General features: G+C 73.8%; 50 protein-coding genes (2 of these 50 cut by a window edge). 22 read left to right on the top strand and 28 right to left on the bottom strand.

Annotation, left to right across the window (positions count from 1 at the left end):
* Positions 1–70: the end of a hypothetical protein gene (locus ACNJ93_RS09685; protein WP_418956961.1), read on the top strand. The gene continues 146 nt to the left of window position 1, outside the view; only the last 70 of its 216 coding nucleotides appear in the window; its start codon lies beyond the left edge, outside the window; the stop codon is at positions 68–70.
* A 140-nt stretch (positions 71–210) separates the two neighbouring features.
* On the top strand, positions 211–561 hold the full coding sequence (locus tag ACNJ93_RS09680) for a protease inhibitor I9 family protein (RefSeq protein ID WP_418956960.1): 351 nt from the start codon (positions 211–213) through the stop codon (positions 559–561).
* 183 nt (positions 562–744) lie between these two features.
* On the opposite strand, the gene ACNJ93_RS09675 is transcribed toward ACNJ93_RS09680, so the two are convergent.
* Entirely contained in the window at positions 745–1005 is a 261-nt protein-coding gene (locus ACNJ93_RS09675; protein WP_418956959.1) for a hypothetical protein, read from the bottom strand.
* Positions 1002–1349: a hypothetical protein gene (locus tag ACNJ93_RS09670; protein ID WP_418956958.1), complete on the bottom strand. Its 348-nt coding sequence runs from the start codon at positions 1347–1349 to the stop codon at positions 1002–1004. Before ACNJ93_RS09670 ends, ACNJ93_RS09675 begins: the two co-directional genes overlap by 4 nt.
* Before the next feature lie 144 nt (positions 1350–1493).
* Between ACNJ93_RS09670 and recO the strand changes: the two genes are divergently transcribed.
* Genes recO through ACNJ93_RS09655 form a run of 3 tightly spaced genes read left to right on the top strand, consistent with a single transcriptional unit; the run spans position 1494 to position 3647 of the window.
* Positions 1494–2243 (top strand): DNA repair protein RecO, encoded by a 750-nt coding sequence (recO, locus tag ACNJ93_RS09665; protein ID WP_418956957.1) that lies wholly within the window; start codon positions 1494–1496, stop codon positions 2241–2243.
* Positions 2244–2262: 19 nt separating this feature from the next.
* Positions 2263–3096 carry an isoprenyl transferase gene (locus tag ACNJ93_RS09660; protein WP_418961356.1) on the top strand — a complete coding sequence of 278 codons (834 nt, stop codon included), beginning with the start codon at positions 2263–2265 and terminating at the stop codon, positions 3094–3096.
* A complete protein-coding gene (locus ACNJ93_RS09655) occupies positions 3093–3647 on the top strand; it encodes a YcxB family protein (protein WP_418956956.1) in 555 nt (184 codons plus the stop codon). Before ACNJ93_RS09660 ends, ACNJ93_RS09655 begins: the two co-directional genes overlap by 4 nt.
* Positions 3648–3710: 63 nt before the next feature.
* Here ACNJ93_RS09655 and ACNJ93_RS09650 read toward each other — a convergent pair whose 3' ends face one another.
* From ACNJ93_RS09650 to ACNJ93_RS09635, 4 genes are read right to left on the bottom strand one after another with little or no spacing between them, the layout of a single operon-like run.
* The gene (locus tag ACNJ93_RS09650; protein WP_418956955.1) at positions 3711–4121 is read right to left on the bottom strand and encodes a Fur family transcriptional regulator; all 411 of its coding nucleotides are present in this window, start codon (positions 4119–4121) and stop codon (positions 3711–3713) included.
* Positions 4122–4168: 47 nt separating this feature from the next.
* Positions 4169–5059 (bottom strand): metal ABC transporter permease, encoded by an 891-nt coding sequence (locus tag ACNJ93_RS09645; RefSeq protein ID WP_418956954.1) that lies wholly within the window; start codon positions 5057–5059, stop codon positions 4169–4171.
* 2 nt (positions 5060–5061) lie between these two features.
* Positions 5062–5823, bottom strand: a complete 762-nt coding sequence (locus ACNJ93_RS09640) for a metal ABC transporter ATP-binding protein (protein WP_418956953.1) — start codon at positions 5821–5823, stop codon at positions 5062–5064.
* Between the two features lie 38 nt (positions 5824–5861).
* Positions 5862–6899, bottom strand: a complete 1038-nt coding sequence (locus tag ACNJ93_RS09635; RefSeq protein WP_418956952.1) for a metal ABC transporter substrate-binding protein — start codon at positions 6897–6899, stop codon at positions 5862–5864.
* 152 nt (positions 6900–7051) lie between these two features.
* On the opposite strand from ACNJ93_RS09635, the gene ACNJ93_RS09630 reads away from it, so the two are divergent.
* On the top strand, positions 7052–8431 hold the full coding sequence (locus ACNJ93_RS09630; RefSeq protein ID WP_418956951.1) for a glycine--tRNA ligase: 1380 nt from the start codon (positions 7052–7054) through the stop codon (positions 8429–8431).
* Between the two features lie 74 nt (positions 8432–8505).
* Here ACNJ93_RS09630 and ACNJ93_RS09625 read toward each other — a convergent pair whose 3' ends face one another.
* Both ACNJ93_RS09625 and ACNJ93_RS09620 read right to left on the bottom strand, forming a co-directional pair.
* The gene (locus tag ACNJ93_RS09625; protein ID WP_418956950.1) at positions 8506–9096 is read right to left on the bottom strand and encodes a TetR family transcriptional regulator; all 591 of its coding nucleotides are present in this window, start codon (positions 9094–9096) and stop codon (positions 8506–8508) included.
* Positions 9097–9125: 29 nt separating this feature from the next.
* Positions 9126–10157: an aldo/keto reductase gene (locus ACNJ93_RS09620; protein WP_418956949.1), complete on the bottom strand. Its 1032-nt coding sequence runs from the start codon at positions 10155–10157 to the stop codon at positions 9126–9128.
* 199 nt (positions 10158–10356) lie between these two features.
* Between ACNJ93_RS09620 and ACNJ93_RS09615 the strand changes: the two genes are divergently transcribed.
* The 4 genes from ACNJ93_RS09615 (at position 10357) to ACNJ93_RS09600 (ending at position 16421) form a co-directional block, all read left to right on the top strand.
* On the top strand, positions 10357–10530 hold the full coding sequence (locus tag ACNJ93_RS09615) for a DUF6243 family protein (RefSeq protein WP_418961355.1): 174 nt from the start codon (positions 10357–10359) through the stop codon (positions 10528–10530).
* A gap of 100 nt (positions 10531–10630) precedes the next feature.
* Entirely contained in the window at positions 10631–11770 is a 1140-nt protein-coding gene (gene dusB / locus ACNJ93_RS09610; RefSeq protein WP_418956948.1) for a tRNA dihydrouridine synthase DusB, read from the top strand.
* Between the two features lie 376 nt (positions 11771–12146).
* Positions 12147–14858 (top strand): pyruvate, phosphate dikinase, encoded by a 2712-nt coding sequence (gene ppdK, locus ACNJ93_RS09605; RefSeq protein ID WP_418956947.1) that lies wholly within the window; start codon positions 12147–12149, stop codon positions 14856–14858.
* Between the two features lie 540 nt (positions 14859–15398).
* Positions 15399–16421 carry a helix-turn-helix domain-containing protein gene (locus tag ACNJ93_RS09600; RefSeq protein ID WP_418956946.1) on the top strand — a complete coding sequence of 341 codons (1023 nt, stop codon included), beginning with the start codon at positions 15399–15401 and terminating at the stop codon, positions 16419–16421.
* On the opposite strand, the gene ACNJ93_RS09595 is transcribed toward ACNJ93_RS09600, so the two are convergent.
* Positions 16391–17551, bottom strand: a complete 1161-nt coding sequence (locus ACNJ93_RS09595; RefSeq protein ID WP_418956945.1) for an alkaline phosphatase PhoX — start codon at positions 17549–17551, stop codon at positions 16391–16393. The genes ACNJ93_RS09600 and ACNJ93_RS09595 overlap by 31 nt on opposite strands.
* 193 nt (positions 17552–17744) lie before the next feature.
* Between ACNJ93_RS09595 and ACNJ93_RS09590 the strand changes: the two genes are divergently transcribed.
* Positions 17745–18830 (top strand): hypothetical protein, encoded by a 1086-nt coding sequence (locus ACNJ93_RS09590; protein WP_418956944.1) that lies wholly within the window; start codon positions 17745–17747, stop codon positions 18828–18830.
* Here the strand turns inward: ACNJ93_RS09590 and ACNJ93_RS09585 are convergent.
* Positions 18787–19371, bottom strand: a complete 585-nt coding sequence (locus ACNJ93_RS09585; RefSeq protein ID WP_418956943.1) for a hypothetical protein — start codon at positions 19369–19371, stop codon at positions 18787–18789. The two genes, ACNJ93_RS09590 and ACNJ93_RS09585, sit on opposite strands and share 44 nt — an antisense overlap.
* A gap of 122 nt (positions 19372–19493) precedes the next feature.
* Here ACNJ93_RS09585 and ACNJ93_RS09580 point away from each other — a divergent pair, with 122 nt between their 5' ends.
* Positions 19494–19904, top strand: a complete 411-nt coding sequence (locus ACNJ93_RS09580) for a VOC family protein (RefSeq protein WP_418956942.1) — start codon at positions 19494–19496, stop codon at positions 19902–19904.
* Between the two features lie 49 nt (positions 19905–19953).
* Here the strand turns inward: ACNJ93_RS09580 and ACNJ93_RS09575 are convergent, their stop codons facing one another.
* The 5 genes from ACNJ93_RS09575 to ACNJ93_RS09555 all read right to left on the bottom strand — a co-directional run bounded on the left by ACNJ93_RS09575 (position 19954) and on the right by ACNJ93_RS09555 (position 25586).
* Positions 19954–20715, bottom strand: a complete 762-nt coding sequence (locus ACNJ93_RS09575) for an SDR family NAD(P)-dependent oxidoreductase (RefSeq protein ID WP_418956941.1) — start codon at positions 20713–20715, stop codon at positions 19954–19956.
* Positions 20716–20793: 78 nt separating this feature from the next.
* Positions 20794–21378, bottom strand: coding sequence for a TetR/AcrR family transcriptional regulator (locus tag ACNJ93_RS09570; protein WP_418956940.1), 585 nt, complete (start codon positions 21376–21378; stop codon positions 20794–20796).
* A 61-nt stretch (positions 21379–21439) separates the two neighbouring features.
* Positions 21440–21772, bottom strand: a complete 333-nt coding sequence (gene nirD / locus ACNJ93_RS09565; RefSeq protein ID WP_418956939.1) for a nitrite reductase small subunit NirD — start codon at positions 21770–21772, stop codon at positions 21440–21442.
* Positions 21772–24294 (bottom strand): nitrite reductase large subunit NirB, encoded by a 2523-nt coding sequence (gene nirB, locus ACNJ93_RS09560; protein WP_418956938.1) that lies wholly within the window; start codon positions 24292–24294, stop codon positions 21772–21774. Before nirB ends, nirD begins: the two co-directional genes overlap by 1 nt.
* Positions 24294–25586 (bottom strand): NAD(P)/FAD-dependent oxidoreductase, encoded by a 1293-nt coding sequence (locus ACNJ93_RS09555; RefSeq protein ID WP_418956937.1) that lies wholly within the window; start codon positions 25584–25586, stop codon positions 24294–24296. Before ACNJ93_RS09555 ends, nirB begins: the two co-directional genes overlap by 1 nt.
* Before the next feature lie 131 nt (positions 25587–25717).
* Between ACNJ93_RS09555 and ACNJ93_RS09550 the strand changes: the two genes are divergently transcribed.
* The gene (locus tag ACNJ93_RS09550) at positions 25718–26500 is read left to right on the top strand and encodes a TSUP family transporter (protein WP_418956936.1); all 783 of its coding nucleotides are present in this window, start codon (positions 25718–25720) and stop codon (positions 26498–26500) included.
* 44 nt (positions 26501–26544) lie between these two features.
* Here ACNJ93_RS09550 and ACNJ93_RS09545 read toward each other — a convergent pair whose 3' ends face one another.
* From ACNJ93_RS09545 to ACNJ93_RS09535, 3 genes are all read right to left on the bottom strand, one after another.
* Positions 26545–27168 (bottom strand): class F sortase, encoded by a 624-nt coding sequence (locus tag ACNJ93_RS09545; protein WP_418956935.1) that lies wholly within the window; start codon positions 27166–27168, stop codon positions 26545–26547.
* Between the two features lie 108 nt (positions 27169–27276).
* Complete coding sequence (locus tag ACNJ93_RS09540) at positions 27277–27789, bottom strand: hypothetical protein (RefSeq protein WP_418956934.1); 513 nt, start codon at positions 27787–27789, stop codon at positions 27277–27279.
* 379 nt (positions 27790–28168) lie between these two features.
* Complete coding sequence (locus ACNJ93_RS09535; RefSeq protein ID WP_418956933.1) at positions 28169–28927, bottom strand: aminotransferase class IV; 759 nt, start codon at positions 28925–28927, stop codon at positions 28169–28171.
* A gap of 78 nt (positions 28928–29005) precedes the next feature.
* Between ACNJ93_RS09535 and ACNJ93_RS09530 the strand changes: the two genes are divergently transcribed.
* The 3 genes from ACNJ93_RS09530 (at position 29006) to ACNJ93_RS09520 (ending at position 30496) form a co-directional block, all read left to right on the top strand.
* A complete protein-coding gene (locus ACNJ93_RS09530) occupies positions 29006–29635 on the top strand; it encodes an NADPH-dependent FMN reductase (protein WP_418956932.1) in 630 nt (209 codons plus the stop codon).
* 64 nt (positions 29636–29699) lie between these two features.
* The gene (gene cutA, locus ACNJ93_RS09525; RefSeq protein WP_418956931.1) at positions 29700–30026 is read left to right on the top strand and encodes a divalent-cation tolerance protein CutA; all 327 of its coding nucleotides are present in this window, start codon (positions 29700–29702) and stop codon (positions 30024–30026) included.
* Positions 30023–30496 carry a gamma-glutamylcyclotransferase family protein gene (locus ACNJ93_RS09520; RefSeq protein WP_418956930.1) on the top strand — a complete coding sequence of 158 codons (474 nt, stop codon included), beginning with the start codon at positions 30023–30025 and terminating at the stop codon, positions 30494–30496. Before cutA ends, ACNJ93_RS09520 begins: the two co-directional genes overlap by 4 nt.
* Here ACNJ93_RS09520 and ACNJ93_RS09515 read toward each other — a convergent pair.
* The 3 genes from ACNJ93_RS09515 to ACNJ93_RS09505 form a co-directional block, all read right to left on the bottom strand.
* The gene (locus ACNJ93_RS09515; RefSeq protein WP_418956929.1) at positions 30417–32561 is read right to left on the bottom strand and encodes a molybdopterin oxidoreductase family protein; all 2145 of its coding nucleotides are present in this window, start codon (positions 32559–32561) and stop codon (positions 30417–30419) included. The two genes, ACNJ93_RS09520 and ACNJ93_RS09515, sit on opposite strands and share 80 nt — an antisense overlap.
* A 232-nt stretch (positions 32562–32793) precedes the next feature.
* Positions 32794–33564, bottom strand: a complete 771-nt coding sequence (locus ACNJ93_RS09510; protein WP_418956928.1) for a SanA/YdcF family protein — start codon at positions 33562–33564, stop codon at positions 32794–32796.
* Positions 33565–33629: 65 nt separating this feature from the next.
* Positions 33630–34358 carry an aquaporin gene (locus tag ACNJ93_RS09505; RefSeq protein ID WP_418956927.1) on the bottom strand — a complete coding sequence of 243 codons (729 nt, stop codon included), beginning with the start codon at positions 34356–34358 and terminating at the stop codon, positions 33630–33632.
* Between the two features lie 153 nt (positions 34359–34511).
* On the opposite strand from ACNJ93_RS09505, the gene ACNJ93_RS09500 reads away from it, so the two are divergent.
* Complete coding sequence (locus ACNJ93_RS09500; protein WP_418956926.1) at positions 34512–35249, top strand: hypothetical protein; 738 nt, start codon at positions 34512–34514, stop codon at positions 35247–35249.
* 296 nt (positions 35250–35545) lie between these two features.
* On the opposite strand, the gene ACNJ93_RS09495 is transcribed toward ACNJ93_RS09500, so the two are convergent.
* Genes ACNJ93_RS09495 through ACNJ93_RS09475 form a run of 5 tightly spaced genes read right to left on the bottom strand, consistent with a single transcriptional unit; the run spans position 35546 to position 47822 of the window.
* Positions 35546–37303 carry a hypothetical protein gene (locus ACNJ93_RS09495; RefSeq protein ID WP_418956925.1) on the bottom strand — a complete coding sequence of 586 codons (1758 nt, stop codon included), beginning with the start codon at positions 37301–37303 and terminating at the stop codon, positions 35546–35548.
* Positions 37300–40821 carry a DUF5682 family protein gene (locus tag ACNJ93_RS09490; RefSeq protein WP_418956924.1) on the bottom strand — a complete coding sequence of 1174 codons (3522 nt, stop codon included), beginning with the start codon at positions 40819–40821 and terminating at the stop codon, positions 37300–37302. The genes ACNJ93_RS09495 and ACNJ93_RS09490 overlap by 4 nt, the downstream gene beginning before the upstream one ends.
* The gene (locus ACNJ93_RS09485) at positions 40808–41968 is read right to left on the bottom strand and encodes an ATP-binding protein (RefSeq protein WP_418956923.1); all 1161 of its coding nucleotides are present in this window, start codon (positions 41966–41968) and stop codon (positions 40808–40810) included. The genes ACNJ93_RS09490 and ACNJ93_RS09485 overlap by 14 nt, the downstream gene beginning before the upstream one ends.
* Entirely contained in the window at positions 41965–46905 is a 4941-nt protein-coding gene (locus tag ACNJ93_RS09480; protein WP_418956922.1) for a hypothetical protein, read from the bottom strand. The genes ACNJ93_RS09485 and ACNJ93_RS09480 overlap by 4 nt, the downstream gene beginning before the upstream one ends.
* Positions 46902–47822: a DUF4132 domain-containing protein gene (locus tag ACNJ93_RS09475; RefSeq protein ID WP_418956921.1), complete on the bottom strand. Its 921-nt coding sequence runs from the start codon at positions 47820–47822 to the stop codon at positions 46902–46904. The genes ACNJ93_RS09480 and ACNJ93_RS09475 overlap by 4 nt, the downstream gene beginning before the upstream one ends.
* Before the next feature lie 150 nt (positions 47823–47972).
* Here ACNJ93_RS09475 and ACNJ93_RS09470 point away from each other — a divergent pair, with 150 nt between their 5' ends.
* From ACNJ93_RS09470 to ACNJ93_RS09450, 5 genes are all read left to right on the top strand, one after another.
* A complete protein-coding gene (locus ACNJ93_RS09470; RefSeq protein WP_418956920.1) occupies positions 47973–48839 on the top strand; it encodes a sirohydrochlorin chelatase in 867 nt (288 codons plus the stop codon).
* Between the two features lie 35 nt (positions 48840–48874).
* Positions 48875–50170: a deoxyguanosinetriphosphate triphosphohydrolase gene (locus ACNJ93_RS09465; protein ID WP_418956919.1), complete on the top strand. Its 1296-nt coding sequence runs from the start codon at positions 48875–48877 to the stop codon at positions 50168–50170.
* A gap of 133 nt (positions 50171–50303) precedes the next feature.
* The gene (locus ACNJ93_RS09460; protein WP_418956918.1) at positions 50304–51563 is read left to right on the top strand and encodes an NAD(P)/FAD-dependent oxidoreductase; all 1260 of its coding nucleotides are present in this window, start codon (positions 50304–50306) and stop codon (positions 51561–51563) included.
* A 53-nt stretch (positions 51564–51616) separates the two neighbouring features.
* Positions 51617–53506: a DNA primase gene (gene dnaG, locus ACNJ93_RS09455; RefSeq protein ID WP_418956917.1), complete on the top strand. Its 1890-nt coding sequence runs from the start codon at positions 51617–51619 to the stop codon at positions 53504–53506.
* 117 nt (positions 53507–53623) lie between these two features.
* Complete coding sequence (locus tag ACNJ93_RS09450) at positions 53624–54739, top strand: RNA polymerase sigma factor (RefSeq protein WP_418956916.1); 1116 nt, start codon at positions 53624–53626, stop codon at positions 54737–54739.
* Positions 54740–54763: 24 nt separating this feature from the next.
* Here the strand turns inward: ACNJ93_RS09450 and ACNJ93_RS09445 are convergent, their stop codons facing one another.
* Both ACNJ93_RS09445 and ACNJ93_RS09440 read right to left on the bottom strand, forming a co-directional pair.
* Complete coding sequence (locus ACNJ93_RS09445; protein ID WP_418956915.1) at positions 54764–55015, bottom strand: hypothetical protein; 252 nt, start codon at positions 55013–55015, stop codon at positions 54764–54766.
* A 22-nt stretch (positions 55016–55037) separates the two neighbouring features.
* Positions 55038–55165, bottom strand: partial view of an ABC transporter ATP-binding protein gene (locus tag ACNJ93_RS09440; RefSeq protein ID WP_418956914.1) — the end only. Its footprint extends 1798 nt past the window's final position; 128 of the gene's 1926 nt are visible here — the last part of the coding sequence; the start codon falls outside the window, past its right edge — the gene reads right to left on this strand; it ends in the stop codon at positions 55038–55040.

Here is a 55165-nt window from a genome sequence, read left to right as displayed (position 1 = left end):
GACGGCCGCCGAGCGGCTGCGCGCCGCCACCGCGCATGTGAACGCCCGGAGCCGGGGCGAGGTGCCATGAGTCCGGTCGGGTGAGCCGCCGTCCGGGCGCCCGTTGGTCCATCCGCCACGCCCGCGCTGCGCGCCTCCCGCCGCCCCGGTTTCGTGGTCGCCGCGACGCAGTTCGCAGTCGTCGACCACGAAGGGAACGAGGTGTCAGGGATGGCGGGACGAGGGCGGGTCGCGAGACCCGTGTACCGGCTGGCGGCGGTGTCCGCCGCGGCGGGGGCGTTGCTGGCGGGGGGAATGACGGGCGTGCCGGCGGCGGCCGAGCCGATGGGCCGGTACGTGGTCGTGCTGGAGGAGTCGGCCCGCGGCCGGCTCGACACGGTCGTGGCGCAGCACGGCCGGGACCACGGGGCGCGGGCCGGGCACCGGTACCGGCACGCGCTGGTCGGGTACGCGGCCGAGATCCCGGAGTCCGAGGTGGCCGCCCTGCGCGCGACCGAGGGTGTTCGGGCGGTCGCTCCCGACGAGCTGGTGCGGGCCACGCAGCAGGAGCTGCCGGCATAGCCACACGGGCGGGGAGGGTAGTGGCTCCGCGACGTCCCGTGGGGATCCTCGGCACCGGGACGACGACCGGTGCCCGATCAGCGTCGTGGGCGGCTACGGCAGGGGCCCCGTGTGTCCGACCGTGGTCGCACGGGGGCAGGGATGACGGTTGTCAGGGGCCGGGCCGAGTCCGGCGGGCGGCGGTCAGCCGTACCAGGTGACGTTGCAGACGTATACGCACGTGTGCCGCGGCACGGCCAGAAAGCAGATGAACCCGCGACCGCCGAGGATGTCGAACTCGCGCAGGCCGCCCTCGCGGTCGATCGGCCGGCCCACTCGGGTGGCCTCGTCGCCCAGGGCTGGCAGCTCGGTGGCCAGGCGCTCCACTTCCGCCACAACACCGACGGGCAGGCCGTCGATGACGTACTCCTGGCTGGGGTTGTAGTCCCAGGCCCAGTCAGTCACAGTCCGGCCTCTGCTTCCGCGGCCTCATGGATCCGGCGGATCTCGTCGATCGCTTCCGTGGGATCCACCTCGCCGGCCGCTACAAGCTGTTCGAGCTCCCGCAGCCGCGCCGCCCGCTGCGGCAGCCGCTCGATCGCCACGAAAACGGCCCACGAGTGCACGAAGGCGCGCAGCGGGGCGAGGCTCTGCGTCTGTTGCGCGTTCGTCGTCGCCTCGAAAAGGTGCTGCGTGAGAGCGGGGATGCGACTCGGTGCGATGCGGGCCACCGCAGCCCGCAGGGCGTCGGGGGTGAGTTCCGGGATGGGGATCAACGGACCGTAAGGGCCGTCGGGCTGCGCACTCACAGGGCCTCCGGTGCGGATGAGTCGGTGTTCGCACCCTATCGCTCGGCCCGCGTCATGGCGGGCGAGCCGGGCGACTCGGGCCACCCCTCGGCCGTACCGGCCCTTCCGGCCCGGGGCCCCGTCGGCGTACGGGACAATGGGGCCATGAGTCTGTTCCGCGACGACGGCATCGTGCTGCGCACCCAGAAGCTGGGTGAGGCGGACCGGATCATCACCCTCCTCACGCGCGGTCACGGCCGCGTACGCGCCGTGGCGCGGGGGGTGCGGCGCACCAAGTCGAAGTTCGGGGCCCGGCTGGAGCCGTTCTCGCACGTGGACGTGCAGTTCTTCGCGCGCGGCAGCGACCTCGTCGGCCGGGGGCTGCCGCTGTGCACGCAGAGCGAGACGATCGCGGCGTACGGCAGCGGGATCGTCACCGACTACGCCCGCTACACCGCCGGCACGGCCATGCTGGAGACCGCCGAGCGGTTCACCGAGAACGAGGGCGAGCCGGCGGTCCAGCAGTACCTTCTGCTCGTCGGGGGGCTGCGGACGCTCGCCAACGGCGAGCACGCGCCGCATCTCATCCTCGACGCCTTCCTGCTGCGCTCGCTCGCCGTCAACGGCTACGCGCCCAGCTTCGCCGACTGCGCGAAGTGCGGCATCCACGGACCGAACCGCTTCTTCTCGGTCGCGGCCGGCGGAGTCGTCTGCGGCGACTGCAGGGTGCCCGGCAGCGTCGTACCCTCTGCGGAGGCCATCGGCCTGCTGAGCGCGCTGCTCACCGGCGACTGGGCGACGGCGGACGCGTGCGAGCCGCGTCACGTCAGGGAGGGCAGCGGGCTCGTGTCCGCCTATCTGCACTGGCACCTGGAGCGCGGACTGCGTTCCCTGCGGTACGTAGAGAAAAGCTAGGAGATCCAACGTCATGGCCATCGCACGACGCGGCATCCTCGGACGGCAGCGCCGGGAGTACAAGGTCCCCGAGCCGCACCCGTCCGGCGCGCGCCCGCCGAAGCTCCCCGGGGAGCTGGTACCGAACCACGTGGCCTGTGTGATGGACGGCAACGGGCGCTGGGCGAAGGAGCGCGGGCTGCCGCGCACCGAGGGCCACAAGGTCGGCGAGGGCGTCGTGCTGGACGTGCTCAAGGGCTGCCTGGAGCTCGGCGTGAAGAACCTCTCCCTCTACGCCTTCTCCACGGAGAACTGGAAGCGCTCCCCGGAGGAGGTCCGCTTCCTGATGAACTTCAACCGGGACGTCATCCGCCGCCGCCGCGACGAGATGGACGAGCTGGGCATCCGGATCCGCTGGGTCGGCCGGATGCCGAAGATGTGGAAGTCGGTCGTCCAGGAGCTCCAGGTCGCGCAGGAGCAGACCAAGGACAACGACGCGATGACGCTGTACTTCTGCGTGAACTACGGCGGCCGCGCCGAGGTCGCGGACGCGGCGAAGAAGATCGCGGAGGACGTGGCGGCCGGACGGCTCGACCCGTCGAAGGTCAACGAGAAGACCTTCCAGAAGTACCTGTACTACCCGGACATGCCGGACGTGGACCTGTTCCTGCGGCCCAGCGGCGAGCAGCGCACCTCCAACTACCTGATCTGGCAGAGCAGCTACGCCGAGATGATCTTCCAGGACGTGCTGTGGCCGGACTTCGACCGGCGCGACCTGTGGCGCGCCTGCGTCGAGTACGCCTCCCGCGACCGCCGCTTCGGGTCGGTGGACCCGGCGGACGTCGCGGTCATGGAGAAGGCCGAGCGGGCATGACCGGGGCGGGGGGAACGGAGATACGCGACCGGGTCGAGCTGGCCTACGAGCCGGTGCTCGCGGACGCGGTGGGCGCCATCAAGGCGCGGACGAAGGCGACGCCCGCGGGGCGGCTCCAGAACGCGGTGCTGCTGATCACCGCGGCGTTCGTGCTGTACGCGCTCGTCATCAGCTTCGACGGGCCGGGCGGCCGCCCCGCCTACGCGTCGATCCTCGTGTGCACCTTCGTGTTCGTGTTCCTGCTGAGCCTGGTGGTGCTGGTGCCGAAGTCGCAGGGCAAGCAGGTGCACCAGATGTACGCCTCCCAGGGCGAGTTCCGGACCGTCGTGGACGACGTGACCGGGGTCACCCTGTCGGCGCGGGACCTCGACATGACGTGCCGCTGGCCGCTGCTGGGCCGGTACACGGAGACCGACGACCTCTTCGTCCTGATGTCGCCGGACAAGTACGGGGTCGGCGTCGTCGCCCTGCCCAAGCGCGGGCTGGCCCCGGGGGACGCGGACCGGCTGCGCGCGATCCTGGAGCGGCGCTCGCGGCGCGCCGGGCGCTGAGCGGACGTACGAAGGGGCCCGCACCGGACGCTTCCGGTGCGGGCCCCTTCACGTACGTACGGGCTACTTCGCCGCGCACTCCGCGCACGTGCCGAAGATCTCGACGGTGTGCGCCACGTTGACGTAGCCGTGCTGGGCCGCGATCGTCTCCGCCCACTGCTCCACCGCCGGGCCCTCCACCTCGACGGCCTTGCCGCAGACGCGGCAGACCAGGTGGTGGTGGTGCTCGTCGGACGAGCAGCGGCGGTAGACGGCCTCGCCGTCGCTGGTGCGCAGCACGTCCACCTCGCCCGCCTCGGCGAGGGACTGCAGCGTGCGGTAGACCGTGGTCAGGCCGACCGAGTCGCCGCGGTGCTTGAGCATGTCGTGCAGCTCCTGCGCGCTGCGGAACTCGTCCACCTCGTTCAGCGCCGCCGAGACGGCGGCCCGCTGCCGGGTCGACCGGCCGCGGACGGGGGGTCCTGCCGTCGCCACAGGTGCCTCCTCACAAGTCGAATGCCGCTGCCATTCTGCCAGGCGGCTCAGACCGTGACGTCGTCCGCCGACCGGCGCGTGCCCGGGACGGCCACGTCGCACTCCGCGGCGGCCCTGGCGGCGGCCCTCGCCCGGCGGCGGGCCAGCGGCGCGGCGAGGGCCGTGGTGACGACGAACGCGCCGAGCGCGTACAGCACGATCGTCGCGCCGGGGGAGACGTCCTGGTAGTACGTGGTGACCGTGCCGGCGAGGGTGACGCCGGTGCCGATCACGACGGCGAGCACGAAGGTCGCCCGGAAGGACCGGGACAGCTGCTGGGCCGCGGCGACCGGCACCACCATCAGCGCGCTGACGAGCAGCAGGCCGACGACCCGCATGGCCACGGTCACGGTGATCGCGGCGGTGACCGCGATCAGCAGGTTGAGGAAGCGCACCGGCAGGCCGGTGACCCGGGCGAACTCCTCGTCCTGGCTGACCGCGAAGAGCTGCCGGCGCAGGCCCAGGGTGACGAGGACCACGAAGCCGGCGAGCAGCGCGATCGCGAGGACGTCCTCGTCGGAGACCGTCGACAGCGAGCCGAACAGGTACGACAGCAGGCTGGCGTTGGAACCGTCGGCGAGGTCCATCAGCACGACGCCGCCGGCCATGCCGCCGTAGAAGAGCAGGGAGAGGGCGATGTCGCCGCGGGTGCGGCCGTACGCCCGGATCAGCTCCATGACGACCGCGCCGGCCACGGAGACGAGGGTGGCCGTCCACACGGGGCTGGTCGACATGAGGAAGCCGAGGCCGACGCCGGTCAGTGCGACGTGGCCGATGCCGTCGCCCATGAGCGCCTGGCGGCGCTGGACGAGGAAGATGCCGACGGCGGGTGCGGTGATGCCGACCAGGACGGCCGCGAGCAGCGCCCGCTGCATGAAGTCGTGCTCGAGGATTTCCATGATCAGGTCAGCAGTCCCGTGCGGAGCGGCTCGTCGGCCGCGTGGGGGTGTACGTGGTCGTGGCCGGGCAGCGCGTGCTGGCCGACGGCCTTCGGGGGCGGGCCGTCGTGGACGACGCAGCCGTCGCGCAGGACGACGGCGCGGTCGATCAGGGGCTCCAGCGGGCCGAGTTCGTGCAGGACCAGCAGGACGGACGCGCCGCGGGCGACCTGCTCGCGCAGGGTGGCGGCGAGGACCTCCTGGCTGGCCAGGTCGACGCCGGCCATCGGCTCGTCCATGATCAGCAGCTCGGGTTCGGCGGCCAGGGCGCGGGCGATCAGCACGCGCTGGTGCTGGCCGCCGGAGAGGGCGGCGACGGAGTCCTTGGCGCGGTCGGCGAGACCGACGAGGTCGATCGCCCGCTCGACGGCGGCCTTGTCGGCCCTGCCGAAGAAGCCGAGCTTCCGGCGGGACAGGCGGCCCGAGGAGACGACCTCGCGGATGGTGGCCGGGACGCCGCTCGCGGCGGTGGTGCGCTGGGGCACGTAGCCGACGCGGGCCCAGTCGCGGAACCGGCGCAGATCGGTGCCGAACAGCTCGACGCTGCCGCCGGTCAGCGGCACCTGGCCGATGACCGAGCGGACGGCGGTGGACTTGCCCGAGCCGTTCGCGCCGAGCAGGGCGACGACCTCGCCCCGCCCGACGGTGAGGTCGACGCCGCGCAGGACGGGGCGCGCGCCGAGGGCGGCGGTGGCTCCTCGGACGGATATGACGGGCGCGCTCATGGCTGCTGCCTCCTGCTCTGCGTCGCTGGTGGTGCGGCTCACTTCGCGCCGAGGGCCTTCTTCAGCGCGGTGAGGTTGGCCTGCATGACCTCCATGTAGTCATCGCCCTTGGACCGGTCGGTGATTCCCTCCAGCGGGTCCAGGACGTCGGTCTTGAGGCCGGTGTCCTTCGCGAGGGTCTTCGCCGTCTTGTCGCTGGCGAGGGTCTCGAAGAAGACGGTGGTGACCTTCTCCTCCTTCGCCGTGGCCTGGAGCTCCTTGATCCGGGCGGGGCTGGGCTCGGACTCGGGGTCGAGGCCCTGGATGCCCTCCTGGTCGAGCTTGTAGCGCTCGGCGAGGTAGCCGAAGGCGGAGTGGGTGGTGATGAAGGTGCGGGTGGCGGTGTTCTTCAGACCCTGTTCGAAGGCGGTGTCCAGCTCGCCGAGCTGCTTCACCAGCGCGTCGGTGTTCTTCTGGTAGTCGGCGGCGTGGGCCGGGTCGGCCTTCTTCAGGGCCGCGCCGACGCCCTTGGCGACCTCGGCGTACTTCACGGGGTCGAGCCAGATGTGCGGGTCGCCGCCGGCCTCGGACTCGTGGCCGTGCTCGTCGGCGTGCTCGCCCTTGGGCTCGTCGGCGTGCTCGTCCTTGGACTCGTCCGCGTGGCCCGCGTGCTCCTCGGTGGACTCGCCGGCGTGGTCGTGGTCCTCGGAGGAGCCGTGGTCCTCCAGCTTGGTCAGGGTGGCCGCGTCGACGGTGTGCTTCACGCCGGCCTGCTCGATGGCCTTGTCGACGGCGGGCTGCACGCCCTTGAGGAAGAGGATGACGTCGGCGTCGCCGAGCTCGGCGATCTGCCGGGGCTTGAGCTCCAGGTCGTGCGGCTCGGTGCCGGGCTCGGTCAGCGTCTGGACGGAGACGTTGTTCCCGCCGATGCGCTCGGCGAGGAACTGCATCGGGTAGAACGACGCCACCACGTCCAGCTTGCCGGCGCCGGCCTTGTCGGCGGCGTCGGAGGTGCCGCTGCAGGCGGAGAGGGAGACGAGGCCGAGCGCGACGGCTCCGGCGAGGGCGGTGGAGGGTATGAGGCGGCGTACGTTCATGACAGTCATTTTCAACAAATTTGGAAACGATTGTCAACAAAGCAGCTGAGCACACTCCGACCCCTCCGGACCCCCCTCCGATTTGATCCAGGGGGTGCGCCCGCCGCTACCCTGAGGCATTCGCCCGCCCACCTTGTAGTGAAGAGAGCACCGTGGCCGCCGACAAGATCGACACCATCGTCAGCCTGAGCAAGCGCCGTGGCTTCGTCTACCCCTGCAGCGAGATCTACGGCGGCCAGAAGGCCGCCTGGGACTACGGTCCGCTGGGTGTCGAGCTCAAGGAGAACATCAAGCGTCACTGGTGGCGCTACATGGTCACCTCGCGCGAGGACGTCGTCGGCATCGACTCGTCCGTGATCCTGGCCACCGAGGTCTGGGAGGCCTCCGGTCACGTCGCCACCTTCACCGACCCGCTGACCGAGTGCACCTCCTGCCACAAGCGCTACCGCGCGGACCACCTGGAGGAGGCGTACGAGGAGAAGCACGGCCGCCTTCCCGCGAACGGCCTCGCCGACCTCAACTGCCCCAACTGCGGCAACAAGGGCACCTTCACCGAGCCGAAGCAGTTCTCCGGCCTGCTCTCCACCCACCTCGGCCCGACCCAGGACACCGGCTCCGTCGCGTACCTGCGTCCCGAGACCGCGCAGGGCATCTTCACCAACTTCGCCCAGGTGCAGACGACCTCGCGCAAGAAGGTGCCGTTCGGCATCGCGCAGATGGGCAAGTCCTTCCGGAACGAGATCACTCCGGGCAACTTCATCTTCCGCACCCGCGAGTTCGAGCAGATGGAGATGGAGTTCTTCTGCAAGCCGGGCGAGGACGAGACGTGGCACGAGTACTGGATGGAGCAGCGCTGGAACTGGTACACGGGCCTGGGTCTCCGTGAGGAGAACATGCGCTGGTTCGAGCACCCGAAGGAGAAGCTCTCCCACTACTCGAAGCGCACCGCCGACATCGAGTACCGCTTCCAGTTCGGCGGCAGCGAGTGGGGCGAGCTGGAGGGCGTGGCCAACCGCACCGACTACGACCTGAACGCGCACGCCAAGGCCTCCGGCGCCAACCTGACCTATCTGGACCAGGACGGCGAGCGCTTCGTGCCGTACGTCATCGAGCCCGCCGCCGGCGTCGGCCGCACCATGCTGGCCTTCCTGCTCGACGCGTACAACGAGGACGAGGCCCCGAACGCCAAGGGCGTCATGGAGAAGCGCACCGTGCTGCGCCTCGACCCCCGCCTCGCGCCGGTCAAGGTCGCGGTCCTGCCGCTGTCCCGCAACGAGAACCTCTCCCCGAAGGCCAAGGGCCTCGCGGCGGACCTGCGGCAGAACTGGAACATCGAGTTCGACGACGCCGGCGCCATCGGCCGCCGCTACCGCCGCCAGGACGAGATCGGCACCCCGTTCTGCGTCACCGTCGACTTCGACACCCTCGACGACAACGCGGTGACCGTGCGCGAGCGCGACACCATGAAGCAGGAGCGCGTCTCCCTGGACCAGATCCAGGGCTACCTCGCCGCCCGCCTCATCGGCTGCTGACCCGCCCAGGGTCGACGAAGCCCCCGGTTCCTCTCGCGGAACCGGGGGCTTTCCCGTGCTCGAAGGGCGGCCGGTCAGGGGCGCAGGCCGCTCAGGACGAGGGCGACCACCGCGTCGAACGCGGCCTCGGCGTCCGGGGCGGACCACTCGGCGCGGTGCGCCGGATTGTGGAAGCGGTCGGTGGCGTGGAAGACCGCGCGGGCCGTCGTCGCGAGGTCCGGCTCCGGGGCGGCGAAGACGCCGTCGCGGTGACCGTCCGCCAGGATGCGGGCGATCTGGTCGACGAGGTGCTGCTCATGGCGGTCGACGACCGCGCTGTTCTCGCTGATGAGCACCTGGAACGTGGCCATCAGCTCAGGGTCGCCGCCGGCCTTGCTGCGCTTGAACCGGAAGAGGGCGGCCAGCCACTCCCGGAGACGTGCGTCTGCGGGGGCCGCGCCCTCGACGTACGGCAGGAGGTGGGCGAGGGTGCCCGAGAGCCAGCGCTCGGTCACGGCCTCGCGCAGGGCCGCCTTGGTGCGGAAGTGGCGGTACACGCTGCCGTGGCTGACGCCGAGCACCCGGGCCACGTCCACGACGGTCGCCTTGGCGGGGCCGTAGCGGCGCAGCACCTCCTCGGTGGCTTCGAGGATGCGTTCCGCGGTCAGGGTCTCGGTACCGGCCATGGAATGACAGTACCTGTCAGCGCACGGGCTCAGTGTTCGCTGTCCAGGTGAGCCATCTGCGCCTCCGGGTAGCGGGCGCCGGCCGCCGCGCCCGCCGGCACGGCCTCCTCGATCGCCGCCAGGTCGGCCGCGTCCAGGGTCACGTCCAGCGCGCCGAGGGCCTCCGCCAGCCGGTCCCGGCGGCGCGCGCCGACCAGCGGCACGATGTCCTCGCCGCGGCTCAGCGCCCAGGCGATGGCGAGCTGCGCGACCGAGACGCCCTTCGCGTCGGCGATCACCCGGAGCCGGTCCACCAGGTCCAGGTTCCGGCCGAGGTTCTCGCCCTGGAAGCGCGGGCTCATGCCGCGGAAGTCGCCGGGGGCCAGGGAGCGGTCGCGGGTGAAGTGCCCGCTGATCAGCCCGCGCGAGAGCACCCCGTACGCGGTGACGCCGATGCCCAGCTCGCGGGCGGCCGGCAGGATCCGGTCCTCGATGCCGCGGGAGATCAGCGAGTACTCGATCTGCAGATCGGCGATCGGGGCGACCGCCGCGGCACGGCGCAGCGTGTCCGCGCCCACCTCCGACAGGCCGATGTGCCGCACATGGCCGGCCTCGACCAGCTCGGCGATCGCGCCGACGGTCTCCTCGATCGGCACGTCCGGGTCGACCCGGGCGATGCGGTAGACGTCGATGTGGTCCGTGCCCAGGCGCTGAAGCGAGTACGCCGCGAAGTTCTTCACCGCGGCCGGGCGGCCGTCGTACCCGGTGAAGCCGCCCTCGACGGTGCGCAGGGCCCCGAACTTCACGCTGGTCAGCGCCTTCTCCCGGGCCTCGGCGGGCGCGGTGCGCAGGGCCTCGTTGATGAGGAGCTCGTTGTGGCCCATCCCGTAGAAGTCGCCGGTGTCGAGCAGGGTCACGCCGGCGTCGAGCGCCGCGTGGACGGTCGCGATCGACTCGGCGCGGTCCGCCTCGCCGTAGAGCGCGGACATGCCCATGCAGCCGAGGCCGAGGGCGGAGACCCGGGGACCGGTGGCGCCGAGGGCGCGGGTGGGGAGGGCGGTGGTGGTCGTGGTGGTGTTCATAGAACGACTATGGCATGACGACTGACAGATTTCAATGTTTGTCAGTCGCATCGAATTTGAGGTGCCCTCGCGCTCGCGGCCCGGTAGCGTCCTCGGCATGTCTTCGTTCTTCCAGATCTACGCGTGAGAGCGCGGCGGGCCGGACAAGCCCGCCTGACGCCGGACAAGACCCGATCACGTCCCACTGATGGGAGAACCCATGGCCAAGGGCCGGAACAACCTCCTCGGCGTCGGCGGACAGCGCAAGAAGCTGTCCCGTGCCGAACAGCACGGCGCCGGTCAGGGCCGCGCCGCCGACCGCAAGGCGGCCGCGGACCAGAAGCAGGAGCTGCTGAAGAAGATGCGCGAGCGCACGCAGGGCGACGAGTCGTAGGACGCGTCGGCAGGAAGGTGCCCCGGGTCACCCAGTGACCCGGGGCACCGTCGTCTCCGCCGGCCGCCCGGGCATGCGGCACATGGGTGACAATGGCTGGATGACCGCGTTCTCTCCCCTCGCCATCGGGCCGCACATCGTGCAGCCCCCGGTGGTGCTCGCCCCGATGGCCGGCATCACCAATGCCCCCTTCCGCACCCTCTGCCGGGAGTTCTCCGGCGGCAAGGGGCTGTTCGTGAGCGAGATGATCACGACGCGGGCGCTGGTCGAGCGCAACGAGAAGACCATGCAGCTGATCCACTTCGACGAGACCGAGAAGCCGCGGTCCATCCAGCTGTACGGCGTCGACCCGGTCACCGTCGGCAAGGCGGTGCGGATGATCGTCGACGAGGACCTCGCCGACCACATCGACCTGAACTTCGGCTGCCCGGTCCCCAAGGTGACCCGCAAGGGCGGCGGCTCCGCGCTGCCGTTCAAGCGGCCGCTGCTGCGCGCGATCCTGCACGAGGCCGTCGGCAACGCCGGCGACCTGCCGGTCACCATGAAGATGCGCAAGGGCATCGACGACGACCACATCACGTACCTGGACGCGGGCCGGATCGCCGTCGAGGAGGGCGTGACCGCCATCGCGCTGCACGGCCGCACGGCCGCACAGCACTACGGCGGCACCGCGGACTGGGACGCCATCGCGCGCCTGAAGGAGCACGTCCCGGAGATCCCGGTGCTCGGCAACGGCGACATCTGGTCCGCCGACGACGCGCTGCGGATGATGCGCGAGACCGGCTGCGACGGCGTCGTGGTGGGCCGCGGCTGTCTGGGCCGGCCCTGGCTCTTCGGCGACCTGGTGGCGGGCTTCGAGGACACCGGGGCCTACGCGACGCCGGGGCTGCGCCAGGTCGCGGACGTCATGGTCCGGCACGCCACGCTGCTCGGCGAGTGGATCGGCGACGAGACACGGGGTGTCATCGACTTCCGCAAGCACGTCGCCTGGTACCTCAAGGGCTTCGCGGTCGGCTCCGAGATGCGCAAGAAGCTCGCCGTCTCCTCGTCCCTGGACGAGCTGCGCGCTCACCTGAGCGAGCTGGACCTGGACCAGCCGTGGCCGGCGGGCGCCGACGGGCCGCGCGGCCGTACCTCGGGCAACAACCGCGTGGTGCTGCCCGACGGCTGGCTGAAGGACCCGTACGACTGCTCCGCCGTGGTCGGCTCCGACGCGGAGCTGGACACCTCCGGAGGCTGAGAATGCCGGTCCGCATGGCGAGAATCCATCAGCTCGGAGGGCGTGATTCTCGCCACCCCTGATCGGGGTTGTGCTCAGATGAGCAGTTTCGAATGGCTGCACTTCTCCAAACGGGTGGCACTGAGTGCCACCCGTTTGCGTTCAAGAGTTGAACGCAAGTGCTCCGAATGCCGCTCATATGAGCGACTATTCTCTCCATCGGGTCAAGCAGCCTTCGACGGTTGAAGCGGTCGGCTACCCGCCGGAAACATTGGATCTGGTGGCGGACGGGTGGTTAAGGCCTCATGACGGGCAGGCGTACGTACCCAGACGCCTTCGATCTGGGTATGTTCCTCGCCGTCAGGGCAGCCACCGAGTCCTCGAGGAGTCGAGACCCGTGTCGGAAAACAAAGATCAGAAGTTCGTGTACGACTTCACCGAGGGCAACAGGGACCTGAAGGACCTCCTCGGCGGCAAGGGCGCGAACCTGGCCGAGATGACCAACCTCGGCCTGCCGGTTCCCCCCGGCTTCACGATCACCACCGAGGCCTGCAAGGTCTACCTCGAGTCCGGCTCCGAGCCGGCCGAGCTCCGCGACGAGGTCAGCGCGCACCTCGACGCCCTTGAGCAGAAGATGGGCAAGAAGCTCGGCCAGGCCGACAACCCGCTCCTCGTCTCGGTGCGTTCCGGCGCCAAGTTCTCCATGCCCGGCATGATGGACACGGTCCTCAACATCGGCCTGTCCGACGACTCCGTCGCAGGTCTGGCCGCCCAGGCCGACAACGAGCGGTTCGCCTGGGACTCGTACCGCCGCCTGATCCAGATGTTCGGCAAGACCGTCCTCGGCGTCGACGGCGAGCTCTTCGAGGAGGCCCTCGACGAGGCCAAGGCCGCGAAGAACGCCGCCAGCGACACCGACCTGGACGCCGCCGACCTGAAGAAGCTGGTCGAGCAGTTCAAGGCGATCGTCAAGGACGCCACCGGCCGCGACTTCCCGCAGGACCCGCGCGAGCAGATGGATCTCGCCATCAAGGCCGTCTTCGACTCCTGGAACGGCGACCGTGCGAAGCTGTACCGCCGCCAGGAGCGCATCCCGCACGACCTGGGCACCGCGGTCAACGTCTGCTCCATGGTCTTCGGCAACCTCGGCCCGGACTCCGGCACCGGCGTCGCCTTCACCCGCGACCCCGCCTCCGGGCACCAGGGCGTCTACGGCGACTACCTGCAGAACGCGCAGGGCGAGGACGTCGTGGCCGGCATCCGCAACACCGTGCCGCTCGCCGAGCTCGAGTCGATCGACAAGAAGTCGTACGACCAGCTCATGGAGATCATGGAGACGCTGGAGACCCACTACAAGGATCTCTGCGACATCGAGTTCACCATCGAGCGCGGCCAGCTGTGGATGCTGCAGACCCGCGTCGGCAAGCGCACCGCCGGCGCCGCCTTCCGCATCGCCACCCAGCTCGTGGACCAGGGCCTGATCGACGAGGCCGAGGCGCTGCAGCGCGTCACCGGCGCGCAGCTCGCCCAGCTGATGTTCCCGAAGTTCGACGAGAACGCGAAGGTCGAGCAGATCGGCCGCGGCATCGCCGCCTCCCCGGGCGCGGCCGTCGGCAAGGCCGTCTTCGACTCCTACACGGCCGTCAAGTGGTCCCGTTCCGGCGAGAAGGTCATCCTGATCCGCCGCGAGACCAACCCGGACGACCTGGACGGCATGATCGCCGCCGAGGGCATCCTGACCTCGCGCGGCGGCAAGACCTCGCACGCCGCCGTCGTCGCCCGCGGCATGGGCAAGACCTGTGTCTGCGGCGCCGAGGAGCTCGAGGTCGACACCAAGCGCCGCCGGATGACCACCGCCTCCGGCGTGGTGATCGAGGAGGGCGACGTCGTCTCCATCGACGGCTCCACCGGCAAGGTGTACGTCGGCGAGGTGCCCGTCGTGCCGTCCCCGGTCGTCGAGTACTTCGAGGGCCGCATGCACGCCGGCGCGGACGACGCCGACGAGCTGGTCCAGGCCGTGCACCGGATCATGGCGTACGCGGACCGGGTACGCCGGCTGCGCGTACGGGCCAACGCCGACAACGCCGAGGACGCCGCGCGCGCCCGCCGGTTCGGCGCCCAGGGCATCGGCCTGTGCCGCACCGAGCACATGTTCCTCGGCGAGCGCCGCGAGATGGTCGAGAAGCTGATCCTCGCCGACACCGACGAGGAGCGCGCGGAGGCCCTGAAGGCCCTGCTGCCGCTGCAGAAGAAGGACTTCGTCGAGCTCTTCGAGGCCATGGACGGCCTGCCCGTCACGGTCCGTCTGCTCGACCCGCCGCTGCACGAGTTCCTGCCGGACATCACCGAGCTGTCGGTGCGGGTCGCGCTCGCCGAGGCCCGCAAGGAGCCGCACGAGAACGACCTGCGCCTGCTCCAGGCCGTGCACCGGCTGCACGAGCAGAACCCGATGCTGGGTCTGCGCGGCGTCCGCCTCGGCCTGGTCATCCCCGGCCTGTTCACCATGCAGGTCCGGGCGATCGCCGAGGCCGCGGCCGAGCGGATCGACGCGAAGGGCGACCCGCGCGCCGAGATCATGATCCCGCTCGTCGGCACCGTCCAGGAGCTGGAGATCGTCCGCGAGGACGCCGAGCAGGTCATCGCCGAGGTGTCGGCGCAGACCGGCGTCGAGCTCAAGCTCGCGCTCGGCACCATGATCGAGCTGCCGCGCGCCGCGGTGACCGCCGGTCAGATCGCCGAGGCCGCCGAGTTCTTCTCCTTCGGCACCAACGACCTCACCCAGACGGTGTGGGGCTTCTCCCGGGACGACGTGGAGGCCAGCTTCTTCACCGCGTACCTGGAGAAGGGCATCTTCGGCGTCAGCCCCTTCGAGACCATCGACAAGGACGGCGTGGGCGCCCTCGTCCGCAGCGCGGTCGAGGCCGGCCGGGCCACCCGCCCGGACATCAAGCTCGGCGTCTGCGGCGAGCACGGCGGCGACCCGGAGTCGGTGCACTTCTTCCACGAGGTGGGCCTCGACTACGTCTCCTGCTCGCCGTTCCGGATCCCGGTGGCGCGCCTGGAGGCGGGCCGTGCGGCGGCCGGCTCGGCCGGCTCCGACAGCCGCTGATCGGCCATTCAGTAACACAGACCCCGGAGCCGCCGCTCGTCCCCGACCCTCAAACCGATGGGCGGTGGCTCCGGTCCAGCAGGAGAACGGTGCGGACACCTTGTGCGGAGGTGTCCGCACCGTCGTTTTTCTCCCGTTGCGGAAATGTCGCCTCATGTTCGGTCGCGGCCGGTTGAATTCTGACCTGTTGAACTCCGGAGTAAGCGCGGAGCAGGAAGGCTTTGATGGGTTTCCGCCATTCGTCCCGCAAAGGGAAGGCGGGGCGCGGCCCCTGGATCCCCACCCGGGGGCCGCGCCCATTACCCGTGCCGGGCAAGTGAGCCGCAACCTTCGCCGACCGCCGCCGGACGCGCGAAGCCCCCCACGGTCTTCGGAGCGCCCCTCGGTCCTGAAGGTTTCCTGCCCGACACGCACAGCCTTTCGTTTCCGGCCGGTTGCCCGCGATGCGTTTCAACTGTGGCTTAAAGGCCCTGGTAACGTCCTGTGATGACATGCATACTCGTCGCGGGGGGCGATTGCGAGTGCACAGGGGTGGGTTCCATGCTGCGTATTCATTTCACCGGGGACGACCTCGCCGGGGTCCGGATGGCCGCCCGGCCGGATGTTCTGTGGGAAACCATTCTCAGCTTTCACCGATTGAGAGACCGGCGCGGTTCCACCGTCTACCGGGAATGGCGGACGACCACCCGGAAGCGGTTGAACAGTGAAACACGCCTGCTGGCCGCGCTGGTGCCCGCACGCGGATATTTCCCCGACTTCCTGACGCCCCCCGAGGGCGTCCACGGCCTCGACGAGGGCCTCCAGGCGCTGCGCGCCACCCCCACGGAGCGGCTCCGCTCCGAGCTGGCGCTGCTCGGCGCCACCCGCGCCGGCCGCACCGACGGCTCGCTGCCCGGCGCCCTCGCCGGACTCGCCGAGGGCCGCCCCGAGTCGCTCGGCCGCCTCGTGGACGCCCTGCGCGGCTACCACCGGGCCGCCATCGCGCCGTACTGGCTCCGCGTGCAGGCGCGCGTCGACGCCGACCGCGCGATACGCGGCCGGGCCGTGCTCGACGGCGGCGCCGACGAACTGCTCGCGAGCCTGCCGCCGATGCTGCGCTGGCGCGCGCCGGTCCTGGAGGCCGACTACCCGGTGGACCGCGACGTCCGCCTCGACGGCCGCGGACTGCTGCTCCAGCCCTCGTACTTCTGCCGCGGCACCGCGGTCGTGCTGCGCGACCCCACGCTGCCGCCGGTGCTGGTCTACCCGGTCACCCACTGCGAGTCGCCGGCCGTGAGCCGGCCCGGCGGCCCGTCCCTCGCCAAACTGGTCGGCCAGACCCGCTCCGAGGTGCTGCGCGCCGTCGGCGACGGCAGCACGACAAGCGAACTGGCCCGCCGGGCGGGGGTCTCCCTCGCCTCGGCGAGCCAGCATGCCGGGGTGCTCCGCGAGGCCGGCCTGGTCTCCACGCTCCGGCACGGCAACGCGGTGCTGCACACGCTGACCCCGCTGGGCGCCGCCCTGTTGGGCGACGTCCGGCGGGGCGCGGTGTCCTACGCGCGGAACGGGCCAGTCACCTCGTAGGTGATGCCGCCGGAGGAGCTGCCCGTGGTGCCGCGCTGGCTGGAGAAGTACAGCCGCCGGCCGTCGGGGGAGAAGGCCGGTCCGCAGATCTCGGACGAGGACTGGCCGTTGATCCGCAGGAACGGGGCGACGACGTCGTCCGGCGTGATGATGCAGATCTCCATGTTGCCCCCGTCCTCGGCGATGAACAGATCGCCGGAGGACGAGCCGGTGACGTTGTCCACGCCGGTGAGCGGGGCGCCGCCGCCGGCCACCAGCGAGTCGTCGTAGGCGAGTTCGTAGGTGCTGGAGGCCAGGTTGAGCTGCCAGACCCGGTTGTCGCCCTTGGTGGTGAACCAGACGGTGTCGTTGGCGTAGTGGCAGCCCTCGCCGCCGTTGAAGACCTTGGCGCCGGAGACCTGGTAGCGGGTGGCGGTGGGGGAGCCGTCCGGGTCGGGGACGTTGGCCCAGGTGAAGGAGCCCGAGGTGGCCGTGCCGGCCTTCAGGACCTGGAGGGTGCCGGAGGAGAGGTTGCCCCAGGTGGACGGGATGAAGCGGTAGAACTTGCCGTCCGACTTGTCCTCGGTCAGGTAGATCACCCGGCGGACCGGGTCGGCCGCAGCCGCCTCGTGGTTGAAGCGCCCCATCGCGGCGCGGCGGACGGCGGCGTTCACGCCCCACGGGTCGGTCTCGTAGACGTAGCCGGTGTCCACCTCCTCGCAGGAGAGCCACGTGTTCCACGGGGTCGCGCCGCCCGCGCAGTTGCGGTTGGTGTTGGACAGGATGCGGTACGCGGAGGTGACCGAGCCGGACGAGTTGAACTTGATCGCGCTCGCGCCGCCGGTCGAGGAGATCTCCGAGTTGGACACGTAGATCCAGCCCGTGCCGTCGGCGAAGCAGGCGCCGCCGTCGGGGGCGTTGTGCCAGATGTAGGACGTGCCGGGCACGGCCTGGCCGGACCGGGCGACGACCCGGCTGGTGAATCCGCTGGGCAGTTGGATGCCGTTGGCGTCCGCCGCGCCGAGGGCCCCGTACGGGCCGGCGCCGGGCTGCGCCGGCGCCGCGTAGGCCGCGCCGCGCATCAGCGTGCCGCCGAAGGCCGCGGCCGAGGTGCCGATGACCGCGCCGCGCAGGAAACTGCGTCGCTCCACGTCTTCACTCCTGGGGGTGGTGGCCGCCCCGTCGCCCGGGCGGGCGGCGGGGGTCGCGCGCTTCCGGAAACTAGGAGTACGGAGTTGACGGTGCAGCAACAAGCGGTGAAAAGGAAGCGTCGGTTCCCGGTCCGTGCGAGCGCGCGTCCGGAGCCCGTACGGCGATGTCGGTGGCGGTCGCTACCTTCGGGGCATGACGATCCCCGCACAACTGCGCGACTCGGTACGGCTGCCGGGCGCCGGCGCACTGGTCAACGGCTTCGCCTGCGAACGCCGGGCCGACGGCACCCGCCGGGCCCTGCTGAAGAACGGCGACGCCCTGGAGGTCTTCGACCTGGAGGCGGTCTTCGCCGGGGAGCGGGCTCCGCTCGCCGTCTTCCCGTTCCCCTGGCCCGGCTGGGACTGGGGCGTCCACTCGGTGAGCCCGGACGCCTCGTTCGCCGTGTTCTCCGGGCAGCGGGCGGTGCGCGCGGTGGGCCGCGACGGCCGCACCCTGTGGGAGTACCGGCACGGCTGCTGGGACCAGGAGATCGGGCACCCGCACACCGGTGACGAGCAGCAGGTCTGCCGGGGCAGCGAGCACGGCTCCTGCCGGGTGTCGGACGACGGGCGGTACGTCTGGGCGCACGTCGTCGACCCGGACACGGAGTACGACGAGCTGTGGGTGGTCCTCGACGCCCGGGACGGCCGTGAGCTGGCCCGGCTGCCGCTGGAGAGCGTGACCTCGGGCTCGCACCAGCTCTCGCACCCCGACGGGGTCCACATGGGTCTCGGGATCGGAATGGGCCAGGACGGCATCGAGCTGCACTGGGCTCGCTGGGACGGCGAGAAGCTGACGAGCTGGGACCTCAACGAGAACCTCGACCGCATCCTGATGGACGTCCACCCCGAGCACGAGGGCTTCCTGACGATCGAGCACTACGGGGACGACATACGGCTGCACGCCCTCGACGGGACGGTGCTCGCCGAGGGCGAGCCGCCGGCGGCGGACGAGGACGACGAGGAGGAGGACGCGCCGAACTGGGACTGGTACTGCGGCTTCGTCGACGCGGACACCGTGATCGCCTCCACGGTGGAGTACGACGAGGAGCACGGCGTGCCCCGGCACTGGCTCCTGGACGCGCGCACCCTGGAGACACGCGGCACCGTCGCGTACCCGGACGGCCCGGTCGACGTCTTCCCGCTGCCGCTCGGCGACGGCACCTGGCTCACGTACGACGAGAAGAGCGAGACCCTCAGCCGGTGGAGCCTGGAGGCTCCGACTCCAGCAGCGTCTTGAGGGCGGTCAGCCGCTCGCGCCAGAACTCCTTGGACGCGGCCACCGCGGCCGCGTCCGGGAGCTTGGTGTGGCCCAGGCCGATCTGCGTCCGCGCCTCGCCCTTCGGGGTGAGGTGGACCGCGATACGGCCGGCCCCGCCGCCCCAGTCCGCCGTCAGCGACTTCCCCGGACGGTGCGTGCGCACCTCCAGCCCGCCCTCGGGGAGCCAGCGGCGGCGCAGCTCCTCGTCGGCGAAGGCCGCGGTGCAGCGCTCGGCCGGGGCCGCCACGGTCTTGCTGACGCTCGCCTGCCAGCCGCCCCCCGACGACTGGCCGACCGCGCGCAGCCCGCGTTCCTGCTCGTAGCCGACCGTGATCGACTGGGCGTGCCAGCCGTTCACGCCGTGCGCCTCCACCAGGTGGCGGGCGATCGCCGTGTGGCCCTGCCCGGCCGCGCCCCAGGCGTCGAGCAGGGCGAACCACTCGGCCCAGCCCTTCCCGGTGGCGTCGGCCAGGGCCTCGTCCGACAGCTTCTCGGTGATCTTCCTGCCTGCGGGACTCATGGATCCGAGGCTAGGGCCTGGCCGGCGGAACTTTTCTCCGGCGGGCCGATGAGTTCCGCGCGGCCGCTCCGTCTACCCCTTCGACAGCGTGACACCGAGCGAGAAGCGAGAGAGACAGCGCCATGACTCAGATGATCTTCGTGAACCTGCCGGTCAAGGACCTCGACGCGTCGAAGGCCTTCTGGAACAAGGTCGGCTACTCCTTCAACCCGCAGTTCACCGACGAGACCGCCGCCGCCATGGTCATCAGCGACACAATCGTCGCGATGCTGCTGACCGAGGCGAAGTTCAAGGAGTTCACCAAGCCCGGCAAGGAGATCGCCGACGCGTCGCGGACGACCGAGGTGCTGATCGCCCTGAGCGCCGAGAGCCGCGAGAAGGTCGACGAGCTGGTGGACGGGGCGATGGCCGCCGGCGCCACGGACGCGAAGGAGCCCATGGACTACGGCACGATGTACGGCCGCTCCTTCACGGACCTCGACGGCCACCACTGGGAGGTCATGTGGATGGACCCGGCCGTCATCGAGGGCTGAGCCGCAGGAGGGCCCGGGAGGCTCCGGGGCCCGCAGAGCCCCAGGAGCCTCAGGCCGAGACGCCTCCGTCGACCACCAGATCCGTGCCGACGACCGAGCCGGCGTCGTCGGAGGCCAGGTACAGCACGGCCGCCGCGACCTCCGCGCCCGACGCGATCCGGCCCAGCGGGGACTCGGACTTCATCCGGACGTCCCGCTCGGCCTCGGTCTCGCCCGGCAGCAGCGACATCGAGGACTCCGCCGCGCCGGGGCTGACGGCGTTGATCCGGATGCCGTCGCCGATGTGGTCGAGCGCGGCGGCGCGGGTCAGGGCGGCCACGGCGGCCTTGGACACCTGGTAGCCGACGAGGCCGGGGAACCGGACATGGGCGCCGAGGTTCGAGGCCACGTTGACGATCGCGCCGCCCCCGTTGCCCCGCATGTGGGCGATCTCCGCCTTCAGCGAGTTCAGGACGCCGGTGACGTTGGTGTCGAGCAGCGCCTGCCAGTCGTCGAGCGGGAAGTCCGCCGTCGGGGCGCCGCCGCGGAAGATCCCGGCGTTGTTGACGGCGACGTCCAGGCCGCCGAAGCCCTCCACGGTCCGGCGGACCAGTTCCGCGGTGTCCTCGGGGCGGGACACGTCGGCGGTGACGGCGAGGGCCGTGCCCCCGGCCGCCTCGATCCGGCCCACCGTCTCCTCCAGGGTCGCGGCGGTGCGCCCGGAGACCACGACCCGGGCGCCCTCGGCGGCGAGGGCCAGCGCGATGGCGCGGCCGAGGCCGGTGCCGGCGCCGGTGACGAGGGCGGTGCGGCCGGTGAAGCGTGCGGACATGTGACGACTCCCGTTTCTTGACTGTACGTTCCAGAATGAGGGCAGAAGGAAAGGCGCCGCGAAGCGCCTTCTCCGTGATCAGTCGAGCAGTGCCAGGGCCTGTTCCGCCGCGTCGCGGACCCGCGCCGGATCGCTCGACGCCTTGCCGACCAGGCGGATGCCCTGCAGCATCACGCCCAGCATCCGGGCCAGTGCCCGCGGATCGCGGTCGGCGGGCAGTTCGCCCTGGGCGCGGGCCCGGACCAGGGCCGCGTGGAGCAGGGTCTCGAGGTGCTCCCAGCTCCGCTCCACCCGCCGGGCCAGCACCTCGTCGTGCGGTCCGAGTTCGGCCGCCGTGTTGGTGACGAAGCAGCCGGCGAACCGGACCTCGTCCGAGCCCGCCTCGGCGGCGAACCGCCGCACCACCTGCCGTACGGCGTCGAGCCCGCTCTCCGGCTCGGCCAGCTCGGCGGTTAGGGCCGGGCCGGTGGACCGGGTGTAGTGGTCCAGTGCCTTGAGGTAGAGCTCCTGCTTGTTGCCGAAGGTGGCGTAGATGCTGGCGCGGCCGATCCCGAGATGCTCCACGAGGTCCGACATCGTCGTCGCCTCGTAGCCGCGCCTCCAGAACAGTTCGAGTGCTGCCTGGAGCGCGGCGTCCGGATCGAATTCCTTGGTCCTGGCCACGCCTTCAACCTACGTCGTTCTGGAACGACCGGTCAAGTAAACCGAGTTGGGCCGTGGTCGATCAGACCGTGCGCACCGGGTAGACCGTCACCGACACCTCGTCGTCGTCCAGGCACTTCCCGGTCTCCAGGTCGAAGCGCTGCTTCAGCAGCGGGGAGGCGACGAACGGCCGCCCGCCCGCCGAGCCGAGCAGCCCCCGGGACAGCACCTGCGCCCCGGTGAACGGGTCGCGGTTCTCGATCGCGTACGCCCGTCCCGCGCGGTCCACGAACAGCGCCGCCTGCCGGCCGTCCGGCAGCAGCGCCGCCACGCCCCGGCCCGGCGTCAGCCGGGAGGTCTCGCAGACCGGCATCCACGCGTCGCCGGCGGTGTCGGGGGAGAGTTCGATCTTCATCAGGCAGAGACTCCTTCCAGGCGGGTGTTCCCGAGGGTCAGGACCGTCAGGTCCGGCTTGATCTGGTCGCGCTCCGGCACGAACCGCACCGACGGGTCCGGCTGGTCCGGGGCGTTGACGAAGGAGACGAACCGGCGCAGCCGCTCCGGGTCGTCGAGGGTCTGCGCCCACTCGTCCTGGTAGTCCGCGACGTGCGCCGCCATCAGCGCCTCCAGCTCGTCGCACAGGCCCAGCGAGTCGTGCACCACCACGTCGCGCAGGTGGTCCAGGCCGCCCTCCAGCCGCTCCAGCCAGGTCGAGGTGCGCTCCAGGCGGTCGGCGGTGCGGATGTAGAACATCAGGAACCGGTCGATCAGCCGCACCAGTTCGGCGTCCGACAGGTCCTGCGCCAGCAGGTCCGCGTGGCGCGGGATCGCGCCGCCGTTGCCGCCCACGTACAGGTTCCAGCCGCTCGCCGTCGCGATGACGCCGAAGTCCTTCGACTGCGCCTCCGCGCATTCGCGGGTGCAGCCGGAGACCGCCGACTTGAGCTTGTGCGGCGAGCGCAGGCCCCGGTAGCGCAGCTCCAGCTGGATCGCCATCTTCACCGAGTCCTGCACGCCGTACCGGCACCAGGTCTGCCCCACGCAGGACTTCACCGTGCGCAGCGACTTGCCGTACGCGTGCCCCGACTCGAAGCCCGCGTCGACCAGGCGGGTCCAGATCGCCGGCAGCTGGTCCACCCGGGCGCCGAACATGTCGATCCGCTGGCCGCCGGTGATCTTCGTGTAGAGCCCGAAGTCGCGGGCCACCTCGCCGATCACGATCAGCTTCTCCGGGGTGATCTCACCGCCCGGGATGCGCGGCACGACCGAGTACGAGCCGTTGCGCTGCAGGTTGGCCAGGTGGTGGTCGTTGGTGTCCTGCAGGGCGGCCTGCTCGCCGTCCAGGATGTAGCCGTTGTTGAGGCTGGACAGGATCGAGGCGACGGTCGGCTTGCAGATCTCGCAGCCCTCGCCGCCCCGGGCCTCCTCCCGGCCGTGCGAGTCGAGCAGCGCGGCGAACGAGGTCAGGCGCAGGGTACGGGTGATCTCGTAGAGCTCGCTGCGGGTGTAGGAGAAGCAGGCACAGAGCCCTTTGTCGGTCGCCGCCGGGAGCAGCTTCTCGATCACCTTCACGCAGCCGCCGCAGCCGGTGCCGGCCTTGGTGCACTTCTTCACCTCGGGCAGCGTGGCGCACTGGCTGATCGCGTGCTTGGTCACGTTGTGGCAGGAGCAGATCACCGCGTCGTCCGGCAGCGCGGACGGGCCCAGCGCGACCGGCGCGCCGGCGCCCGCCGGCAGCACCAGCTGCTCGGGCGAGACCGGCGGCACCGAACCGGTCAGCGGGCGCAGCAGCCCGTACGCCTCCGCGTCGCCGACCAGGACGCCGCCGAGCAGCACGCCGTCGGAGTCGACCACGAGCTTCTTGTAGACACCGGAGCGGGAGTCGGAGTAGACCACGTCGAGGCAGCCCTCGGCGGTGCCGTGCGCGTCGCCGAAGGAGGCCACGTCCACGCCGAGCAGCTTCAGCTTGGTGGACAGGTCCGCGCCGGTGAAGCCGTCCTGGGCCTCGTCCGCGATGGCCGCCGCGGCCGTCTGCGCCATCTCGTAGCCGGGCGCGACCAGGCCGTACACCCGGCCGTCCGAGGCCAGCGCGCACTCGCCGATCGCGAAGACGGCGGGGTCGGAGGTGCGGCAGTGCGCGTCGACGGCGATGCCGCCGCGCTCGCCCACGTCCAGGCCGCAGTCGCGGGCCAGCTGGTCGCGGGGGCGGACACCGGCGGAGAACACCACCATGTCCGTGGCGAGTTCGGAGCCGTCCGACAGCTTCATGCCGGTGACCCGGCCGTCCTCGGTCACGACCTCCTGGGTGCCGGTCCCGGTGTGGACGGTCAGACCCATCTGCTCGATGGTGCGCAGCAGCGCCGCGCCGCCGCCCTCGTCGACCTGCACCGGCATCAGGCGCGGGGCGAACTCCACGATGTGCGTGTCCAGTCCGAGGCCCTTGAGCGCGCCCGCCGCCTCCAGGCCGAGCAGACCGCCGCCGACGACCGCGCCGGTCGTGGAGGTCTTCGCGTACTCCTCGATGGCGAGCAGGTCCTCGATGGTCCGGTAGACGAAGCAGCCGAGGGCGTCCTTGCCGGGCACGGGCGGCACGAAGGGGTACGAGCCGGTGGCCAGCACCAGCGTGTCGTACGCGAACACCTGCCCGGAGCGGGCGGTGACCGTGCGGGCCTCCCGGTCGACGGTCTCCGCCGGGTCGCCGACGTACAGCTCGATGCCGTGCTTCTCGATGAAGCCGGGCTCGACCATGGACAGGTCGTCCGGCGTTTTCCCGGAGAAGTACGAGGTCAGCTGGACGCGGTCGTAGGCCGGCCGGGGCTCCTCGCAGAGCACGACGACCCGGGCCTGCTCCGTGACGCCCCGGTCCGCGAGCGCCTCCAGGAACCGCTGGCCGACCATTCCGTGGCCGACCAGGACGATGGTGGGGGTGTGCGACATCAGGAGCCTCCGTCATGGGTGAGCAGGTGGAGCAGGGGAGCGTCGGGCAGGGCCTCGTCGCCCTCCCAGGCCCGGGCGAGCGTGCCGACCGAGGCGAGATCGCCGACGAGGACGCCGCCGACGAGGCGGTCGCCGCGCACGACGACCTTCCGGTAGGCCCGCCGGGTGGCGTCCGTGAGCTGCACGACGTCGTCGCCGGGCAGCGCGGTCGCCTCGCCGAACGCGGCGAGATCGAGCCCGTCGGGCCCGGAGAGAGTCAGGCGGGTCAGCGCGCGGGTGCCGGTGTAGCGAGGAGCCGTTCGAGTCGTGGGCAGTCGTTCCGCCGGGGCGGAACGGGTGGGCACAACGGACGGCACCGTCGCGGGTGCCTCCCCTCCCTGCGGTGCGGTGCCCGCCAGGGCGGCGCCTCCACCCAGCACGTCCGCCAGCACATCCGCCTGATCCAGCGCGGGCCCGGCCAGCCCGTACACCCGGCCGTCGTGCTCCGCGCAGTCGCCGATCGCGTGGATGTACGGGTCCGAGGTCCGCAGCTCGTCGTCGACGACGACGCCCGTGCGGACGTCGAGCCCCGCCTCCCGCGCCAGACCGACGCGCGGCCGGACCCCGCAGGCCAGGACGACGACCTGCGCGTCCAGCACGAAGCCGTTCGCCAGCTCGACCGCCGTGACCGCGCCGTCCCGCTGCCGCAGCCCGCTGACCCGGCACTCGGTGTGCACCTCGACGCCGAGCGACTCCACGTGCTCCTGGAGCAGCGCCGACGCCTGCGCGTCGAGCTGGCGCTCCATCAGCCGCTCGCCCTGCTGGGCCAGCATCACCTCGGCACCGCGTGCCGCGAGGGCCCGCGCCGCGGAGACGCCCAGCAGACCGCCGCCGATCACCACCGCGCGCACCCCCGGCCGTACGAGCCCGCGCAGCTCCAGGCAGTCGTCGAGGGTCCGGAACGGGTGGACACCGGCGGGCAGCCGCGAACCGCGCAGGCCCCGCAGCGGCGGCAGCACCGGGTTCGAGCCGGTGGCCAGGACCAGCCGGTCGTACGGGACGGTGGAGCCGTCCGCGCACTCCACGAACCGCGCCGCCCGGTCGATCCGCACCACCCGCACGCCCCGCCGCACCGGTTCCCGGGCGTCCGGCAGCGCGATGACCTCGGGCGCGTACCGGCCGGCCAGGACGTCGGCGAGCAGCACCCTGTTGTACGGTGCGTGCGGCTCTTCGCCGAGCAGGGTGACGGGCAGGCGCTGGGCGAGCCGGGCGCCCGCCGTTCCGCCCCCGACCACCACGATCCGTGTACTCATACCCGGAAGAGTGCGGGGCCGGTGTTACCCGACGGCATCCCGACTGTTTCCCGTACGGAACGCTGACCTCAGTACGGCGTTCCCCCGGATGTGAGGTCCTGGCACGGAGTGCCGGGGATAGGCTCGCGATCATGCCTGAGATATCGCTGACCACGCTCGTCCTGCTCTGCGCCGCCGCACTCCTGGCCGGCTGGATCGACGCGGTGGTCGGCGGAGGAGGGCTGGTCATGCTGCCGGCGCTGCTGCTCGGGCTGCCCCACCTGCACCACACGTACGTCCTCGGCACGAACAAGGCGCTGGCGATCGTCGGCACGTCCGGCGCGGCGGTCACCTACGTGCGCAAGGCGCCGGTGAACGTGGCCACGGCGGTGAAGGTCGGCCTCGCGGCGCTCGCCGGCTCCACGGCCGGGGCGTTCTTCGCGGCCGGGATCAACGAGGCGGTGCTGCGGCCGCTGATCATGGTGGTGCTGGTCGGGGTGGCCGCGTTCGTGATGCTCAAGCCGTCGTTCGGGACGCGCACGGAGGAGCAGCGGCGCACGCTCACCCGGGCGCGGATCGTCGCGGCGGTCCTGCTGGTCGGCGGCGGCATCGGCTTCTACGACGGGATGTTCGGGCCCGGGACCGGCACCTTCCTCGTGCTCGGACTGACCGCCGTGCTCCACCTCGATCTGGTGACCGCGTCGGCCACCGCCAAGATCGTGAACGTCTGCACCAACGCGGGCGCGCTGGCGATGTTCGCCTACCAGGGCACGGTGCTGTGGCAGCTCGCGGCGATCCTCGCCGCGTTCAACCTGGCGGGGGCGATGATCGGGGCGCGGATGGCGCTGAGCAAGGGCGCGGAGTTCGTCCGCGGCGTGCTGCTGTGCGTGGTCTTCTCGCTGGTCGCGAAGCTGGCGTTCGACCAGTGGGGCTGAGCGGGCGGGGCCGGGCCGGTGGGGCCGTGCCGTGGCGGCGGCGGTCAGCGGACGCCGATGAGGTGGGCGAAGGCGACCACGTTGCCCTGGTAGCCGCCGGACTTCTCGTCGAAGCCGCCGCCGCAGGTGATGACGCGGAGTTCGGCCCGGCCCCGGTCGCCGTATACCTTCCGGTCCGGGAAGGCGTCGTTGTCGTACACCTCGACCGCGTCCACGGTGAACACCGCGGTACGGCCGTCCTTCCGCAGGACCTCGATGCGGTGGCCCTTCTGGAGCGCGCCGAGGGCGTAGAACACTGCGGGGCCCTGCGCGTTGTCGACGTGCCCGGCCACCAGCGCGGTGCCCTTCGCGCCCGGCGGGGTGCCGTCCTTGTACCAGCCGGCGAGGTTCGGGTCGGCGGCCGGCGGCACGTCCAGCGCGCCGCGTTCCCCGAGTCCGAGCCGCATCACCGGGGCGTTTACCTCGATCTTCGGGATGCGCAGCCGGACCGGTTCGGACGGCGGCAGCGGGTCCGCGGCCGCCTCGGTGTGGAAGTCGCCGCCCGCGGCGAACGCCTGCGCGGCGGTGGGGACGGGCGGGGCGACGTCCTCGGAGCCGTTCTGGATCAGCCACAGGCCGACCAGCGCGGCGACCGCTATGCCCCAGCCCTTGCTTCTGCTGCTGCTCACGCTGCCGTCCTCGTCAGGGGTACGGCCCCGCCCCCGCCGGGTCGCCCACAGGGCGCGCGGCGGGGGCGGGGCGGGCGGTGCACCGGACCGGCCGTTGCCGCCGGTCCGTCACCCGTCCTGCGCGCCGCTCGCCCGACGGCGCAGGAACCAGGCACCGCCCACGGCGGCCGCGGCCAGCACCGCCACGCCCGCCGTGACCTGGGCGGTGTCGGGGCCGATGCTGCCGCCGACACCGGTCTTCACGTGGCCGCTCGGCTGGCCGCCGTGGTGCTTGACCACGAGGTCGCCGCTGGCCGTCTTGCCGTTGTCGCAGGCCACCGAGATCCCGTACGTGCCCGGCTGGGCGTGCTGCGGGACGGTGAACTGGCCGACCACGACCTCCTTGTGCGTGCCCGGGTGCAGCTGGAACTCGCCGGCGCCGAGCGCGCGGGCGTCGCCGACGCCGTGTCCGTTGGAGCCGCAGGCGAGCGTGTTCACGGTGACCGTCGTGCCCGGCTGGGCGGTGGCCGGGTTGATCTCCAGCGACTGGACGTCCCCGGCGAGCGCCACGGGCGCGCCGAGAGCGCCGATCGCGACGACCGACAGCGCGGTAGTGGTGAGCAGGCGGGCAGTGGTGCGCATGGGGTCCTCCGGGGCGCGCGACGGTCGGGTGTCCTTGATCAGAGGAAAGGCGCAGCCCGGCGCGCACGCCTGCTGATGGAGGGTCAGATCACTCCGTCCGTGGCGGCGTGTCGGCTTGTCGGCCGGGCATCGCCGCAGGTGGGAGGCGGTTCGAGGGCGTTCGGGCCGGCTCCGCCCCGTTCGGGTGACGCACGCACCCGAACGGGCCCGGGCCCGGACCCGGACGCCGGGCGGACCGGCGCGTCGGACGGGTCCGTCGGGCCGGTCCGTCGGCGGCTCGCACGGGTCGGCCACCGAGCGCCTGGCCGGTCGGGCACCGAGCGTCTGTCGGCCCCTCCGGGCGCCTGCCGGCCGACCGCGCTCGTCCCCCTGGTGGGCCTCAGCCGATCCGGTCCCAGGGCACCTGCTCGTACGCCCCGCGCACCCGGCTCAGCAGCTCCTCGTCCACCGGGTACGCGACCCGGTCGATCCGGCTCACCGGGGCGATGCCGCGCGAGTTCGTCACGAGGCAGGCGCGGAAGTCCGGCAGGTCCGCCAGCGTGACCGGGCGCAGCGCGCACGGCAGCCGGCGGGTCAGCAGCGCCATCGTGATGCCGGTGAGGTGCGGCGCGGACGGCCAGACCAGCTGCTCGCCGTCCCAGAACGCCACGTTCGTGATCGCGCCCTCCGCGACCGCCCCGTCCGGCCCGGTCAGCAGCGCCTCGTCGAAGCCGGCGCGTTCCGCCGCCTTCCGGTGGTACGCCTGCCCGAAGCCGCCCAGGTGCTTCAGGTGCGCCGCGGGGCGCACGTACGGCACCGACATCAGCAACTGCGGCGAACCGTCGAACGCATAGGGCTCGGCCACCGTCACGACGACCGCGTCCTCGAAGCCGTACACCCGCAGCGAGGCGTCCGCGCGCCCCGCGCCGTGCAGCGCCCGCCCCATCAGCGAGCGCAGCCGGCCGGCCTCCAGGCCCGCGCCGAACAGCTCCCGGTGCGCGCCGTCGAGGCGTGCCAGGTGCAGCGCAAGCCCGCGCACGCGGCCCTCGCGGACCTGCAGCGCGGTGAAGTGGCCGTACCCGCTCATCAGTGAGGCCGTCAGCGCCGGGTCCGGGACGGGAAGGCCGTCGATTTCGATGTGTACGGGCGTGATCGTCATGGTTCCACCGTAGGCGCTGGGGCCGGTTTCCCGGGCGGGCTTGACCTCAAGCAAAGTTGAGGTACGAGGCTCTCCCGCATGGACAACATGACGCCCGCCGCGGCCCCCGTGACCTCCGCGACCCCCGAGTCGCCCTCCGAGCCCCTGAAGCTCGCCGTCGTGATCGGCTCCAACCGGGCCGGGCGCTTCGGCTCCGTCGTCGCCGACTGGTTCCTCGCCCGCGTCGGCGAGCGCGCCGACTTCACCGTGGACGTCGTCGACGTCGCGGAGCACGAACTGCCCACCGCCCACTCCTGGAACCCGGACGACGCCGTCCGCGCCGAACTCGCCAAGGTCACGCCCCGGCTCGCCGACGCCGACGCCTACGTCGTCCTCACCCCCGAGTACAACCACTCCTACCCCGCCGGCCTGAAGAACCTCATCGACTGGCACTACGGCGAATGGCAGGCCAAGCCGGTCGCCTTCGTCTCCTACGGCGGGATCTCCGGCGGTCTGCGCGCCGTCGAGCACCTGCGGCAGGTCTTCGCCGAACTGCACACCGTCACCGTCCGCGACACCGTCTCCTTCACCAACGCCGGGGCCCAGTTCGACGACGAGGGCGGCTACGAGGGGCCCGCCGACGCCGCCGCGAAGTCGATGCTCGACCAGCTCGCCTGGTGGGGCCGGGCCCTGAAGGAGGCCAAGGCGCGCGTCCCGTACACCGGGTGAGGGGGAGGGGGCGGCGCGCGTACGGTGAGGACTCCCGAGCGACCCGTTCCGAAGGGAGAGCGCCGTGCCGCCCCAGGCCCTGACCGTCCTCACCACCACCGACAGCGCCGAGAAGGCCCGGGCGCTCGCCCGGGGCGCGGTCGAGGCGCGCCTCGCCGCCTGCGCCCAGGTCTCCGGGCCCGTCACCTCGGTCTACCACTGGAAGCAGGCCGTGGAGACCGCCGAGGAGTGGCAGGTGCAGTTCAAGACGACCGAGGACCGCTACGACGCACTGGAGGCCCACCTGCTGGCCGCGCACGACTACGAGACCCCCGAGATCCTCGCGACCCCGGTGGTCCGCGGCTCCGCCGCCTACCTGGAGTGGATCGCCGCCGAGACGGTCGCCCCGTGAGCCAGGAGGAGCTGCCGTTCTTCGTGTACGGGACGCTGCGCCCCGGCGAGGCCAACCACGACCTGTTCCTGCGCGGCCGCACCGCCGCGGAGGAGCCCGCCCTGCTGAGCGGCGCGGTCCTGTACGACGGGCCCGGCTACCCGTACGCCGCCCTGGGCGACGGCCGGATCGCGGGCGAACTGGTCACGGCGGCGCCCGGCGCGTACGACCGGCTCCTCGTCGTGCTCGACCGCCTGGAGGACTGCTTCGGGCCCGGCCACCCGCGCAACCTGTACGAACGGGTGCGGCGGGACGTCGTACGGCTGCGGGACGGCGCGACCGTCCCGGCCTGGGTGTACCTCGCCGCCCCGGCGGCCCGGACCGGACCGCCGATCGAGGGCGGGGACTGGCTCAGGCGGCCGGGGCGTCCTGGGGCGCAGGGCCGTCCTGGGGCGCGTCCGCACGCTCCAGACGCACCGCGCACACCTTGAACTCCGGCATCCGCGAGACGGGGTCCAGGGCCGGGTTGGTGAGCGTGTTCGCCCGGCCCTCGCCCGGCCAGTGGAACGGCATGAACACCGTGTCCGGGCGGATGGCCGCGGTGATCCGCGCGGGGGCCACCGACCGGCCGCGCCGCGAGACCACCGCGACCCGCTCGCCGTCGGCCACCCCCAGCCGTTCGGCGAGCCGCGGGTGCAGCTCCACGAAGGAGCCCGGGGCGGCCGCGTTGAGCTCGTCCACCCGGCGGGTCTGCGCCCCGGACTGGTACTGGGACACGACCCGGCCGGTCGTCAGGACCACCGGGTACGCGGCGTCCGTCTCCTCCGCGGCCGCCCGGTGCACCACCGGCACGAAGCGGGCCCGGCCGTCGGCGGTGGCGAAGCGGTCGAGGAACAGCCGCGGGGTGCCGGGGTGTTCGGGGGCGCTCTCCTCCGGCTCCGCCGGGCAGGGCCAGAAGACGCCGTCCTCCTCGCGGATGCGGCGGTAGCTGATGCCGGAATAGTCCGCCGGGCCGCCGGCCGAGGCACGGCGCAGCTCCTCGAAGACCTCCTCCGCGTCGGTCGGGAAGCCCTTCTCCCAGCCGAGCAGCGCGGCCAGCCCGTTCATCACCTGCAGGTCGCTGCGGACCCCCGCGGGCGGGGTGAGCGCCTGCCGGCGCAGCAGCACCCTGCCCTCCAGGTTGGTGGTGGTGCCGGTCTCCTCGGCCCACTGCGTCACGGGCAGGACCACATCGGCGAGCGCGGCGGTCTCGGACAGGACCACGTCGGCGACGGCCAGGAAGTCGAGCGAGCGCAGCCGCTCCTCGATGTGCGCGGCGCGCGGCGCGGAGACGACCGGGTTGGAGCCCATCAGGAGCAGCGACCGCACCTCGCCGCCGAGCGCGTCGAGGAGTTCGTACGCGCTGCGGCCCGGGCCCGGCAGGGACTCCGGGGCGACGCCCCACACCCCGGCGACGTGCGCGCGGGCGGCCGGGTCGTCGAGCTTGCGGTAGCCGGGCAGCTGGTCGGCCTTCTGGCCGTGCTCGCGGCCGCCCTGGCCGTTGCCCTGGCCGGTGAGGCAGCCGTAGCCGGAGTACGGGCGTCCGGCGCGGCCGGTCGCCAGGCAGAGGTTGATCCACGCGCCGACGGTGTCGGTGCCCTTCGACTGCTGCTCGGGGCCGCGCGCGGTCAGCACCATGCCGGAGGGCGCGTCGCAGAACAGGGCCACCGCCTCGCGCAGCTGCGGCACGGGGACGCCGGTGATCCGCTCCACGTGCTCGGGCCAGTGCGCCATCGCGCCGGCCCGTGCGGCCTCCCAGCCGTCGGTGCGGGACGCGATGAACTCCTCGTCCGTGCGGCCCTCGGCGACGACCAGGTGCAGCAGGCCGAGGGCCAGCGCCAGGTCGGTGCCGGGGCGGGGCGCGAGGTGCAGATCGGCCTGCTCGGCGGTGCGGGTGCGGCGCGGGTCGACGACGATCAGCTTGCCGCCGTTCTCCTTCAGCTCGGTGAGGTAGCGCAGCGCCGGCGGCATGGTCTCGGCCAGGTTGGAGCCGACGAGGATCACGCAGCCGGACTTCGGGATGTCCGCGAGCGGGAAGGGCAGGCCGCGGTCGAGGCCGAAGGCCCGCTGGTGCGCCGCCGCCGCGGACGACATGCAGAAGCGGCCGTTGTAGTCGATCTGCGAGGTGCCGAGCACCAGCCGGGCGAACTTGCCCAGCAGATACGCCTTCTCGTTGGTGAGGCCGCCGCCGCCGAAGACCCCCACGGCATCGGGACCGTGGTCGGCGCGGGTCCGGCGCAGCCCGTCGGCGACGGCGGCGAGCGCCTCCTCCCAGGTGGCGGGTACGAGCCGGCCTGTGTCAGGGCAACGGACCAGGGGCTCGGTCAGCCGGACCCGGGAGGAGAGCACGGCCGGGGCGGTGCGGCCCTTGCCGCACAGCGCGCCCCGGTTGACCGGGAAGTCCGACCGCTCGACCACCTCGACGGGCAGCTCCGGCGCGCCGGTGGGACGGAGCGACATGCCGCACTGCAGGGCGCAGTAGGGGCAGTGGGTGGGGGCGGTGGTGACGTCGGACATGTCTGCCAGGGTGCGACGGCCGTGTTACGGGCGAGGACCCGGCGGATTACGGGCGGGGTGCGAGCTGCTCTGAGCAGGGGAGCGGGGGAGGTGAGGCCTCGTGAGGGGGTCGCGCAGGGGGAGGTGAGGCCTCGTGAGGGGGTCGCGCAGGGGGAGGTGAGGCCTCGTGAGGGGGTCGCGCAGGGGGAGGCGTGGCCTCACTCGGCCGCCGAGGTGCATTCGGCAGCGAAGTTCACTCGGCCGCCGAGGCCAGCGCACGGCGCACGCCCGGCTCGCGGTCGCCGAGGAACTGCGGGTCGGGCTTGAGCGCCGCGTCGAGGGCCGCCTTGCCGGCGGCGGCGAGCTCGCGGACGCCGCCGTAGTAGAAGACCGAGTCGTGGGGTTCGACCACCTTCACCCCGTACGCCTCGACACCGGCCGCCCCGCAGAGGGCGACGGCCCGCCTGATGTGGAAGTCCTGGGTGACCAGGACGGCCCGGTCGACGCCGAAGATCTTCTTGGCGCGGACGCAGGAGTCCCAGGTGTCGAAGCCCGCGTAGTCGCTGACGATCCGGCCGTCCGGCACCCCGCGCTCGGTCAGGTACGCGCGCATGGCGTCGGGCTCGTCGTATTCGATCCGGCTGTTGTCGCCGGTGACGAGGACGACCTTCACCTTGCCGGAACGGTACAGCTCGGCGGCGGTGTCGAGGCGGTGCGCGAGGTACGGGGTCGGCCGGCCCTTCAAGAGGCCGGCGCCGAAGACCACCGCCACGTCCTGGGCGGGCACGTCGGCGGTGGTGCGGAGCCGGCCGTCGGCGGACAGGTGCATCCACGTCGCGGGTGCGAGCGCGAGGACGGTGCCGAGCATGACGGCCTGCACGGCGCGCCGGCGGGCGCGAGGGGTGCGGGGGAGGCGGACCGGGCGGGGGAGGCGCGGGAGGCGGCTCAGGCGGGGGGCGGCCTTCGAGCGCGCCCGCCGGAGGGTGGTGCGGAGCCGGGCCCGTACGTCCCGTACGCCTGTCATGCGGAGTCCTCCAGGGGGTCGTGTCGTCCGTCCACCTGAACCGACGTCGATTCGGGGCGCGCGGTTCACTCCCGGGCGGTCGCTGTGGCGGTCGCTGGGGTGGTTGCCGTGGTGGTCGCCGGGGCGGGGCCGTAGAGGAGGGCGGCCAGGGCGATGCCGAGGAGCCCGCCCGCGAGCTGCGCGGCGAGGAAGCCGGGCAGGGAGCCGGGGGCGATTCCGGTGAAGGAGTCCGAGAGCGAGCGGGCGACGGTGGCGGCGGGGTTCACGAAGGAGCCGGAGGAGGTGAACCAGATGGCCGCCGCGAGATAGCCGCCGACGGCGACCGGAACGAGCCCGGTGCGCCCGATCCGCTGCAGACCGCGGATGAGCAGGACGAGTCCGGCGGTGGCGACGAGTTCGCCGAGCAGGAGGTGGTTGCCGTCGCGGACCTGGGTGGACCAGGCGCCGGGGGCGCGGCCGTACATCGCCTCGGCGAGCAGCGCGCCGCCGAGGGCGCCGGCGAGCTGGGCGGCGAGGTAGGCGGCGGGCTCGCGGAGGGGCGTGGTGCGGCGGTTCGACCACCACTCGGAGAGTGTGACGACGGGGTTGAAATGGCCCCCGGAGACCGGCCCGAACAGGGCGACGAGCAGGGCGAGCCCGAGGGCGGAGGCCAGCGAGTTGGCCAGCAGCCGGACGCCCGTGTCGGGGCTGAGCGCGCCGGCCTGGAGGCCGGAGCCGATGACGACGGCGACCAGGGCCGCGGTGCCGACGAACTCGGCGGCGGCCCGACGGGCCAGCGCGCGGGGTGCGGTCATGGAAGGTCCTTCCTGGAGAGGGGAGGCGGATGCCGGTGGACGACTCTGGATGTCGTGCAGCGGAAAATGTATTCCACTCCATGGAAGGTGCGGAGAGAGAGTGAAGATCTGCCAAGATCACCGGGGAGTCGAGGGGGAAGGGTGGAGCCGGACATGACCATCAACGAGGGCGGGGACGTCGTCGAGGCCGCCGTGCGGAACAACGCCGTCTGGTGCGAGGCGATGTGCCGGGCGCACGGCCGGCCGGGGGACTTCGGCGCGCGGGCCTGGACCAACGCCCGCCGGACCCCGCTGTACTACCCGGACGCGATCACGCTGACCGCGGACGCGACGGCCGGGGACGTGCTGGCCGGCATCGACCGCCGTACGCCGTACGCCTCGGTGAAGGACAGCTACGCGACGCTGGACCTGACGGCGGAGGGCTTCCAGATGCTTTTCGAGGCCGAGTGGATCCACCGCCCGGCTGGGCGGCCCGCGCCCGCCGCGCCCGAGGCCGTGTGGACGCAGGTCCGTACGCCGGAGGAGCTGGCGGACTGGGAGGCCGCGTGGCGCGGCGACGACGAGGACGCCGCGGGCCTGTTCCGCCCGGAGCTCACGGCCGACCCGACGACGACGCTGCTGGCGGGCCGCGACGCCGCATCGGGCCGGGTGGTGGCGGGCGCCGTCCTGACGGAGGCCGCGGGCGTCCTGGGCGTGTCGAACCTGTTCGCCACGGACGCGGCGGGCCCGGCCGGAGCGGCCGGGGCCTGGGCCGGTGTCCTGACGTTCGCCGCGGAGCACCACCCCGCGCTGCCGCTGGTCGGCTACGAGCACGGCGACGCCCTGACGGCGGCCGTCACCGCGGGCTTCACGACGACGGCCCCGCTGCGCGTCTGGCTCGCCCCCGCCTGAGCCCAGGAGGTAGGGCCCGGGGCGGTGTCCGACGTCAGCCGGGGCCCGGGGCGGCGTCTGGCGTCAGCTGGTGCGGCCCGGGCCGGCGTTCTGACGTCAGCTGGTGCGCTGGGTCGGGCCCGGGCGGTGGGGTGGCGTCCGACGTCAGCCGACCCGGGGCGGACCGGCGGCGGTGAGGCGCGTGAGGTCGGGCCGAGGTGGCGGCGTGGCGTGGTCAGCCGGGGCCGCCCGGCGCCGCCCGGGTGACGGTGCGGCGCGTGCCGGTCAGCCGGTGCCGCCTGGCGCGGCGCGCGCCGTCAGCCGTCGCCGCCCGGGGCCGCCCAGGCGGCGGCAAGGCAGGATCTTGTCGCTGCCGCCACGTACACCGCGGCCGTCAGCCAGACCCGGGCGTACGCGGCCGGGTCTCCCGGGACCATCCGGCCGAGTGCGTCGCGGTGGTGGTCGCCGGCCGTCTCGCGCAGCGCGCGGGCGCACTCCGCGCCCGTGCCGAGCCCCACCGCCCGCAGCCGGCGCGGCAGTTCGGCGTCGGCCGCCGCGCCGACGGCCCGGCCGCCCGCCACCGCCCGCTCCACGGTGCGCCGCAACAGGTCCAGCTCCAGCGGGAGCGCCGGGGCGGGGCCCGAGGGCTTCGGGGCCGTCGGATCCGCGGGCGGGTCCGGCAGATCCGTGCGGTGGAGCCGCCGCAGGCCGAGGTCCGCACGCCGCGGGGTCCCGGAACGGTCGGTCCACCCCACCGCCAGGACGTGCACACCCCCGGGCCGGCCGGGGACGAGCCGCGCGACCAGGCGTATGCGCAGACCCGGGTACCCGGCGAGGAGCCGCAGGTTCTCCGCGTACGGGAGCTCCGGGCGCTCGTCCGGGGCGTACAGGGCCACCGTCGGGCCGTCCGCCACCGCGAGACCCGACGCCGTGAGGGTGCCGTCCAGGAACAGCAGCCCCGCGCCCGGGCCTTCGGCGTCCGCGGCGGCGAACTGCTCGGCCGGCGACCTCCGCCACAGCGCCGCCGCGGGCTCCTCCGACCAGCCGGTCCCCCGTACGGAGACCGACCGCACGCCGGTCCCGCCGCCGATCCGGCCGTCGTGCGAGACGGCCGGCGCGGTCATCAGGACCGCGCCGCCCTCGCCCAGCTCCCGCAGCGACAGCGCGCAGCCGCCCGGCACCGGCGCGGCGGCCGCCTGCGCGACGCGCTCCGGGCCGCCGGGCCGGACGTCCGCCAGCGTGTACGGCGTCCCGTCCGGGGCGAGCGCGTACGTCGTGACGCCCGCGTAGCCGGAGGCGGTGACCACGGGCTCGGTGAACAGGCCGGTGAGCCGCAGGCTCTGGGTCGGGCGGTACGCGCGCCGCGCCGTCCCCGCCGCGTCGGCCGGGCGCCGCGCCAGCGCGAACAGCTCGGCCAGGTCCGCGGTGAGCGCGTCGAGCCGGAAGCCCGGGTCGTCCGCGCGCGCCTCGCCGACCCGCTGCGCGATGCGCAGCCCCACGGCGGCCACCCGGTGCAGCCCGGCGACGCGCGCCGCGTGCGCGGCCCGCACCAACTCGGCCCGCACCACCGCGCCCGTCCCTCCGACTCCGGCGACCAGCACCCGTTCCCCGACGCTCCGCAGCGCGTCGAGAGCCCGGTACCTGCCGGGCGACGACGGCGCCTCGTCCTCGGGGCCGGTCGCGGTCGAGCCCGGCCCGTCCGCGGCGGCGTCCTCGGGCACGCCCGCCGACGGGGGCGCGTCCTCCTCCGCCCCGCCGGACCCCTCGGCGTGGCCCGGGTCCGCGAGCGGCGCCGCGGAGAGGACCGCCGCGCGGTGGAGACAGGCGGGGGAGAGAAGGCAGCTGCACGTCGCCGCCTCCGCCGTCGCCACCACGCCGTCCGTCGTCACGAGGGTGACCGCCGTGTCCTCGCCGGCCAGGACCCGTACGCCCGCGCCGTCCGGGGCCGGTTCCACCGGCCAGGACGCCGCCTTCGCCACCGCCGCGTCGACGCGCTTGCGCAGCCGCGCGGGCAGCAGGTCCAGCGCGCCCGCCGCCACCTCCGCGGCGACCGGTGGCAGGGCCGTACCCGTCATCGCCGTTCACCTCCGATCCGCTCGCCGACCCAGCGGGCCAGCTCCAAGGGGCTCAGCGCCGCCACCGGCATCCCCGCCGCCACCAACTGTCCGGCGACGCCCGTCGAGTAGCGCGGCCGGCCCCGGTCGTCGAGCGAGGCGCAGCCGAGCACATGGCAGCCCGCCTCCACCAGCGCCCGCACCTCGCCGAGCAGCGGCGCCGTCGGACCGCCCTCCTCGAAGTCGCTGACCAGCACGACCAGCGTCCGCGACGGCACCGTCACCAGACTCCGCGCGTGCCGCAGCCCCCGGGCGATGTTCGTCCCGCCGCCCACCCGCACCTCCAGCAGCAGCCCCAGCGGGTCCTCGACCCGGCCCGACAGGTCCACGACCTGCGTGGAGAACGCCACGAAGTGCGTGCTCAGCGTGGGCACCCCCGCCAGGACCGAGGCCGTCAGCGCCGACCAGATCGTGGACGCCTCCATCGACCCGGACACGTCCACGACCAGGACCAGCCGCCAGTCCGACTCCCGCCGGGCCCGCGTCCGGAACACCGGCCGCTCCGGCACGACGGTCACCGCGCCCGTCTCCGGATCGCGCCGCGCCGTCGTCAGGTTGGCCCGCAGCGTCCGCGGCAGGTCCAGCGGGCCGCCGGGGCGGCGCGTCGGACGCGGGTGCGCGAGGCCCGTCAGCGCGGGGCGCAGCCGCGAGGAAAGGACCTCCGTCAACTCCCGTACGAGCCGGGCGACGAGCGGCCGCAGCCGGGCGAGCCGGTCCTCCGGGAGGCCGCCCGCGTACGACAGCACCGTGCGCAGCAGCTCGACCGAGGGGCGGGCGGCGTCCGGGTCCAGCTCCAGGGCGGCGTCCACCCGGCCGGCCCGCGCGGCCGAGGCGAGCACCTCCTCGCGCACGCCCGGCCCGAACAGCGCGGCCAGCTCCTCGGACCAGGCCCGCACGTCCGGGTACGACGGCTCGTCGCCGCCGCCCGAGCCGTACTCCTCGCCCCGCGCGCCCTCGCCGCGCCCCCCGCCGTACAGCTCGTCGAGCGCCGTCGCCACGCGGCCCGCCGGCCCGGACAGCCCCCGCGCCCGGCCGAGCAGCAGCCGCCAGCGCTCGCCGGGAGCCAGCGTCGCGTCGGGGCGCGGCGCCGGGGGCGCGGGTGGTGCGGGAGCCGCGTCGTCCGGCTGCGCCGGTGCCGAGGGGACGCCGAGCCCCAGAGCCTCCAGCGCCTCCCTGCCCGCCAGATCGGCGGTGGCGAGGCGCGCCGCCAGCGCCGGGTCGCTCACCGCGCCGCTCAGCGTGCCCGCGGCCACGCCCGTGCGGTCCTCCACCACCGCCAGGAGGCGCGAACGGGCAGCGGGGGAGAGGGTGTCGAAGCCGGCGCGCAGCGCCGGGAGCCGGGTCAGGAAGTCCCGGTCGGACAGCGACTCCACGCGCTCGACCAGCGGGTCCAGCGGGCCGGACGTCTCCAGCAGCGGGGCCGCCGCGAGCAGCACCCCGCCGAGGAACGCGGCCAGATCCGTGCGCAGTTCGGGCGTCGTCGCGCCGTCCACCCGGGACGCCAGCCGGACGCCGAACGCCGCCGCGTCGCGCTGCCCGAGCAGCACGCGGGCCGCGCCCGCCGCCCCCTGGACCAGCGGGGTGCCGTCGGCGTCCAGACGGGCCAGCGCGTCGGCCAGCCGCAGCCCGCCGCGCTCCGCGTCCGGGCGGCAGGCCAGCGCCACCAGCGCCCGGGCGTCCTCCGCGTCCGTGGAACCCGCCAGACCGTCCAGAGACCGGACGCCCGCCGCGCCCAGCGCCTCGTACGCCGCGTCCAGCTCCGCCTTCGCCCAGCCCTCCGGGAGCCCCGGCACCTGGCCGGCGCGCAGGGCGTCCACCAGGGCGAGGCCGTCGAGGAGTTCGGGCAGCGTGCCGGAGCCCGGCAGCACCGTCGCCACGAGCGCCAGCGCGTCCGCAGCGCTGTCCGGCAGCCCGCAGCCCGCCGCGTCCCGCAGAGCCTCCAGAGCCTGGGCGGCCGTCGTGCCGCCGGCCCGCTCCTGGGCGGCCCGGCGGCGGCGCAGCACGCCCTCCGCGGCCTGCTCCAGGGTGACCCCGTGCAGTCCCGCGAGGTCCAGCGAGGCCGCCGTCGCCGGTGTCCAGGCCGCCGTCCACCGCGTGGTCAACGCCTCCGCGCCGCCCACGCCCGCGACCTCGCCCGGCTCCGCGTACCGGACCCGGCACACCGCGAGCCGCCGCAGGGCGAGTTCGCGCCGGAGGTCCGGCTCGCTGCGGTGCGGGTCGAGCCGGAGCTCGCGCCGCTCGGCGGCCCCGGGGCGGGGCAGCGACAGCTCGTCGAGCAGCGCCTCGACGGCCGGGCCGAGCCCGGACCGCGGGGTGCCGGGCGCGAGCCGGCCCTGCCGGTCGCCGACGAGCGTCCGCTCCATCGCCGCCGCCACGACCCGGCCGCGGCCCAGCAACTGCCCCTGGGTGAGCACCGACTGCGCGGCCTCCGCCAGCTCGCCGCGCCCGGCCGCCGGGCGGCCCCGCAGCGCGGCCAGGTCGCGCGCCACCCGGACGACCTCGCGGGCGTCCGCGGGCCCGGAGGGATGCCCGGCCTCCCGGACGGCCGCGCAGATCCTCACGGCCGTCCCGAGCAGCAGCTCGTCCAGGGCCGCGGGATCGCCTCCGGCGCGGTACACCCCGTGCTGCCACTCCGGATCGCGGATCCCCGCCGGATAGCCGGACCGCTCGTCCAGCAGGGCGTACTGGTACGGCACCAGCGAGGTCACGACCTCGGCGCCCTCCCCGGCCGAAGGAGCGTCCCCGGCCGGGTGCGCCTCCCCGGCGGAAGGAGCTTCGCGGGCCTGGTTGCGCTCCCCGGCCGGGAACGCCTCGTCCGCAGCCGCGCCCGGCAGCAGCGCCGGCGCGTGGAACGCGCCGACCAGCGCCGCCGTCCGCCGCCCGGCGCAGTCCGCCAGACGGCGGCGCATGTGGGCCTCGCGGCGCAGGTCGTACGGGTCGACGGACGGGGTGTCCGTACGCAGCGCCCAGCCGACGAGCAGTGCGGCGCGCCGCAGCGCCTCCGCGGCCGCGCCCGGCGCCGACGACTCGACCAGCCGGTCCCAGAGGTCGTCCTCCTCGCGGCCCCCGGCCCGGGCCCGCAGCGCCTCGGCCAGCCCCAGGCGGGGGGCCTCGGTGCGGGCCTCCCGGCTCCGCGCGCCCAGCGGCAGGTCGAAGGGGATCACCTCCACCCCCGCCTCCCGGGCCCAGCGGATCGCCGCCAGCTCCGGGGAGAACGCGGCGAACGGCAGGAACACCAGCCCGCCGTCCGCCCCGTTGCCCGCGAGCGCCACCGGAGGCACGGTCTCCGGGTCCGCCAGATACGGCAGCCACGGGGCGAACTCCTCCGGGAGCTCCACCAGCAGCACGTCGGGCGCGGCCGCCGAGAGCAGCGCCGGCACCGCCGCGGCCAGCGCGGGCGAGTGGTGCCGTACGCCGATCAGATACGGCTCCCGGCAGCCCGCCAGCCGCTCCAGCGCCTCCCGCTCAGCCGAGCTCATCGCGCAGGTCCCACAGGGTGCGCCACAGCGCCGCACCGCTCTCGGCCCGGCGGCGTACCGGCCCGTCCCAGTAGCCGAGCAGGCGGGCGTGGTCGGCCGGGTCGTCCTTGCGGACCGTGCCGAGCAGATGGCCCGGCAGCGTGCGCAGCACGTCCCGGCCGTCGCCCAGGTACGCCGCGTTCAGCCCCATCGACGCGGCCACCTGCACCGCCTCCGCCGTCGACATCACCGTCGACGGCCGCTCGACCTCCCAGCCCTCCGCGCTGCGCCCGCTGCGCAGGTCCCGGAAGGCCGTCACCAGCGCCTCCAGGACCGCGTCGTCCACCGCGAACTCCGCCCCGCCCCGGGCCAGCGCCGCCGTCGCCTGCCGGCGCACCAGCGCGGTCTCCTCCGCGAGGTCGCCGATCGGGCCGACCGTCTCGAAGTTGAAGCGCCGCTTGAGCGCCGCCGACATCTCCGAGACGCCCCGGTCCCGCAGGTTCGCCGTGGCGATCAGCGTGAACCCCGGCGCCGCGTGGACCGTGCCGTCGCCGTCGCCGTCCCCGTCCGCCAACTCCGGGACCGCCAGCCGCCGTTCGGAGAGCAGGGACACCAGCGCGTCCTGGACCTCCGGCAGACAGCGGGTGATCTCCTCCACGCGGGCCACCGCGCCCCGGTTCATCGCCGTCAGCACCGGCGAGGGGACCAGCGCCTCCCGGCTCGGGCCCTTGGCCAGCAGCATCGCGTAGTTCCAGCCGTAGCGGAGCTGGTCCTCCGTGGTCCCGGCCGTGCCCTGCACGGTGAGCGTGCTGGTGCCGCAGACCGCGGCCGCCAGCAGCTCCGACAGCATCGACTTGGCCGTGCCGGGCTCGCCCACGAGCAGCAGCCCGCGCTCCCCGGCCAGCGTCACCACGCACCGCTCCACCAGCGCCCGGTCGCCGACGAACTTCCGCGCCACCGCCATCCGCCGGCCGTCCGGCGCGACCAGCTCCTCGTCGCCCGAACCGCACACGAACAGCACCACCGCGCGCGGCGTCAGCCGCCACGCCGGCGGCCGCGGACCGGCGTCGTACGCGGCGAGGAACTCCAGCTCCGCCGCGTACCGGTCCTCGACCAGCGCCACCTGCCGCGCCCGCGCGGCGCCCGTGCCCTCGCCGTACCCGCTCATCGCCTGCCTCCCCGGCCCTCGAACTCCACGTAACCCGGCGCGTCGCCGTCCACGACCCGCTGCCACGCCGCCGCGAACAGCGCGGCCACCGGCCGGTCCGGCACGACGAACGCGTACGACTCCGTCGGCAGCAGCGGCAGCTTCCACGTCTCCACGGGCAGCTGCGGCGACTTCGCCTCCTGCCAGCCGCCGGGCAGGAACAGCGAGCGGCCCGCCCGGGCCCGCTTGGCCTCCACGACCAGCTCCGTCGCGGCCAGTTCGGCGCGCGCCTTCTTCAGCCGGGCCGGCTTCCACCGCGTCCACTCGGCCTGCTTGCGGTCCGTAGGGTCGGGCAGCGCCAGCAGCATCAGGTACAGCGCCGCCGCGTCCTCCGACAGGCCGAACCGGCCCGCCGCCTCGGCGACCAGCTCAGGCACGCTGACGACCGGATGCTGCGCCGCGCCCGGAGCGCCCTCGGCCGTCACCAGCGCCTCGAACTCCGCGCTCAGCAGCGTCTTCAGGGTCTCCAGCCGGCCCAGGAGCCGCGCGGTGGCCTCGAGCACCTTCACCGTCGGGTGGTCCGGGTCGGTCAGGGCCGCCGGGCGCACCCAGACCTCCTCGTCCGCCGCGTGGTACGGCGTCGGACACAGCACCAGCCCCTCGGCGATCTCCACCGGCCCGTCGCCGTCCGCGCCGGTCCGCCCGGGCAGCCCGTAGTGCTCGCGCAGCCGCTTCGCCACCGAGCTGCCGTCCGTGGCCCAGTTCAGCTGCAGGTCGATCAGCAGGCCCGGGTCCGCGAGCCGCTCACGCAGCATCCGCAGCGTCACCGGAAGCACCGCCCGCAGCGGGTCGCCGAACGGCAGCCGGTACGCGAGCCAGGTCAGCGCGCGCGTGTAGAGGAACATCTGCTGGCCGTCCAGGAACTTCCCCGGCTCCACCGGCTGCAGCCGGCCCTCGACCATCCGCTGCGTCGTGCGGCCGGTCAGCTCCGGCTGCGCCTCGGGGTTGAGCGCGACCTCGGCCATCCGGCTCGGGGCCAGCTCCGCGCCCGCCCGGACCATCAGCTCCGGCGGCGGCACCCGCCGCCGGCCGCGCACCGCGACCCAGCGCTCCACGGACGCCGTGACGTCGAACCCGCGCTCCCACACGGCCGCCGCGTCCTCGGGCGTACGCGGCAGCAACAGGCCCGTGTACACGCGTCGTTCGTCGAAACCGAGGCCCTTGACGGTCTCCCGCGCGGTCTCCGCCTCGGCGACCTTCGCCCCCATCGTCGCCAGGATCTCGGCGGGCAGCAGCCCCTCCCGGCCCCAGCCGACCAGGCCGGGCATGCCGAGCAGCACCAGCGCCGCGCCGGGCTGCGGCACGCCCGCCGCCTCCCCGAACTCCGCGGTCCGCTCCGGCCGGTACGGCGCCGGCCCGCGCTCCTTCAGCAGCCGCAGCGTCTCGCGCAGCGCCGGGGCGCGCAGCGGGTCGTCCGGCGCGCCGACGACCTGGGACGCCGTCTCGACGAAGCCCTCCCACGCCCCGAACCGGCGCTCCGGGTCGTACTCGACACCCGTCCACCAGGCGTGCTCGTCCTCGATGCGGCGGCGGCCGATCACCAGCAGCGTGCGCCGGCCGTCCCGGCGCACCTCGCCCAGGTGCTCCCGCTCGTGCGGGTCGCCCTTGTCGTCCCAGGGCGCGCGCAGTTCGACGATCCGCAGCCGGCCGCGCGGGTCGACCAGGACCGCGTCGCCGTCCGCCTCCGGGGCCAGCAGCGCCTCGGCGAACTCGACCAGAGCCTCCCGGTCCTGCTCCTCGGTCAGCGGGGACAGCGCCCGCACTGCCAGGCTCGCGGCGCCGAGGCCGAGGAACGCCTGCCACGGCACACGCGTCTCGCGCACCGCCCCGTCGGCCTCCGGGTCCGCGACGGCGACCGACGGCGCCCCGCCGGCCTCCGGGGCCTCGCCCAGCACCTCCGCGAAGTGCCGCACGTTCGCCACCGTCGCGTCCGCGTCCGGGCCGTGCGGCAGCCAGGCGTTGGCGTACAGGTCGTCGGCCAGTCCGCTGAGCGCCGACATCAGCCGCCCGTCCAGGGCGTGCCGGGTCCGCTCCCGGACGAGCACCTTCTCCCGCGCGGGCGCGCGGCCCTCGGCCGCCCGCTCGCCCAGCTTCACCAGCCGCTCCGCGCACTTCGCGGCGAACTCCACGATCCCGGCCACACCGGCGACCAGGCCGGGGTGCGTCAGCTCCGGCAGCACCCGCGCCACCGCCTCGGGCGGCGCGGCGCCGCCGGCGACCGCGTCGATCAGCGCCCGCGCGTCCGCCGCGGTGACCGCCCGCAGCCGCGCCGAGCCGGCCTCGTCGCGGGGCCGCAGGGCGTGCCAGTACGTGACCGGCGGCACCAGCGCCGTACCGGCCGCGTACCGTCCGCCGCGGTCGCACAGGTCGTGCTTCGACAGCAGCACGCCGTCCGCGTCGTACAGCTCGACGTACCGGTCGAAGCGCACCGACTCGCGCGGGTGCAGCACCGCCCCGCCGGGCAGCCGCAGCGGCGGCAGCGGCACGCCCCGCATCAGGTGCACCACGTCCGCGCCGGGGTCGCCGGGCACGGCGGGACCGGTCGTCCCGTCCACCGAACAGGCCGTCATCTCACCGGACTTCGGGTCCCGGCGCACCCACCAGCCCACCAGGCCGTCCTTGCTGCCGAACGGCGAGGACTCCATGCCCGGCGCCGCCGGCAGCAGCCGGCACGCCCGCGCCACCGGCGTCTGTCCAGCCGCGCCCTCCAGGGCGGCGTCGAAGAAGGCGGGCGCGGCGGCCCGGCCGCGGCGCGCGGACGCCGGGTCGTACTCCCACCAGCGGCCCTCGTGCAGCACCCACACCGAGATGCCGTCCGAGGCCACCGCGCGGTGCTCGGAGGCGAACGAGGTGTCGCCCGCGCGGACCGGCCGGCCGCCGTAGCAGCGGCCGCCGTCCGGCAGCGCCAGCGAGGGCAGGTGGCCGTGGTCCCAGCTCTCCCGCAGGTCCCCGGACGGCTGGAACACGTCCGCCGGCCGGCCCGACCACACCGCACGGCGGTGGTCGCCGTACCCGGCCGCCACCAGCCACTGGCCGTCGACATGACGGACCGTCGGCTCGTCCCACGCGTTCCGCTGCTGCACCGGCAGCGACAGCGTCCGCCGCTCCAGGACCTCCTCCGCGCCGACGAGCACGACCTCCAGACCGAGCCGCACCGCCAGCGCCGGCCACGCGTCCGCCACCCGGTACCAGCGCTCGCCGCGGCTGCGCCGGCCGCCGGGGGCCTTGGGGTCGACCTCGCCGAGGCCGGCGAGGCCCTCCTCCAGGGCGGGCCAGCCCAGCTCGTCCAGCACGCCCGCGCGCAGCGTCCGCTCGAGCGCCGTCGCCGGCGAGTACGCCGTGATGCGGTCCACCGCCTCCGGGGCGGCGGCCAGCACCGCGGGCGAGGAGAACCGCGACAGCCGGGTCAGCAGCTCGTTCAGCTCCGGCAGTCCGAGCGGCCGCTCCAGGTCGTCGGCCCGGTCGGCGACCCAGCCGGCCAGCACCCCGCGCAGCGCCGGGTGCTCCACGATCTCCAGGAGCCGGGCGGAACCGGTGCTCGTCCCGGCGGCCTCCTCGACCGCCGTCCGCAACTGGGCGGCGAACCGCTCGTCGGCGGCGAGCGCCGTCAGATCGCGGCGGCCCGGCCGCTGGTCCCGCATCCACGCGTCCAGCGCGATCCTGACCTGCTTCGCCGGCGTCGCGACCGGCACGCCGAGCGCCAGACACAGGTCGAGCAGATCGATGTCGACCCCGCCGCGCCAGCCGCGCTCGGAGAACAGCCGCACCGGCGTCCCGTCCGCGATCAGCCGCGGCGCCAGCCGCTCCACCAGGGCCAGTTCGGCCTCGACGCGGCCCGGGTTCGCCCAGCCGCGCCGCCGGTGCCTCGCCCAGGCGCTCAGCCACTCCGCGGCCGGGACCGTGCCGTCCGTCAGCAGCTCGACCGCCCCGCAGGCGTCGAGCAGCTCCAGCCAGGAGGTGTCGAAGCCCTCCGGGTCCTCCCCGGTCACCGCCGGCAGCAGCGAGGCGAGCCGGCGGCGCACCGCCGCGTCCCCGGCCGCGAGGTCCCGCAGCGCGGGCAGCGCCGACTTCCAGAAGCCGGGCGCGGCCCGGTTCATCGCCCCCGTGGGCAGGATCTCGGCGAGCAGCGCGCACTCCTCGGCGCGCACGTCCCGCTTCGCCGCCTTCGCCAGGCGCCGCAGGTCCTCCAGCATCCCCGCGTACGGGGCGAGGCCCGCCGCGCAGCGCTCCAGCGACAACGCGCGGAAGTTCTCGTACGCCTCGGCCGCGCCGAGCCGGGACGCGAGGCTCTTGGCGTGCTCCCGCAGTGCCTTCGCGGTCAGCGCGCCGGCCCCCGCGAACTCCAGGAACACCTCCCGCACCCGCTCCTCGTCCACGGGCAGGGCGTGCCGCTGCTCGGCCGCGCGGGCCTTGCCGAAGAACACCGCCGCCTGCTGCTTCGCGTCGGCCGCCAGGAACAGCCGGGCGACCTGCTCGTAGTACGTGGGCAGGAACTGCGGCACCGAGCGGTCGAGCCGGACGCCGATCTCCTCGAAGCCCTCCTTCGCGAGCCCCGGCTTGGTCGCGACCTGACGCGTCAGCCGCTCCATCTCCTTCACCACGGCCAGCGCGTGGTGCCCGTTCGCCGGGTCGTGGACCAGCGCCCACGCCGGGAAGCCCAGCGACTGCCGGCGCACCCGGCCCACCGGCTCCGCCGAGCCGCCCGGCGCGAAGCCCAGGTACTCCAGGGCCAGGTCCTCGGCCGCCGCGATCGTCTCCGGCACGAGCCGCACCACCGGCCGGTCCTCCAGCGCCGGATGCGCGTACGACCGGGCGGTCAGCACGTTCGTGCCGTCCCCGGCCGCGCCCTCCGGCAGCACCGCCCCCGCCTGGAGCAGACCCTCTTCCTTCACGCTCATCGCGCGTCCCCCTCCTCGTCCACGACGCGGCCCGCGTACACCAGCGCCGCCATCCGCTCGCCCTCCGACCAGGCGACCGGCCCCACCTCGGCCGTCGGCAGCCGCCGCCCCGCCCGGTCCCGCCACTCCAGCGAGCCCGTCCACGCCTCCGCGTCCGGGTAGTCCTCGCCGAGCCAGTACGCCGCCTCCAGCGCCCGGCCGTCCTCCACCAGCGGACACACCGCGTGACCGCCGCGGACCCGGTAGCCGAACGACGTCGCCCGCGCCGTGGCGTGCCGCAGCTGCTCGAACCTGCCGCCCGCGTACGTCTCCACGGTGTCCTCGCCCCCGGAGCCGCCCGCCCCGTCGGCGTCCTCGCCCGGCGAAGGCTCCGGCCGCCGCCACACCTCGCGGAACAGCTGCTGGGCGCCCTGCTCCACACCGAGCTCCGCGGCGAACTCGCGCAGTTCCTCCAGCTCGTCCAGGAGCACCGGATGCGGTATCAGCACCGACTCCACGCCCTGCGCCGCGCCCAGCCGCACCGAGTCGCCGTCCAGATCCACCACACCGAGCCCGCGCTCCGGGTCCGCGTCGCGCAGGAACCCGGCGCGGGCCACGTCCGCCGCGCCGTCCGCGCCCACCGGCGCGACCACCAGGTCCGTCAGCGCGGCCCGCCACGCCGGGTCCGGCCACACCCGGGCCAGCAGCGCCACCGGCACCGGCAGGGAGCGCACCAGCCACGCGTCGACCTGCTCGCGGCACTCCTTCTCGTGCCGCTCCAGCCATTCGGCGAGCTGCCTCAGCCGCACGACCTCCGGGTCGTCCTTCAGCTTCGCCGGCACCTGCTTGAGCGTCCGCCCCTGTGCGTTCCGGCAGAGCACGCGGGTGCCCTCCAGCGTCACGGCGTAGCCGCCGCTCCCTGTCTCGATCCAGCCCATGGCGAGACCCCCTCCCCGACCTTCCGGTTCCGATGGCGATCACCCTAGGTGACCGGACTGACAACGCCCCTCCCGGTCCGGTGAGCCTGTGGAAAACACTCGTGACGCCCGCGCAACGGGCAGGCAACGTGCCGGGGCCAGGATCGGTCCATGACGGATCCGGACATCACCCTCGCCGACACGGCCCAGCTGTTCGGCCGGATCACCGACGAGCTCGGGACCCGGCTCCGGCAGGTCCGCCCCGCCGGACCGCGCGGCCGGGCCGCGCAGCCCCCCGCCCTCATAGCCGTCGCCCACGGCAGCCGCGACCCGCGCGCGCTGCCGGCGGTCCGGGCCCTGCTCGACCGGGTCCGCGAACTGCGCCCCGGCCTCGACGTCCGCCTCGGCCACATCGAACTGAACGCCCCGCTGCTGTCCGACACCCTCGCCGAGGTCACCGCGAGCAACCGCGAGGCCGTCCTCGTACCGCTGCTCTTCGGCCACGGCCACCACGTCACCCACGACCTGCCCGCCGCCGCGGCCGCCGCCCCCGAGCTGCGCACCCGCGTCGCCGCCCCGCTCGGCGCCCACCCCCTCCTGATCGAGGCCCTGTACGAACGCCTTGCCGAGGCCGGCTGGACCGCGGAGCACGAGGCCGCGCGCGACACCGCCGTGGTCCTCGCCTCCGCCGGCTCCCGCGCCCCCGAGTCCGCCGCCGACACCCGCCGCACCGCCGCTCTGCTGAGCGAGCGCCTCGGCGGCGTGCCCGTCGTCGCCGCGTACGCCTCTGCCGCCGCGCCCACCGTCCCGGCCGCGGTCCGCGCCCTCGCCGCCCGCGGCCGGCACCGCGTCGCCGTCGCCTCCCTGTTCACCGCCCCCGGCCTCTTCGCCACCCGCAGCACCGCCCAGGCCCCCTGGATCGCGGCCGCCCCGCTCGGCCCGCACCCCGCCCTGGCCCGACTGGTTCTCCACCGCTACGACCGCGCCCTGCACACCCCCCACACCGCCCTTACCGGACGAGAACTCGCCTCCGCCTAGCCCCGCCTGTCGGTCCCGCCGGTTACCTTCGGGGCATGGACGGCATCACGGACACCCCCGGCTACGACGAGGCGGCCATCGAGCGCTGGGACGCCGAGCCCGACAAACGCCCCGGGCGGACGGCCTTCCAGCGCGACCGGGCGCGGGTGCTGCACTCCGCCGCGCTGCGCCGGCTCGCCGGCAAGACCCAGGTCGTCACCCCCGGCACGAGAAGTCACGCGTGGGACGCCAGTCCGCGGACCCGGCTCACCCACTCCCTCGAATGCGCCCAGGTCGGCCGGGAACTCGGGGCCGCGCTCGGCTGCGACCCCGACCTCGTCGAGGCCGCCTGCCTCTCCCACGACATGGGCCACCCGCCGTTCGGGCACAACGGCGAACAGGCGCTCAACGACTTCGCCAAGGACTGCGGCGGCTTCGAGGGCAACGCCCAGTCGCTGCGCCTGCTCACCCGCATCGAGCCCAAGCGCTTCGTCGCCGGCCCCGGGAACGGCGCACCGGTCAGCGTCGGCCTCAACCTCACCCGCGCCTCCCTCGACGCCGCCACCAAGTACCCCTGGCCGCGCGGCGGACACCCTGCCGACCCCGGCTCGCCCAAGTTCGGCGTCTACGAGGACGACCTGCCCGTCTTCGAGTGGATCCGCCGCGGCGCGCCCGAGCACCGCAAGTGCTTCGAGGCGCAGGTCATGGACTGGTCCGACGACGTCGCGTACTCCGTGCACGACTTCGAGGACGGCCTGCACGCCGGCCACATCGACCCGAACCTGCTGTACTCCGAGCCCGAGCGCGCCGACATCTGGCGGGTCGCCATCGGCCGCTACGTCCCCGACGACACCGACCCGCAGGAACTCGCCGACGCCCTCGACCGGCTGGTCGACCAGGACTGGTGGCCGCACGGCTACGACGGCTCCGCCGTCGCCCAGGCCCGGCTCAAGGACGCCACCAGCCAGCTCATCGGCCGGTTCTGCCTCGCCGCGGAGGGCGCCACCCGCGCCGCGTACGGCTCCGGCCGGCTGACCCGGTACGCCGCCGAACTCGTCGTCCCCCGTGAGACCCGCAACGAGTGCGCGGTGCTCAAGGCGGTCGCCGACCGCTACGTGATGCAGCGCGCCGAACAGGAGGCGCTGCGGGCCGACCAGCGGATCGTCCTCGCCGAACTGGCCGAGGCGCTCACCGGCCGCGCCCCGCACGGACTCGAACCGCAGTTCCGCGCCCAGTACCTGGCCGCCGCCGACGACCGCTCCCGCAAACGGGTGATCGTCGATCAGATCGCCTCGCTCACCGACGCGTCCGCCCGCGCCCTCCACGACCGGCTCACCGCCCGCCGCCCCTGACGCGGACGCGCCCTGCGGCCCTCTTCCGCCCTCACGCTCCGTGCGGGACGCTCGCTGGAAGCGCCGGGGCGGTACGGCCCGTCCCCACGCCGGGAGGCGTAGCGTGGAACCGGTCGCAACGAGGAGGCATCAAGTGGTCGATGCAGATCAGAGCTTCGTCATCGTCGGCGGGGGCCTGGCCGGGGCGAAGGCGGCGGAGACGCTCCGCGCCGAGGGCTTCAACGGGCGGGTCATCCTGATCGGGGACGAGCGCGACCACCCGTACGAACGCCCACCGCTCTCCAAGGGCTATCTCCTGGGCAAGGAGGAACGGGAGAGCGTCTTCGTCCACGAGCCCGCCTGGTACGCGCAGAACGACGTCGAGCTGCACCTCGGGCAGCCGGTCACCGCCATCGACCGCGACGCGCACACCGTGCGCCTCGGCGACGGCACCGTCATCCGGTACGACAAGCTGCTCCTCGCCACCGGGGCCGAGCCGCGCCGGCTCGACATCCCCGGCACCGAGCTGGCCGGCGTGCACCACCTGCGCCGCCTCGCCCACTCCGACCGGCTGAAGCAGGTCCTCGCCGGCCTCGGCCGCGACAACGGCCACCTGGTGATCGCCGGCGCGGGCTGGATCGGCCTGGAGGTCGCCGCGGCCGCCCGCACGTACGGCGCCGAGGTCACCGTCGTCGAGGCCGACGACACCCCGCTGTACCGGGTGCTCGGCCCCGAGCTCGGGCAGCTCTTCGCCGATCTGCACACCGAGCACGGCGTCCGCTTCCACTTCGGAGCCCGGTTCACCGAGATCCTCGGCGAGGACGGCATGGTCCTCGCCGTCCGCACCGACGACGGCGAGGAGCACCCCGCCCACGCGGTGCTCGCCGCGATCGGCGCCGCCCCGCGCACCGCGCTCGCCGAGAACGCCGGGCTCGCCCTCGTCGACCGCGCCGACGGCGGCGGCGTCGCCGTCGACGCGAGCCTGCGCACCTCCGACCCGGACATCTACGCCGCCGGCGACGTGGCCGCCGTCCACCACCCGCTGCTGCACAGCCGCATCCGCGTCGAGCACTGGGCCAACGCGCTCAACGGCGGCCCGGCCGCCGCCCGCGCGATGCTCGGCCAGGCCGTCTCGTACGACCGGGTGCCGTACTTCTTCTCCGACCAGTACGACCTCGGCATGGAGTACTCGGGCTGGGCGCCGGCCGGCTCGTACGACCAGGTCGTGGCGCGCGGGGACGTCGGGAAGCGCGAGTTCATCGCCTTCTGGCTGCGCGAGGGCCGCGTCGTGGCGGGCATGAACGTGAATGTGTGGGACGTCACAGACCCCGTCCAGAAGCTCATCCGCTCCGGCGCGACCGTGGACCCGGAGGCCCTGGCGAACCCGTCCGTACCGCTCGACGGACTGCTCTGACCGCCACCCCACGGCCGGGCCGGACTGTCCGGGCTCACCCGTAGACTTCATGCGTGGCAGGCAGGATCAACGATGACGACGTGAAGGCGGTACGGGACGCGGTCCCGATCGACGCCGTCGTGTCCGAGTACCTCCAGCTCCGCAACGCCGGCGGCGGCAACCTGAAGGGACTGTGCCCCTTCCACGACGAGAAGTCCCCGTCCTTCCAGGTCAGCCCGAGCAAGGGACTCTTCCACTGCTTCGGCTGCCAGGAGGGCGGAGACACCATCGCCTTCGTCATGAAGATCGACCATCTCTCCTTCTCGGAGACGGTCGAGCGGCTCGCCGCCAAGGCGGGCATCACCCTGCGCTACGAAGAGGGCGGCTACAACCCCGGCCACCAGCGCGGCGAGCGGATCCGGCTGATCGAGGCCCACAAGATCGCCGCCCAGTACTACGTGGACCAACTCGGCTCCGCCGAGGCCGAGATCGGCCGGCGGTTCCTCGCCGAGCGCGGTTTCGACCAGGCCGCCGCCGCACACTTCGGCGTCGGCTACAGCCCGGCCGGCTGGGACCACCTCACCCGCTTCCTGCGCGGCAAGGGCTTCTCCGACAAGGAACTGCTGCTCTCCGGCCTCGCCCAGGACGGCCGGCGCGGCCCCATCGACCGCTTCCGCGGCCGGCTGATGTGGCCGATCAAGGACGTCGGCGGCGAGGTCGTCGGCTTCGGCGCGCGCAAGCTGCGCGACGACGACAACGGGCCCAAGTACCTCAACACGCCCGAGACGCCGATCTACAAGAAGTCCCAGGTGCTGTACGGCATCGACCTGGCGAAGAAGGAGATTGCGAAGAGCAGCCGGGCCGTGGTCGTCGAGGGCTACACCGACGTCATGGCCTGCCACCTGGCCGGCGTCACCACCGCCATCGCGACCTGTGGCACCGCCTTCGGCGGCGAGCACATCAAGATCCTGCGCCGGCTCCTGATGGACAACGGCTCGGCTCGCGTGATCTTCACCTTCGACGGCGACGCGGCCGGTCAGAAGGCCGCCCTGCGTGCCTTCGAGGACGACCAGAAGTTCGCCGCCGAGACGTACATCGCCATCGCCCCGGACGGCATGGACCCCTGCGAGCTGCGCCTCGCCAAGGGCGACGAGGCCGTCGCCGAGCTGGTCGAGCCGCGCACCCCGCTGTTCGAGTTCGCGCTGCGGCAGATCGTGAACCGGTACGACCTGGAGACCCCGGCCGGCCGGGCCGCCGCGCTCGACGAGGCCGCGCCGGTCGTCGCGAAGATCAAGAACATCGCCGTGCAGCACGCGGTCGCCGTCCAGCTCTCCGGGCTGATCGGCATCCTCGACGAGAAGTTCGTCGTGCACCGCGTCGCCCAGATCGCCCGCTGGCAGCGGGACCGCGGCGGCAAGGGCCCCGCGCCCGCGCCGAACCGGCGGCAGGCCCCGCCGATCCAGGCCCCGGCCGCCCCCGCCGGGCCCGCGCTCAACCTGCGCAGCCCCGCCCACCGCACCGAGCGCGAGCTGCTCAAGCTGGCCCTGCAGCGGCCGGAGCTGGTCTCGCCGGCGTTCGACGCGTACGGGATCGACGAGTTCACCGCGCCGCCGTACGCGGCCGTGCGCCAGTGCATCCAGATCGCGGGCGGAGCCACCGACGCCCCCGCCGACTACCTGGACACGGTCCTCCAGTCCGCCCCCGACGACACGGTCCGGGCCCTGATCCGCGAGCTGACCGTCGAGACGATCTTCGCGAAGTCGGTGGACGAGGTGTACGCGGGCGACCAGCTGGTCACCGTGCGGCTGCGCGCCGTCGACCGCCGGCTGCGCGACGTCCAGGGGCAGCTGGCCCGGCTCGGCGCGCACGGCGCGCCCGAGCAGGTGGCCGCTGTGCAGAACGAGCTGTGGGTGCTCACCCAGTACGCCCAGTCGCTGCGCACCCACGGCGCCGCCGCGCTCTGACGGGCCTCCCGGGAGCGGAAGCCGGGACCCCGGTCCGGGCGGAAGCCGGGACCCCGGTCTGACGTTCGGTCACCCCGCGGATTCAAAAAGTCACCGCACGCCCCTCGTGGCGGCGATGTGTCGTACCCCACACTGGGTCCGGTGCCTGAGCCCTCGGAGCCCCTGGAGGTCGCCCCCGTGCAGACCCAGACCCTCACCCCGGCGGACGTCGTGCCCGAGCAGCGCAGAGCGCCGCAGCCGGAGGAGCCGGCACCCGAGGAGCTCGTGGAGGAGGCGCCCGAGGCGGAGCCGGCGCCCCGCCGGCCGGAACCGGGCGGGAGCGGGCCCACCGGGGACCTGTTCCGCCAGTACCTGCGCGAGATAGGCCGGATCCCGCTGCTCACCGCGGAGGAGGAGGTCGAACTGGCCCGCCGGGTCGAGGCCGGGCTGTTCGCCGAGGAGAAACTCGCCCGCGCCCCCGATCTGGACTCCCGTCTCGCGCACGATCTGGACCGGCTGGTCGTCATGGGCCGGATGGCCAAGCGCCGGCTGATCGAGGCGAACCTGCGGCTCGTGGTCTCGGTCGCCAAGCGGTACGTGGGCCGCGGGCTGACCATGCTCGACCTGGTCCAGGAGGGAAACCTCGGCCTGATCCGGGCGGTGGAGAAGTTCGACTACGCGCGCGGCTACAAGTTCTCCACGTACGCGACGTGGTGGATCCGGCAGGCGATGTCCCGGGCGCTGGCCGACCAGGCCCGCACGATCCGCGTCCCGGTGCACGTGGTGGAGCTGATCAACCGGGTGGTCCGGGTGCAGCGCCGGATGCTGCAGGAGCGCGGCTACGAGCCCACGCCCGAAGAGGTCGCCGCCCAGCTCGACCTGCTGCCGGAGCGGGTCAGCGAGGTGCTGCGGCTCGCGCAGGAGCCGGTGTCGCTGCACGCGCCGGTCGGCGAGGAGGAGGACGTCGCCCTCGGCGACCTCATCGAGGACGGCGACGCCGCGTCCCCCGTGGAGTCCGCCGCCTTCCTGCTGCTGCGTGAGCATCTGGACGCCGTGCTCTCCACGCTCGGCGAGCGCGAGCGCAAGGTCGTCCAGCTGCGCTACGGGCTCGACGACGGGCGGCCCCGCACCCTGGAGGAGATCGGCCGGCTCTTCGGCGTGACGCGCGAACGCATCCGCCAGATCGAGTCGAAGACCCTCAACAAGCTGCGGGACCACGCCTTCGCCGACCAGCTGCGCGGCTACCTCGACTGAGACCGCCGCGCACCTGGCGGCCCGTCAGGCGTCCGTCCCGGGCGCCTCCTCCCGCCGCTTCTTCGCCGCGGTCTCGAAGGCCACGCCGACGGCGCTGCCGACGGAGATGCCGAGGGCGATGCCCAGGCCCAGGTTGTCGCTCAGCTGCCCGAGGCTGATGCCCAGGCACAGCCCGACGGGCATCCACAGCGCGATGCCCGTGCCCGGCTTCGCGGCCGGCTTCTCCTGCGTACCGCCGTTCTCGTCCGCCATGGCGTCCGATTCCCCCTTTGTCATCGTGGTCGTGGTCGTGGTGCGGTCAGTCGACCTCGGCGACGGCCTGCGCGAACTGGGCCGCGTACAGGCGCGCGTACGTGCCGTCCGCCGCCAGCAGTTCCGTGTGCGTGCCCTGCTCGACGATGGCCCCATTGTCCATCACCAAGATCA

Source organism: Streptomyces tritici (genome assembly GCF_048500665.1).
Classification (GTDB): Bacteria; Actinomycetota; Actinomycetes; order Streptomycetales; family Streptomycetaceae; genus Streptomyces; species Streptomyces tritici.
This window is presented reverse-complemented; position numbering and strand designations above follow the sequence as displayed.

Bases quoted from the DNA above. Each gene is read 5' to 3' on its own strand.
- ACNJ93_RS09680 (WP_418956960.1), top strand. From the start codon at position 211: ATGGCGGGACGAGGGCGGGTCGCGAGACCCGTGTACCGGCTGGCGGCG.
- recO (WP_418956957.1), top strand. From the start codon at position 1,494: ATGAGTCTGTTCCGCGACGACGGCATCGTGCTGCGCACCCAGAAGCTG.
- ACNJ93_RS09655 (WP_418956956.1), top strand. From the start codon at position 3,093: ATGACCGGGGCGGGGGGAACGGAGATACGCGACCGGGTCGAGCTGGCC.
- ACNJ93_RS09645 (WP_418956954.1), bottom strand. From the start codon at position 5,059: ATGGAAATCCTCGAGCACGACTTCATGCAGCGGGCGCTGCTCGCGGCC.
- ACNJ93_RS09640 (WP_418956953.1), bottom strand. From the start codon at position 5,823: ATGAGCGCGCCCGTCATATCCGTCCGAGGAGCCACCGCCGCCCTCGGC.
- ACNJ93_RS09635 (WP_418956952.1), bottom strand. From the start codon at position 6,899: ATGAACGTACGCCGCCTCATACCCTCCACCGCCCTCGCCGGAGCCGTC.
- ACNJ93_RS09625 (WP_418956950.1), bottom strand. From the start codon at position 9,096: ATGGCCGGTACCGAGACCCTGACCGCGGAACGCATCCTCGAAGCCACC.
- ACNJ93_RS09620 (WP_418956949.1), bottom strand. From the start codon at position 10,157: ATGAACACCACCACGACCACCACCGCCCTCCCCACCCGCGCCCTCGGC.
- ACNJ93_RS09615 (WP_418961355.1), top strand. From the start codon at position 10,357: ATGGCCAAGGGCCGGAACAACCTCCTCGGCGTCGGCGGACAGCGCAAG.
- dusB (WP_418956948.1), top strand. From the start codon at position 10,631: ATGACCGCGTTCTCTCCCCTCGCCATCGGGCCGCACATCGTGCAGCCC.
- ACNJ93_RS09600 (WP_418956946.1), top strand. From the start codon at position 15,399: ATGCTGCGTATTCATTTCACCGGGGACGACCTCGCCGGGGTCCGGATG.
- ACNJ93_RS09590 (WP_418956944.1), top strand. From the start codon at position 17,745: ATGACGATCCCCGCACAACTGCGCGACTCGGTACGGCTGCCGGGCGCC.
- ACNJ93_RS09585 (WP_418956943.1), bottom strand. From the start codon at position 19,371: ATGAGTCCCGCAGGCAGGAAGATCACCGAGAAGCTGTCGGACGAGGCC.
- ACNJ93_RS09580 (WP_418956942.1), top strand. From the start codon at position 19,494: ATGACTCAGATGATCTTCGTGAACCTGCCGGTCAAGGACCTCGACGCG.
- ACNJ93_RS09575 (WP_418956941.1), bottom strand. From the start codon at position 20,715: ATGTCCGCACGCTTCACCGGCCGCACCGCCCTCGTCACCGGCGCCGGC.
- nirD (WP_418956939.1), bottom strand. From the start codon at position 21,772: ATGAAGATCGAACTCTCCCCCGACACCGCCGGCGACGCGTGGATGCCG.
- nirB (WP_418956938.1), bottom strand. From the start codon at position 24,294: ATGTCGCACACCCCCACCATCGTCCTGGTCGGCCACGGAATGGTCGGC.
- ACNJ93_RS09555 (WP_418956937.1), bottom strand. From the start codon at position 25,586: ATGAGTACACGGATCGTGGTGGTCGGGGGCGGAACGGCGGGCGCCCGG.
- ACNJ93_RS09550 (WP_418956936.1), top strand. From the start codon at position 25,718: ATGCCTGAGATATCGCTGACCACGCTCGTCCTGCTCTGCGCCGCCGCA.
- ACNJ93_RS09540 (WP_418956934.1), bottom strand. From the start codon at position 27,789: ATGCGCACCACTGCCCGCCTGCTCACCACTACCGCGCTGTCGGTCGTC.
- ACNJ93_RS09535 (WP_418956933.1), bottom strand. From the start codon at position 28,927: ATGACGATCACGCCCGTACACATCGAAATCGACGGCCTTCCCGTCCCG.
- ACNJ93_RS09530 (WP_418956932.1), top strand. From the start codon at position 29,006: ATGGACAACATGACGCCCGCCGCGGCCCCCGTGACCTCCGCGACCCCC.
- ACNJ93_RS09515 (WP_418956929.1), bottom strand. From the start codon at position 32,561: ATGTCCGACGTCACCACCGCCCCCACCCACTGCCCCTACTGCGCCCTG.
- ACNJ93_RS09510 (WP_418956928.1), bottom strand. From the start codon at position 33,564: ATGACAGGCGTACGGGACGTACGGGCCCGGCTCCGCACCACCCTCCGG.
- ACNJ93_RS09505 (WP_418956927.1), bottom strand. From the start codon at position 34,358: ATGACCGCACCCCGCGCGCTGGCCCGTCGGGCCGCCGCCGAGTTCGTC.
- ACNJ93_RS09500 (WP_418956926.1), top strand. From the start codon at position 34,512: ATGACCATCAACGAGGGCGGGGACGTCGTCGAGGCCGCCGTGCGGAAC.
- ACNJ93_RS09495 (WP_418956925.1), bottom strand. From the start codon at position 37,303: ATGACGGGTACGGCCCTGCCACCGGTCGCCGCGGAGGTGGCGGCGGGC.
- ACNJ93_RS09490 (WP_418956924.1), bottom strand. From the start codon at position 40,821: ATGAGCTCGGCTGAGCGGGAGGCGCTGGAGCGGCTGGCGGGCTGCCGG.
- ACNJ93_RS09485 (WP_418956923.1), bottom strand. From the start codon at position 41,968: ATGAGCGGGTACGGCGAGGGCACGGGCGCCGCGCGGGCGCGGCAGGTG.
- ACNJ93_RS09480 (WP_418956922.1), bottom strand. From the start codon at position 46,905: ATGAGCGTGAAGGAAGAGGGTCTGCTCCAGGCGGGGGCGGTGCTGCCG.
- ACNJ93_RS09475 (WP_418956921.1), bottom strand. From the start codon at position 47,822: ATGGGCTGGATCGAGACAGGGAGCGGCGGCTACGCCGTGACGCTGGAG.
- ACNJ93_RS09470 (WP_418956920.1), top strand. From the start codon at position 47,973: ATGACGGATCCGGACATCACCCTCGCCGACACGGCCCAGCTGTTCGGC.
- ACNJ93_RS09465 (WP_418956919.1), top strand. From the start codon at position 48,875: ATGGACGGCATCACGGACACCCCCGGCTACGACGAGGCGGCCATCGAG.
- ACNJ93_RS09445 (WP_418956915.1), bottom strand. From the start codon at position 55,015: ATGACAAAGGGGGAATCGGACGCCATGGCGGACGAGAACGGCGGTACG.